General features: G+C 63.5%; 49 protein-coding genes (2 of these 49 only partly in view). 23 read left to right on the forward strand and 26 right to left on the reverse strand.

The window, feature by feature from the left end:
- Positions 1-1,132, reverse strand: the 5' portion of a protein-coding gene (locus QA643_RS30575) for a cytochrome P450 (protein ID WP_283029381.1). Its footprint begins 95 nt before the window's first position; the window shows 1,132 of its 1,227 coding nt (coding positions 1-1,132); the start codon lies at positions 1,130-1,132; the stop codon falls past the left edge of the window.
- A gap of 184 nt (positions 1,133-1,316) precedes the next feature.
- Between QA643_RS30575 and QA643_RS30580 the strand changes: the two genes are divergently transcribed.
- Positions 1,317-2,918, forward strand: a complete 1,602-nt coding sequence (locus QA643_RS30580) for an NAD(P)/FAD-dependent oxidoreductase (RefSeq protein ID WP_283029382.1) — start codon at positions 1,317-1,319, stop codon at positions 2,916-2,918.
- 281 nt (positions 2,919-3,199) lie between these two features.
- Here QA643_RS30580 and QA643_RS30585 read toward each other — a convergent pair whose 3' ends face one another.
- A complete protein-coding gene (locus QA643_RS30585; protein ID WP_283029383.1) occupies positions 3,200-6,532 on the reverse strand; it encodes a carboxyl transferase domain-containing protein in 3,333 nt (1,110 codons plus the stop codon).
- Positions 6,533-6,750: 218 nt separating this feature from the next.
- Here QA643_RS30585 and QA643_RS30590 point away from each other — a divergent pair, with 218 nt between their 5' ends.
- Positions 6,751-7,965, forward strand: a complete 1,215-nt coding sequence (locus QA643_RS30590) for a mandelate racemase/muconate lactonizing enzyme family protein (RefSeq protein ID WP_283029384.1) — start codon at positions 6,751-6,753, stop codon at positions 7,963-7,965.
- 132 nt (positions 7,966-8,097) lie between these two features.
- Here the strand turns inward: QA643_RS30590 and QA643_RS30595 are convergent, their stop codons facing one another.
- The 7 genes from QA643_RS30595 to QA643_RS30625 all read right to left on the reverse strand — a co-directional run bounded on the left by QA643_RS30595 (position 8,098) and on the right by QA643_RS30625 (position 17,997).
- On the reverse strand, positions 8,098-9,324 hold the full coding sequence (locus QA643_RS30595) for an ABC transporter substrate-binding protein (protein WP_283029385.1): 1,227 nt from the start codon (positions 9,322-9,324) through the stop codon (positions 8,098-8,100).
- 709 nt (positions 9,325-10,033) lie between these two features.
- Positions 10,034-10,624 carry a hypothetical protein gene (locus QA643_RS30600; RefSeq protein ID WP_283029386.1) on the reverse strand — a complete coding sequence of 197 codons (591 nt, stop codon included), beginning with the start codon at positions 10,622-10,624 and terminating at the stop codon, positions 10,034-10,036.
- A gap of 65 nt (positions 10,625-10,689) precedes the next feature.
- Positions 10,690-12,735 (reverse strand): hydantoinase/oxoprolinase family protein, encoded by a 2,046-nt coding sequence (locus tag QA643_RS30605; RefSeq protein WP_283029387.1) that lies wholly within the window; start codon positions 12,733-12,735, stop codon positions 10,690-10,692.
- Entirely contained in the window at positions 12,732-14,396 is a 1,665-nt protein-coding gene (locus QA643_RS30610) for a hydantoinase B/oxoprolinase family protein (protein ID WP_283029388.1), read from the reverse strand. Before QA643_RS30610 ends, QA643_RS30605 begins: the two co-directional genes overlap by 4 nt.
- A gap of 120 nt (positions 14,397-14,516) precedes the next feature.
- Complete coding sequence (locus QA643_RS30615; RefSeq protein ID WP_283029389.1) at positions 14,517-15,833, reverse strand: aspartate aminotransferase family protein; 1,317 nt, start codon at positions 15,831-15,833, stop codon at positions 14,517-14,519.
- Positions 15,834-15,852: 19 nt separating this feature from the next.
- On the reverse strand, positions 15,853-17,085 hold the full coding sequence (locus QA643_RS30620; protein WP_283029390.1) for an MFS transporter: 1,233 nt from the start codon (positions 17,083-17,085) through the stop codon (positions 15,853-15,855).
- A gap of 66 nt (positions 17,086-17,151) precedes the next feature.
- Complete coding sequence (locus QA643_RS30625) at positions 17,152-17,997, reverse strand: CmcJ/NvfI family oxidoreductase (RefSeq protein ID WP_283029391.1); 846 nt, start codon at positions 17,995-17,997, stop codon at positions 17,152-17,154.
- Between the two features lie 329 nt (positions 17,998-18,326).
- Here QA643_RS30625 and QA643_RS30630 point away from each other — a divergent pair, with 329 nt between their 5' ends.
- On the forward strand, positions 18,327-19,106 hold the full coding sequence (locus QA643_RS30630; protein WP_283029392.1) for an SDR family oxidoreductase: 780 nt from the start codon (positions 18,327-18,329) through the stop codon (positions 19,104-19,106).
- Between the two features lie 256 nt (positions 19,107-19,362).
- Here the strand turns inward: QA643_RS30630 and QA643_RS30635 are convergent, their stop codons facing one another.
- On the reverse strand, positions 19,363-19,662 hold the full coding sequence (locus QA643_RS30635) for an HU family DNA-binding protein (RefSeq protein ID WP_028347431.1): 300 nt from the start codon (positions 19,660-19,662) through the stop codon (positions 19,363-19,365).
- A 428-nt stretch (positions 19,663-20,090) separates the two neighbouring features.
- On the opposite strand from QA643_RS30635, the gene QA643_RS30640 reads away from it, so the two are divergent.
- From QA643_RS30640 to QA643_RS30655, 4 genes are read left to right on the forward strand one after another with little or no spacing between them, the layout of a single operon-like run.
- Positions 20,091-21,707: an ABC transporter substrate-binding protein gene (locus QA643_RS30640; protein ID WP_283029393.1), complete on the forward strand. Its 1,617-nt coding sequence runs from the start codon at positions 20,091-20,093 to the stop codon at positions 21,705-21,707.
- Positions 21,708-21,731: 24 nt separating this feature from the next.
- Positions 21,732-22,709 carry an ABC transporter permease gene (locus tag QA643_RS30645; RefSeq protein ID WP_283029394.1) on the forward strand — a complete coding sequence of 326 codons (978 nt, stop codon included), beginning with the start codon at positions 21,732-21,734 and terminating at the stop codon, positions 22,707-22,709.
- Positions 22,710-22,713: 4 nt separating this feature from the next.
- On the forward strand, positions 22,714-23,544 hold the full coding sequence (locus tag QA643_RS30650; RefSeq protein WP_283029396.1) for an ABC transporter permease: 831 nt from the start codon (positions 22,714-22,716) through the stop codon (positions 23,542-23,544).
- The gene (locus QA643_RS30655) at positions 23,541-25,175 is read left to right on the forward strand and encodes an ABC transporter ATP-binding protein (protein ID WP_283029397.1); all 1,635 of its coding nucleotides are present in this window, start codon (positions 23,541-23,543) and stop codon (positions 25,173-25,175) included. Before QA643_RS30650 ends, QA643_RS30655 begins: the two co-directional genes overlap by 4 nt.
- 143 nt (positions 25,176-25,318) lie before the next feature.
- Here the strand turns inward: QA643_RS30655 and QA643_RS30660 are convergent, their stop codons facing one another.
- A complete protein-coding gene (locus QA643_RS30660; RefSeq protein WP_283029398.1) occupies positions 25,319-26,680 on the reverse strand; it encodes an FAD-binding oxidoreductase in 1,362 nt (453 codons plus the stop codon).
- A gap of 74 nt (positions 26,681-26,754) precedes the next feature.
- Here QA643_RS30660 and QA643_RS30665 point away from each other — a divergent pair, with 74 nt between their 5' ends.
- A complete protein-coding gene (locus tag QA643_RS30665; protein ID WP_283029399.1) occupies positions 26,755-27,606 on the forward strand; it encodes a VOC family protein in 852 nt (283 codons plus the stop codon).
- 27 nt (positions 27,607-27,633) lie between these two features.
- Complete coding sequence (locus QA643_RS30670; protein WP_283029400.1) at positions 27,634-28,245, forward strand: TetR/AcrR family transcriptional regulator; 612 nt, start codon at positions 27,634-27,636, stop codon at positions 28,243-28,245.
- Here the strand turns inward: QA643_RS30670 and QA643_RS30675 are convergent.
- From QA643_RS30675 to QA643_RS30690, 4 genes are all read right to left on the reverse strand, one after another.
- The gene (locus QA643_RS30675) at positions 28,232-29,191 is read right to left on the reverse strand and encodes a fatty acid desaturase (protein WP_283029401.1); all 960 of its coding nucleotides are present in this window, start codon (positions 29,189-29,191) and stop codon (positions 28,232-28,234) included. The two genes, QA643_RS30670 and QA643_RS30675, sit on opposite strands and share 14 nt — an antisense overlap.
- A 24-nt stretch (positions 29,192-29,215) precedes the next feature.
- On the reverse strand, positions 29,216-30,235 hold the full coding sequence (locus tag QA643_RS30680; RefSeq protein ID WP_283029402.1) for an alpha/beta fold hydrolase: 1,020 nt from the start codon (positions 30,233-30,235) through the stop codon (positions 29,216-29,218).
- Between the two features lie 142 nt (positions 30,236-30,377).
- On the reverse strand, positions 30,378-31,061 hold the full coding sequence (locus QA643_RS30685; RefSeq protein WP_283029403.1) for an isochorismatase family cysteine hydrolase: 684 nt from the start codon (positions 31,059-31,061) through the stop codon (positions 30,378-30,380).
- 172 nt (positions 31,062-31,233) lie between these two features.
- Complete coding sequence (locus QA643_RS30690) at positions 31,234-32,238, reverse strand: LysR family transcriptional regulator (protein ID WP_283029404.1); 1,005 nt, start codon at positions 32,236-32,238, stop codon at positions 31,234-31,236.
- Between the two features lie 100 nt (positions 32,239-32,338).
- On the opposite strand from QA643_RS30690, the gene QA643_RS30695 reads away from it, so the two are divergent.
- Positions 32,339-32,887: a nuclear transport factor 2 family protein gene (locus tag QA643_RS30695; RefSeq protein ID WP_283029405.1), complete on the forward strand. Its 549-nt coding sequence runs from the start codon at positions 32,339-32,341 to the stop codon at positions 32,885-32,887.
- Between the two features lie 3 nt (positions 32,888-32,890).
- Here QA643_RS30695 and QA643_RS30700 read toward each other — a convergent pair whose 3' ends face one another.
- Positions 32,891-34,171, reverse strand: coding sequence for an allantoate amidohydrolase (locus tag QA643_RS30700; RefSeq protein WP_283029406.1), 1,281 nt, complete (start codon positions 34,169-34,171; stop codon positions 32,891-32,893).
- Between the two features lie 46 nt (positions 34,172-34,217).
- The gene (gene pucL / locus QA643_RS30705; protein WP_283029407.1) at positions 34,218-35,060 is read right to left on the reverse strand and encodes a factor-independent urate hydroxylase; all 843 of its coding nucleotides are present in this window, start codon (positions 35,058-35,060) and stop codon (positions 34,218-34,220) included.
- Between the two features lie 168 nt (positions 35,061-35,228).
- Here pucL and QA643_RS30710 point away from each other — a divergent pair, with 168 nt between their 5' ends.
- Complete coding sequence (locus QA643_RS30710) at positions 35,229-36,623, forward strand: nucleobase:cation symporter-2 family protein (protein WP_283029408.1); 1,395 nt, start codon at positions 35,229-35,231, stop codon at positions 36,621-36,623.
- Positions 36,624-36,727: 104 nt separating this feature from the next.
- Here the strand turns inward: QA643_RS30710 and uraD are convergent, their stop codons facing one another.
- The 3 genes from uraD to QA643_RS30725 are packed head-to-tail and all read right to left on the reverse strand — an operon-like array spanning position 36,728 to position 38,978.
- Complete coding sequence (gene uraD, locus QA643_RS30715; protein ID WP_283029409.1) at positions 36,728-37,612, reverse strand: 2-oxo-4-hydroxy-4-carboxy-5-ureidoimidazoline decarboxylase; 885 nt, start codon at positions 37,610-37,612, stop codon at positions 36,728-36,730.
- Positions 37,613-37,622: 10 nt separating this feature from the next.
- Positions 37,623-38,561 (reverse strand): allantoinase PuuE, encoded by a 939-nt coding sequence (gene puuE, locus QA643_RS30720; protein ID WP_283029410.1) that lies wholly within the window; start codon positions 38,559-38,561, stop codon positions 37,623-37,625.
- 3 nt (positions 38,562-38,564) lie between these two features.
- The gene (locus QA643_RS30725; protein WP_057833489.1) at positions 38,565-38,978 is read right to left on the reverse strand and encodes a DUF3830 family protein; all 414 of its coding nucleotides are present in this window, start codon (positions 38,976-38,978) and stop codon (positions 38,565-38,567) included.
- A 178-nt stretch (positions 38,979-39,156) separates the two neighbouring features.
- On the opposite strand from QA643_RS30725, the gene QA643_RS30730 reads away from it, so the two are divergent.
- Positions 39,157-39,588, forward strand: a complete 432-nt coding sequence (locus QA643_RS30730; protein WP_283029411.1) for a nuclear transport factor 2 family protein — start codon at positions 39,157-39,159, stop codon at positions 39,586-39,588.
- A 118-nt stretch (positions 39,589-39,706) separates the two neighbouring features.
- Here the strand turns inward: QA643_RS30730 and QA643_RS30735 are convergent, their stop codons facing one another.
- On the reverse strand, positions 39,707-40,849 hold the full coding sequence (locus QA643_RS30735) for a mechanosensitive ion channel family protein (protein WP_283029412.1): 1,143 nt from the start codon (positions 40,847-40,849) through the stop codon (positions 39,707-39,709).
- 179 nt (positions 40,850-41,028) lie between these two features.
- Between QA643_RS30735 and QA643_RS30740 the strand changes: the two genes are divergently transcribed.
- From QA643_RS30740 to QA643_RS30785, 10 genes are all read left to right on the forward strand, one after another.
- Positions 41,029-42,102, forward strand: coding sequence for an LLM class flavin-dependent oxidoreductase (locus tag QA643_RS30740; RefSeq protein ID WP_283029413.1), 1,074 nt, complete (start codon positions 41,029-41,031; stop codon positions 42,100-42,102).
- 85 nt (positions 42,103-42,187) lie between these two features.
- A complete protein-coding gene (locus tag QA643_RS30745; RefSeq protein ID WP_283029414.1) occupies positions 42,188-43,165 on the forward strand; it encodes an NADPH:quinone oxidoreductase family protein in 978 nt (325 codons plus the stop codon).
- Positions 43,166-43,251: 86 nt separating this feature from the next.
- Entirely contained in the window at positions 43,252-44,220 is a 969-nt protein-coding gene (locus tag QA643_RS30750) for a dienelactone hydrolase family protein (RefSeq protein ID WP_283034978.1), read from the forward strand.
- A gap of 259 nt (positions 44,221-44,479) precedes the next feature.
- Positions 44,480-44,779, forward strand: a complete 300-nt coding sequence (locus QA643_RS30755; RefSeq protein ID WP_283029415.1) for a helix-turn-helix transcriptional regulator — start codon at positions 44,480-44,482, stop codon at positions 44,777-44,779.
- Positions 44,779-46,791, forward strand: coding sequence for a hydrogenase 4 subunit B (hyfB, locus tag QA643_RS30760; protein ID WP_283034979.1), 2,013 nt, complete (start codon positions 44,779-44,781; stop codon positions 46,789-46,791). The genes QA643_RS30755 and hyfB overlap by 1 nt, the downstream gene beginning before the upstream one ends.
- Positions 46,782-47,738, forward strand: a complete 957-nt coding sequence (locus QA643_RS30765; RefSeq protein ID WP_283029416.1) for an NADH-quinone oxidoreductase subunit H — start codon at positions 46,782-46,784, stop codon at positions 47,736-47,738. The genes hyfB and QA643_RS30765 overlap by 10 nt, the downstream gene beginning before the upstream one ends.
- Positions 47,738-48,406, forward strand: coding sequence for a hydrogenase-4 component E (locus QA643_RS30770; RefSeq protein WP_283029417.1), 669 nt, complete (start codon positions 47,738-47,740; stop codon positions 48,404-48,406). The genes QA643_RS30765 and QA643_RS30770 overlap by 1 nt, the downstream gene beginning before the upstream one ends.
- Complete coding sequence (locus QA643_RS30775) at positions 48,403-49,854, forward strand: hydrogenase 4 subunit F (protein ID WP_283029418.1); 1,452 nt, start codon at positions 48,403-48,405, stop codon at positions 49,852-49,854. The genes QA643_RS30770 and QA643_RS30775 overlap by 4 nt, the downstream gene beginning before the upstream one ends.
- 12 nt (positions 49,855-49,866) lie before the next feature.
- On the forward strand, positions 49,867-51,378 hold the full coding sequence (locus tag QA643_RS30780; protein WP_283029419.1) for an NADH-quinone oxidoreductase subunit C: 1,512 nt from the start codon (positions 49,867-49,869) through the stop codon (positions 51,376-51,378).
- A gap of 11 nt (positions 51,379-51,389) precedes the next feature.
- Positions 51,390-51,923, forward strand: coding sequence for an NADH-quinone oxidoreductase subunit B family protein (locus QA643_RS30785; RefSeq protein WP_283029420.1), 534 nt, complete (start codon positions 51,390-51,392; stop codon positions 51,921-51,923).
- Between the two features lie 6 nt (positions 51,924-51,929).
- Here the strand turns inward: QA643_RS30785 and QA643_RS30790 are convergent, their stop codons facing one another.
- Positions 51,930-52,244: a helix-turn-helix transcriptional regulator gene (locus QA643_RS30790; RefSeq protein WP_283029421.1), complete on the reverse strand. Its 315-nt coding sequence runs from the start codon at positions 52,242-52,244 to the stop codon at positions 51,930-51,932.
- 178 nt (positions 52,245-52,422) lie between these two features.
- On the opposite strand from QA643_RS30790, the gene QA643_RS30795 reads away from it, so the two are divergent.
- On the forward strand, positions 52,423-53,160 hold the full coding sequence (locus QA643_RS30795) for a class I SAM-dependent methyltransferase (RefSeq protein WP_283029422.1): 738 nt from the start codon (positions 52,423-52,425) through the stop codon (positions 53,158-53,160).
- A gap of 74 nt (positions 53,161-53,234) precedes the next feature.
- On the opposite strand, the gene uxuA is transcribed toward QA643_RS30795, so the two are convergent.
- The 4 genes in view from uxuA to QA643_RS30815 are tightly spaced (at most 31 nt apart) and all read right to left on the reverse strand, a layout consistent with a single transcriptional unit that may run on beyond the window.
- Positions 53,235-54,425 (reverse strand): mannonate dehydratase, encoded by a 1,191-nt coding sequence (gene uxuA / locus QA643_RS30800; RefSeq protein ID WP_283034980.1) that lies wholly within the window; start codon positions 54,423-54,425, stop codon positions 53,235-53,237.
- A gap of 31 nt (positions 54,426-54,456) precedes the next feature.
- Positions 54,457-55,503: an L-idonate 5-dehydrogenase gene (locus QA643_RS30805; protein ID WP_283029423.1), complete on the reverse strand. Its 1,047-nt coding sequence runs from the start codon at positions 55,501-55,503 to the stop codon at positions 54,457-54,459.
- Positions 55,500-56,906 carry a TRAP transporter large permease gene (locus QA643_RS30810; RefSeq protein WP_283029424.1) on the reverse strand — a complete coding sequence of 469 codons (1,407 nt, stop codon included), beginning with the start codon at positions 56,904-56,906 and terminating at the stop codon, positions 55,500-55,502. Before QA643_RS30810 ends, QA643_RS30805 begins: the two co-directional genes overlap by 4 nt.
- 4 nt (positions 56,907-56,910) lie before the next feature.
- Positions 56,911-57,415, reverse strand: the 3' portion of a protein-coding gene (locus QA643_RS30815) for a TRAP transporter small permease (RefSeq protein WP_283029425.1). The gene runs 74 nt beyond the window's last position; only the last 505 of its 579 coding nucleotides appear in the window; its start codon lies beyond the right edge, outside the window — the gene reads right to left on this strand; it ends in the stop codon at positions 56,911-56,913.

A 57,415-nucleotide genomic window follows, 5' to 3' on the forward strand; every position in this document is an offset into this window, starting at 1 on the left:
GGTTCAATATTTCCTCCCAGAGGATGCGGATTTGCTGTTCGGCGAGGCGGTCGCCGACGCAGCGGTGGATGCCGGCGCCGAAGGCGAGATGCTGCCGCGGCTTGGCGCGATCGATGATAAATTCATCGGCGCGATCGATCTTGTCTTCATCGCGGTTGCCCGAGATGTACCACATCACCACCTTGTCGCCATTCGCGATGCGCCGGCCGACGAGTTCGGTGTCATGGCGCGCGGTGCGGCGCATATGCAGAACCGGCGTGTGATAGCGGATGATCTCGGAGACGAGGTTCGGGATCAATTCGCGTCGTGCGCGGACCAGTTCGAACTGCTCGGGGTTCTCGCACAGCGCCATCAGCCCGCCGCTCATGGAATTGCGGGTGGTGTCGTTGCCGCCGACGATCAGGAGCGCCATCGTGCCGATGAACTCGCGCGGTTGCAGATGCCGCGTAGCTTCGGAATGGGACAGCATCGAGATCAGGTCGAAAGTCGGCGGCGCGTCGGCACGGGCCTCCCACAATTTGCGGAAATATTCGCCCATCCTGCCAAGCTCATCGTAACGCTCGGCTTCCGAATGCACGACGGCGTCAGGCGAATTGACGTTGGCGATGGCGACATCGGACCACCAGGTCAGCTTCGCGCGATCTTGCCACGGGAAATCGAACAAGGTCGCCAACATCATGTTGGTGAGGTCGGTCGAGACGCGGGCGACCCAATCGAAGGTCTCGTGGCGCGGCAACGCGTCGATCACGTCACAGGTGCGCTTTCGGATCAGCGGCTCGAAATTGGTGAGGTTGGACGGCGCTACGATCGGCGCGACGGTACGCCGCTGCGCGGTATGGCCGGGCGGGTCCATGCGGATGAAGTTGGAAATCTCGCGGCCTTTGGGCTGGTCGGCCACCTGAATACCGCCGAGTTCGGAACTGGACGAATAGGTTTCGTGGTCGAGCTCGACCGCAAAAATGTCGTCGTAGCGCGTCACCGACCAATACGGTCCGAACGGCGAGGCCTCGCAATAATGCACGGGATCGTCACGGCGCAATTGCGCGAACAGCGGCCGCCAGGTGTCGTCCTGATAAAGACGGGGATCGCTGACGTCGATCGAGGGCAGCTTGCGCTGCGCCGCCTGAGCCATCGCTTCCCTCCCCTGGTGCCGTCGCCGCTTGCCGGGCGATCTCTTCCCGACGATAGGGGCAGATGCGGCTGCGAGTAAAGCCGACAGGGCAATGGCCGACCTGCAACCCTGCCCCGCGTCCATGCGGGGTTTGTCCGCCGCCACGAGAGCGGATAGGCTTGAACAAAACACGAGCTTGGGAGCGATGCCGATCTTGGATTACGACGCCATCATCATCGGCGCGGGCCTGTCCGGCCTGTACCAGCTCTACCGCTTGCGCGAACAGGGCCTACGGGTGCGCGTATTCGAAGCCGGTACCGATGTCGGCGGCACCTGGTACTGGAACCGCTATCCCGGCGCGCGCTTCGATTCCGAAAGCTATTCCTATGGCTACTCGTTCTCGAAGGAGTTGCTGCAGGAATGGGAGTGGTCCGAGCACTTTGCCGGCCAGCCAGAAACGCTGCGCTACATCAACTACGTCGCCGACAAGTTCGACCTGCGCCGCGATATCCAGTTTCGCGGCCGGGTGACGGCTGCCGCTTGGGACGAAGACGCGCGAAGCTGGACCATCACGCTCGACGACGGCAGCCGCTTCAATTCGCGCTTCCTGATCACCGCCATCGGGCCACTCTCGACCCCGACGCTGCCGAACATCGCCGGACGCGAGGATTTCAAGGGCGCGGCCTTTCACACCGCGCGTTGGCCGAAGGAGCCGGTGGATCTCGCCGGCAAGCGTGTCGCCGTGATCGGCACCGGCGCGACCGGTATCCAGACGATCCAGACCATCGCCAGCCAGGTCGGCCGTCTAACAGTGTTTCAGCGCACGGCCAACTGGGCCGCGCCGCTGCATAACGGCAAGATCGACGCCGAGACCCAGGCCAAGATCAAGGCTGGCTATCCCGAGATATTCGCGCGCTGCCGCGAAACGTTTGCCTGCTTCATTCACACGCCCGACCCGCGCGGCGCGTTCGAGGTCTCTGACGAGGAGCGCGAGGCCAACTACGAAAGGCTCTATGGCGAACGCGGCTTCGGCATCTGGGTGGGCAATTTCAAGGACATCCTGACCGACCGCAAGGCGAACGCCACGATCTCCGATTTCGTCGCGCGTAAAATCTGCCAGCGGGTGAAGAATCAGGCTGTGGCCGAGAAGCTGATCCCGAAAAACCACGGCTTTGGCACACGCCGGCTGCCGCTCGAGACCTTCTATTACGAGGTCTACAACCAGAACAATGTCGAGCTGGTTGACATCAAGGAGACGCCCATCGAGCGGATCACGGCCAAGGGCATCAAGACCGGCGACCGGGAATACGAGTTCGATATCATCATCTATGCAACCGGCTTTGATGCCATTACCGGCAGCTTCGACAAGATTGACTTCCGTGGCGTCGGCGGTGTCCGGCTGAAGGACAAATGGAAGCGCGGGCCCGAGACCTATCTCGGTATCATGGTGCACGAATTTCCGAACATGCTGATGCTGATGGGCCCGCACACCGCGCTCGGCAACATCCCGCGCAGCATCGAATACAGCGTCGATTGGGTCACCGGCCTGATCAATTTCGCGATGGAAAAGCGACTGACGCGGCTGGAGGCGACGCCGGAGGGCGTCAAATCCTGGACCGATCACGTCAAGGCGCTTGGCGAGGGCATGCTGTCCAGCGAGGTCGATTCCTGGATGACCGGCATCAATTCCAATGTCGAAGGCAAGCAGAGGCGCATCGTCGCCCGCTACAGCGGCAGCGCCCCGGCGTACCGCGCGAGATGCGACGAGGTTGCGGCGAAGGGGTATGCGGAGTTGCGGCTGGGGTAGTGGAATCCCGAGATGCCCCCTCCCGTCATTGCGAGCGAAGCGAAGCAATCCATAGCGCCACATGCGGAGGCATGGATTGCTTCATCACTTCGCTCCTCGCAATGACGCGAGATAGCAGCGCAACTCAGCAAATGTCATCCCCCGCGAAGGCGGGGGATCCAGTACGCCGCGACGTCTCGGCGCAATCGTTGGCGTCTCTGGGATACTGGGTCACCCGCCTGCGCGGGTGACGACAACTGAGCCTGAACTCTCATTCTCGCGATACGTCTTACCAGAGGCAACTACCACGCATCGATGCACGGCCGCTTTTTCGTCGTGCGCGGCTCCACCTTCGGCACCGAGCGCAGGCCCGACATGATCCAGTGTCTCGTCTCGGCGGGATCGATCACCTCGTCGATTTCAAGCACGGAGGCGATCGAGACCGCCTTGCCGTTGGCGTAGAGCTCGGCGACCTTGGCCTTGTAATAGTCTTCGCGCTCTGCGGGATCATCGATCGCTTCCATTTCCTTGCGGAAGCCGAGCCGCACATAGCCCTCAAGCCCCATGCCGCCAAATTCGCCGGTCGGCCAGGCCACCGTGAAGAAGGAGGCATGAAAACCGCCGCCGATCATCGATTGCGCGCCAAGGCCATAGCCCTTGCGCAGGACGATGCCGAACAGCGGCACGGTGAGGCTCGCGCCGGTCACGAACATGCGCGCCACATGGCGTACGATCGCGGTCTTTTCCGCTTCGGGGCCGACCATGAAGCCCGGCGTATCGCACAGCGAGAGTATCGGAATGTCGAAGGCATCGCAGAGCTGCATGAAGCGCGCGGCCTTGTCGCCGGCCGGCGCATCGATCGCCCCGCCGAGATGTTTTGGGTTGTTGGCGATCAGGCCGAACGGCTTTCCCTCGATGCGGATGAAGGCGGTGATCATACCGACGCCAAAATCCCGGCGGATTTCCAGCACCGAACCTTCGTCGGCCAAGAGATCGATGACGCTGCGGATATCGTAGACGCGCAGGCGGTTTTCCGGGATCGCCCGCCGCAAGAGACGCTGGTCCGGCGCCTTCCAGTCGGCGACTGCGCCCTGGAAGTAGGAGAGATATTTCTGCGCGGCGATCGTCGCTTCCGCCTCGTCCTCCACGAGAATGTCGATCACGCCGTTCGGCGCCTGGAACGACACCGGGCCGACTTCGGCCGGATGATAGACGCCGAGCCCGCCGCCCTCGATCATGGCGGGGCCGCCCATGCCGATCGACGCGTTCTGGGTGGCGATGATGACGTCGCAGCAGCCGAGCATGGCGGCGTTGCCGGCAAAGCAATAGCCGGAGACGATACCGATGACCGGCACGAGGCCCGAGAGTTTGGCGAACTGCACGAAGGACGGCCCGTCGAGACCGGTCATGCCGAGCCGGTCGGTATCACCGGGACGGCCGCCGCCGCCCTCGGCATAGAACACCAGCGGCAACCGCCATTGCTCGGTCAGGCTGAGCATGCGGTCGATCTTCTTGTGGTTCATGTGGCCCTGCGTGCCGGCCAGCACGGTATAGTCGTAGGCGATTACCACGCAGCGGGCAGCGTCCGCACCGAACAGCTTCGTATTCACGGTGGCGATGCCCGAGATCAGGCCGTCGGCCGGCGTGTTGCGGATGAGGTCGTCGACCGTCCGCCGACGCCGCTGGGCGGCGATGGCGAGCGAGCCATATTCGACAAAGGAGCCTTCATCGACGAGATGGGCGACGTTCTCGCGCGCCGTGCGCTGGTTGGTCTTGCGGCGGCGCTCGACCGAGGCGGGACGGTTTTCATCCAGCGTGACGGCGCGGCGCTCGATCAGCTCGGCCAGATCGGGGCGGATGTGGTCGAGATCGACGTCCTCTTCCTCAGCCACGTCGTGGGCGTCGATCTCGGCCGGCTCGAGATAGAGGATCACCTCGTCCTGCATCAGCGTCACGCCGGGGCCTGCTGCAATCTCCGTCACCCGGCCGCCATGCGGCGCGGTAACCAGATGCTCCATCTTCATGGATTCCAGCACGGCGATCTGTTGGCCGGGACGAACGAGGTCTCCCTCCTCGACATCAACAGCGACGATCGTGCCTTGCAGCGGCGCCGGCACGGCCACCGAACCTGCCGGGCCGCTTGCCGATGCCGCAACCGCAACGGCAAGGGTCTCGTCATCGGCGGCGCTGCCGGCGTCGGCCAGCTCCGTCTCCGCCACTTCCTCGGTCGCGCGTTTGGCTTCGCCGACGAGGGCGGCGGCATGCCGGTCGATGAAGCCGGTAGAGAGGCGGTTCTCGATAAAGTCCGGATGCGCCAGGATCGCGGCGAGGAACGGCAGGTTGGTGGCGACGCCGTCGATGCGAAACTCGCGCAGCGTGCGCGAGGCCTTGTGTACGATATCGGTCCAGTTACCACCAGGCGAATGCACGATCACCTTGGCGAGCAACGAGTCGAACGCGGCGCTGGTGCGGTATCCCGAATAGCCGAACGTATCGACGCGGACGCCGGGGCCGGACGGCAGGTCGAACATCGCCAGCGTCCCGCCGGTCGGTTTCGTTGCTCCTGATACGTCCATCACTTCCATGTTGACGCGGAGTTGCATCGCAAAGCCGCGTGGCCGCGGGATATAGCCCTGCGCGAGGCCGAGCGAGCCGAGGGTGGCGCCGGCCGCGACCGCAAGCTGCGACTGCACGAGGTCGACCCCGAGCACCTGCTCGGTGACGGTATGCTCGACCTGCAGCCGCGGGTTGGCCTCGATGAAGGCAAAGGCACGGTCGCTGGTGCGGGCGTCGTTATCGACCAGGAATTCGAACGTGCCGAGATTGTCGTAATTGGCGGCGGCGGCGAGCTCCTTGGCCGCATCGATGATGCGGATACGCAGCGCGTCGCTCAAGGACGGGCTCGGCGCGACCTCGATGAGCTTCTGGTTGCGGCGCTGCACCGTGCATTCGCGCTCCCAGAGATGGCTGATCGCGCCGTGATGGTCGCAGATGATCTGCACCTCGATATGGCGGGCGTTGCGGATCAGGCGCTCGACATAGACGCCCTCGCTGCCGAAGGCGGCCATCGCCTCGGACTGGCAGCGGGCATAGGCTTCCTCCAGCTGCGCCGGGTCATCCACGATGCGCATGCCGCGGCCGCCGCCGCCGGCAATCGCCTTGATCATGATGGCGCCGCGCTCACCCTGCGATTCCAGGAAGGCTCTTGCCTCCTCCAGGCTGGTCGAACCGCTGGTGCCATCAATAATGGGGACGCCGCATTGCTTCGCCAGCGCCTTGGCCTGCGCCTTGTCGCCGAACAGGTCGAGCGCTTCCGGCGACGGCCCGACGAAGACGATATTTTCCTCGATGCAGCGCCGGGCGAAGCTGGCATTCTCGCTGAGGAAGCCATAGCCCGGGTGGATGGCGTCGCATTCGGTCGCCTTGGCAGCGGCGATGACCGCCTCGATATCGAGATAGGCCCGCGCGCCTCGCCCGGGGATTTCATGGGCGCTGTCTGCGGCGCGGACGTGCAGCGACTGGGCATCGTCAGCGGAGTGGATCGCAATAGCGGCGAGCCCGGCATCACCCGCCGCACGCGCGATACGGATGGCGATCTCGCCGCGATTGGCGATCAAGAGCTTGTTGAAGGACATGGACGTTTCGTTGGCCCCTATGCTCGCGGCCTGAATTCGCCAGCGAAAACCGCTGTTGATTCAGATTCTTGTTGGCAGGCATGACAGCCTTGCGGGAATGGCGATGCAAGTGGAATTTTGTTCCGCGCAACGGGAAATCACCGCCCCGTCATTGACGCTTCACGCAAACCATTGTTGTTATCGGAACAACCACAACAATAAGCCCTGGGGCGGAAATCATGAAAAAAGCCACCACCGTAAGAAGCGTCGAGACGCTCGCCTGCGACGCCGGCTGGCGGAACTATCACTTCGTCAAGATCACGAGCGAGGACGGCATCGTCGGCTGGAGCGAGTATGACGAGGGCTTTGGCGCCCCCGGCGTGACGGCCGCCATCGAGCGGCTCGGGGCGCGCGTCGTCGGCAAGAACGCTTACCAGCACGAGCGGATCTATGCGGAGCTGTTTGCCGCGACGCGGCCCGCCGCCGGCGGCGTGGTGGCGCTGGCGCTCGGCGCCCTCGAGAACGCCCTGCTCGACGTCAAGGCCAAGGCGTTAGGGGTGCCCTGCTACGAGCTGCTCGGCGGCAAGATCCGCGACCGCATCCGCGTCTACTGGTCACACTGCGCGACCTGGCGCATCAACCATCCCGACTGGTTCAAGCCCGCCATCACCAGCCTCGACGGCGTCAAGTCGATCGGCAATGAGGTGCGCGAGAAGGGCTTTACGGCGATGAAGACCAACATCTTCGTCTATACCGACGGTAAGCCGCAGGGCTGGCGCCCCGGCTTCGGCTCGCCGTTCGAACCGGAGATCAATGTCGACCGCGCGGTGCTGCGAAACCTCTGCATGCATCTGGAAGCGATCCGCGACGGCGCTGGCCCCGATGTTGACCTGCTGCTCGACCTCAACTTCAACGCCAAGACCGAAGGCTATTTGAAGATCCTGCGCGCCATCAAGGACATGGACCTGTTCTGGGTGGAGATCGACACCTTCAATCCGCAGGCATTGGGCTACATCCGCCGCCAGAGCCCGCATCCGGTCTCGTCCTGCGAGACGCTGCTCGGCCTGCGCGAATTTCTGCCCTATTTCACCGAACAGGCGATGGACATTGCGATCATCGACACGCCCTGGAACGGGGTATGGCAATCGATGAAGATCGCGGCCGCCGCCGAGCATTTCGAGGTCAATGTCGCCCCGCATAATTTCTACGGCCATCTCTGTACCATGCAGAACGCGCACTTCTCGGCCGCGGTGCCGAACTTACGCATCATGGAAACCGATATCGACCGCCTGGCATGGGACCACGAACTGTTCACCCACGTGCCTGAGATCGTCGATGGCCACCTCGTCATGCCCGATCGCCCCGGCTGGGGCACCGAGCCCAACGAGGAAGGCCTGCGGGCGCACCCGCCGAAGAGCAAAGGCGGGCTGTTGAACTACGGGCAGAAGAAGTAGGCGCGGAGCTCCGTTGTCATACCCCGCGCATGCGGGGTATCCAGTACGCCGTGGCTCATCGGCAAAGTCACCGGCGTCTCGGCGTACTGGATTGCCCGCCTTCGCGGGCAATGACAGCCATAGTGTAAAATCTCACTTATCGCCCGCCGCACCCAAAAACGCGCTCTCGATGACATCGCCGATCGGTTGCCAGGCGTTACCGTCGAATTGCACCAGCCGCATCTGCTCGATCGGATGAAAGTCGGACGGCCCGGTGTTGATCGTAATTCCCGGAAACGCGACCGTGCTCTGGTAATTCCGCAGCGACGCCGCCTGCCGCATGATGTTCTCGCGCGACAGGTCGTCGCCGCACTGGATCAAGACCCGTGCCAGCGTTTCGGCCGCTGCGTAGCCGAAGATGGCGTTGCCGTCTTCCTTGTCGCCGTCAGGATAATATTTGTCCATGAAGGCGAGCCACTCCTTGATGCCGGCGTCATCGTTCCAGCTGGCATCACTGGCGTCCTTTAGGAACGAGGTCGAGATCACCCCGACGGAATTCTGCAGTCCCGCCGGCCGCAGCGCGCTCGCGATCGAGGCCGCGGCGTTCACCAGCACCAGCACCGGATGCCAGCCCAGTTCGGCGGCCTTGCGGATCGCACGCGCCGAGATCGGCGGCGCGCAGTTGAGCACCAGCACCTCGGCGCCGGAGTTCTTGAGGATATCGACCTGCGCATCGATCGACATGTCGGCGTCGATGGCGATATCGGCCACGATCATGTCGGCGGTGATGCCGAGCCCCTCCTGCAATCCGCGGAACAGGTCGCGGCCGAACTGATCGTTCTGCCAGAGCACGGCGATCTTCCGGCTCGGATAGGCGGCCTGGATGTAATTGGCGTAGATCTGCCCTTCCGATCGGAACGTCGGCTGCCAACCCATCGTCCACGGAAAGCGCTTCGGATGCGCCCACTCCTCATCGCCGGAGGCGACAAAGAGCTGCGGGATGTTCCGCTCGTTGAGATAGCTTCGCGTCGCAAGGTTACTCGGCGTGCCGAACGATCCGAACATCAGGTGCACCCGCTCCTGCTCGACGAGGTCGCGGGTGTGCTCGATCGCGGCTTTCGGATTCGAGCTGTCGTCACGCGAGATGAATTTTACCTTGCGCCCGTTGATGCCGCCGCGCTCGTTGATCATGTCGAAATACGCGGCCTCGGCCCTGCCGATCGAGGCGAACGCGGCGAGCGGCCCGGTATACGGCATGATGTTGCCGATCCGGATCTCGGTGTCGGTCACGCCGGCAGCGCGGGTTGGCGAGGTCCAGATCGATGCCAGGAACAACGCGGCGAAGAGGGCTGCTGGCAGCCATTTTATTCTTGTTTTCATCAACCCGCCCTCGTACGCGAGCCGTTGAGAGCTCGTGACGCCACCCAGCGGACGCGATGATAGCGCGAGAGATCCGGTTGTTAAAATGAAATGTTGACGGCGCGGCTTCACGCCCGGTCGGCCTTCAGTCTTCCTAAATGAGACGTTGCGGTTCAGGCGCGTTTGATGTCCGATATGCCTATTGGCAGCGGCGCGAATTCGAACCTCGCCGGGATATCCGAGTTGTGCCCAAGCCGTGTGTGCAAGGAGGTCGAGGCATGAGGATAGCGATCGTAGCTTTGGGAGCGTCCCTGGTCCTGTGTAACGTCGGCACGTTTAGTGCCGCAGCGCATGCGCAGACCGCCCAAGTCGTTCGTGAACCACGGGAAAGGCCCATCATCAGGGTGCCCGTCATAAGGCCAACTCCCTACTGGGATTCCAATGTTGTTCCACGATATCGTTATCGCCCTGAGGACGACCGGGTCGATCCGTGCGGCGGGCCCGTCGTGCCGGTGATACGCTATGGACCCCAGGAGCAAACGGTTCCGTTGTGGCTGGCGAATGAATTGGGTCTCGGCCTTATCCATGGGCGGGATTGGCCGTGCAGGGGCCGACGGTACTAAACCGATGGAGCAGAAAATTTCTGCTTGGTTCCCAAGAGCCACTTTCTGCATCTTCACGAGCGGCCCGAAGCGGAGTTCAGCCACCGTCGCTTGGTTCGGCCGCTCGCTCAATTGCCACTGTCGCGGCGTACTGGGCCGCCCGCTTTCGCGGGCGATGACGGTTGCCGGGTAGGAAGCGGCGTCACAACACTCTTGGCCGACTTCTTTTCCGATTTCTCGATATGCCGATACACCTTCTGCAGCTCATGTGCGGCCTCGACGCTGCCCTGCTCGATCGCGTGCTTGTACCAGCGAACCGCTTCATTCAAATCCGGCGCTACTTCAAGTGCGCCCATGACATAGATCCGCGCGAGCGCCAGCGTGTGTATGACCCCTGCCCCGAGTTCGACTGCCTTGAGATGATGGCTGAAACGCCGGCGAGCCTTCTCATCATACGGAAGATCGCCCAAGCCGATGTCATAGGCGCCTCTCAACTGCAGGTGCGTTTCGACATCCTCCTGGTTCATCGTCGTCTCGACATCGAAAATCAGTGCATCAACCTCCGCTCGAGACAGACCAGCCTTGTCGCCCATCGTGGCCAGCATCACACGAGCCGACATATCGCCTTCCGCGATGGCTTGCCGGATCAGAACGAGCGCCTCTTCATTCCGTTTGGCTACTCTCAGCTCCGCCACCTGGAGACGCCATCCTTCCCCCATGCTCCCTCCTCCGAGGATGATTGGTGGGCACGCTTCGCTTTGCCCACCCTACGCAGCTCATCGTATCAGCGCAGCGCGATATCCAGCCATCCGAGCCGATTGACGGTGACGCGGTCGCCGGTATCGACCAGCACCGTCGTGGTCTCGGCTTCGATGATCGCGGGTCCGCTCAAGGTGTGGCCGGGTTGCAGTTCGTCGAGCGCATAGACCGGAACTTCGCGCCAGCCGCCGAAGAAGGCCTGCCGCTTGCTGCGTGGTGCAGCGCTGCCGGACGACGCGGCCTTCCGTGCCTCCTCGTCCTGGCGCTCGACTTCGCCGACAGCAGCGACACGGGCGTTGACGAACACGACCTCCTGGCCGCGCGAGGCGTAGGTGTATAATTCCTCGTGCCTGATGTGGAAGCGGTCCTCGATCCGGTCCACCAGATCCGGCGCGCTCCAGTCGAGGCCGTCGAGCGAGACGTCGATCTCAAAGATCTGCTCGCCATAGCGCATCTCGGCGGAGCGTTCGATGGCGATCGGCCCGCTGAACCAAGAGCGCAGCCGGCCGGCGGCCTGCTGCTCCAAGCCGGCGAAGAGTTCACGCACCTCATCGGCGGTGATACGCGCGCCCGCGCCGTAATGCGTGCGGCTGACCTCGTAACGGAGATCGCTGGTCAGCATGCCCCAAGCCGAGAGAACGGAAGCGACGGTCGGCACGATGATGCGCTTGATCTCGAGCTCGCGCGCCACTTCCGCCGCGTGCAGGCCAGCCGCGCCGCCGAAGCTGAGCAACGCGAATTTCCGGGGATCGACGCCGCGGCGCAAGGTCATCAGGCGAATGCCGTCGGCCATGTTCAGATTGATCATGCGGTAGATGCCGGCAGCGGCCTCGATGCGCGACAGGTCCATCGCTTCAGCAACGCGGTCGACGGCGGCCTCCGAGGCCGCGCGGTTGAGCGGGCGCTTGCCGCCCATGAACGCGGCCGCATCGAGATAGCCGAGCACAACATTGGCGTCGGTGACGGTTGCGGCCTCGCCGCCATTGCCGTAGCAGGCCGGGCCCGGCACCGAGCCCGCGCTTTCCGGCCCGACGCGCAGCGTGCGGCTGGCATCGACGCTGGCGATCGAGCCGCCGCCCGCCGCGATGCTGGCGATGTCAAGGCTGCGTAGCGCGATGCGCTGGCCGGCCAGCATGCCGTCGGCAGACAGCGAGGCCTGTCCGCCCGAGATCAGCGAGATGTCGGTCGAGGTGCCGCCCATGTCGAACGGCACGAGATCGGGAATGCCAATCAGGTCAGAACAGCGCCGGCCGCCGGACATGCCGCCGGCGGGGCCCGACAGCACGGTGCCCGCAGCGAGCCGCGAGGCTTCCTCCACCGGCGCCATCCCGCCATGCGAGAGCACGACGAAGAGGCTGCCATTGAAGCCGGCCTCCGTGAGCCGCGCCTCGAGGTTGGTCAGGTAGCGACGCACGATCGGCTCGACATAGGCGTTCACGATCGTGGTCGAGACGCGCTCATATTCCTTGATCTGCGGCAGCACGTCGCTGGAGCGCGAGATGTTGATATCAGGCAGCGCCGCCTTCAATCGCTCGACGGCCGCAAGTTCATGCACCGGATTGAGATAGGAGTGCAGGAAGCACACTGCGGCTGAGGTCACGCCGGAGCGCTGGATGCTGGCAATGGCGTCATCGAGCGATTTCAGATCGAGCGGAATCAAGATCTCGCCATTGGCGCGGAGCCGTTCCTTCACACCAAAACGCAAGTCGCGCGGCACCAGCGGCGCCGGCGGCGGCGAACGCAGGTCGTAACGATCGGGCTTGAGGCCCTCGCGCATCTCGACGACATCGCGATGGCCTTCGGTGGTGATGAGCGCGACCTTTGCGCCCTTGCGCTCCAGTAGCGCGTTGGTCGCAACCGTCGTGCCGTGCACGAGGCGATCGGTCGAGCCAAGCATGTCTGCGCGCGTGACGTTCAGCCGCCGCGCCAGCTCTTCCAGTCCAGCCATCACGCCGAGCGATTGATCCGCCGGAGTTGAGGGCGACTTTGCAAACACGGTGCGGCCGCTCTCATCGGTCGCCACGAGATCGGTGTAGGTCCCGCCGACGTCAACGCCTATCCTGAACATCATGAGGACGCCTGCTCCGTAACGTCGGTCAGGCCCTGCTCGCGGTCGCGCTGCCGTGCCTCCGCCGATCGCTTGTCGGGTGGTCCCCAGCCACCGCCACCTGAGGACCGGATTTCGAGGCAGTCGCCGGGACGCAGCTCAATACCGACTTCCTTGGTGCGGAGCAGGCGCGGCTCGCGTCCTTCGGACAAGAGACGATAATGATGCGGCTTGCCGTCCTGGCCGCCGAGCATGCCGCAGGGGCCATGGCGAGCGCCGTCGCCGGCGGTGTTGCCCTTCGCGATCTTCTCGGTTTCCAGCACCAGATCTAGGGACACGCCGAGGCCGCCGCGATGCTGACCATCGCCGCCGGAATCCGGGCGGAATTCATGCTGCCGGAAATAGAGTGGAAAGCGCACTTCGGCGACTTCAAGGCTGCCGAACTTCAACCCGCCGACCGAATGCCATTCGCCAATCGACGACCAGCCGTCGCCGCCGGAGGACGCACCGCCGCCAGGCCGCGCCTGGAACAGGTGCCAGATGAAATTCTTTCCGTTGCGCGGGTCCTCGCCCTGGATCGCGATGCGGAAGCGCCGGCTCCAGCCGGCCATCGCGCGCTCCGGGCACGACGCGGATAGGGCCTTTACAATGGCCTCGACGATTTCATTCGAGGGATGGCTGGTGCACAGCGTCACCGGACGGCCCGGATCGGCCCACACGATCGTGCCCTGCTTTGCGATCACCTTCAGCGGCCGCAGCGCGCCGGTGTTTTTCGGAATCTCCGCATCGATCAGATAGGCGAATGCCATCGCTACCGCCGCCTGCATGTTGGCGTGCGAGGAGTTGACAAAGCTGGTGGATTGCGGATCGGAATCGGAGAGATCGATTTCGACATCGCTGCCCTTCTTGGTGACTTTTGCCGCGATGCGCAGATCGGTGCGGCCATGGCCGTCATCGTCGAGGAACGCTTCGCCGTAGAACACGCCATCCTTCCAGGTGGAGACGACTGCGCGGGTCTGCTGCTCCGTGGCATCGAGGATCGCTTCCATGGCGGCTTCGACCACGGCTGCGCCGAATTCGGCAAACAGCCGCGACAACCGCCGTTCCCCAAGATGCGCCGCGCCGAGCATCGCGGCGAGGTCGCCGCGAAATTCGCGAGGGTTGCGGACGTTGAGCGCCAGCAAGTCGAACAGATCGTCGCGCAGCTTGCCAGCCTCATAGAGCTTGATCGGGGGGATACGCAGCCCCTCCTGCCAGATCTCGGTGGCCGCAGGATTATAGGCGCCGTGGGTACCCCCGCCGATATCGCTCTGGTGCGCGCGCACGATGGTCCAGAGCAGACGCTTGCCATCGGCGAATACCGGCACGAACACCGTCACATCAGGCAGATGGCTGCCGCCGTGATAGGGATCGTTGAGCAGGATGACATCGCCCTGCTTCACATCCTTGAACCGCTCCTCGACCGCAATCGTCGCCCAGGGCAACGCGCCGACATGAACCGGCAGATGGTCCGCCTGCGCGATCAGCCGTGCATTGGTGTCGCAGATCGCCAGCGAAAAGTCGCGGCTGGAATTGAGGATCTGCGAATAGGAGGTGCGAAGCATCGCTTCGCCCATCTCTTTCACGATCGAACTGAGGCGGTGCTGGACAACGGAACGCGTGATGGGATCGATCTTGGCGGACATTCGGTGCCGTGGTTTTTCGTTTATTCGTAGGATGGGTAGAGCGAAGCGAAACCCATCATTATCACTCACAGCGGCTTATGGGTATCGCTTCGCTCCACCCATCCTACGGAGCTGCGCAAATCACAGCGCCTTTGCGACTTCCTCAAGCGCGCCCGATGCCGCATCGATGATGGCACGAATATCGGCATCCGCCATCGGAGTCGACAGCGCCATCAAGCCGTTGCCCGCGGCCAGCACGCCACGATTGAGCAGCGCGCGCGAGAACACCCCCTGCCGCCGCGCTTCCTCCTCGCTCAGATAGGCCGAGCGATAGTCGCGAACCGGCCGGTCGGCGAAGTGAACCTTGAGCAGCGAGCCGAGACCGACGGTGCCGCCGGGCACGCCATGGCGCTTGAACGCCGCGTTGATGCCGGAGCGCACCGCCTCGCCCATCGCATCGAGCCGCGAAAAGGCTGCATCGTCGAGCAATTGCATCGCGGCAATGCCGGCGCGCATCGTCACCGGATTGGCGGAGAACGTGCCGCCATGCGGCAGCGCCGGCTTGCCGTGGCGCGGATCGAACACCGCCATCACTTCCCTGCGTCCGCCGATGGCGCCGACTGGAAAGCCGCCCCCGATGATTTTTCCGAGCGTGGTGAGATCAGGATCGATATTCCAGATCCCCTGCGCGCCGCGATAGCCGAGGCGAAATGTGATGACCTCGTCGAAGATCAGGAGCGCGCCGACCTCGCGCGTGATTTTTCGAAGCGCCTCCAGATAGGTCTGGTCAGCCGGCGCCAGCCCGGCGCGGTTGGGCATGGGATCGACAAGCACGCAGGCGAGCTCGGGCCCATGCTCGCGGATCAGGCTGACCGCGGCCTCGGTGTCGTTGAAGGGAATGGTGACGACATCGGCCAGCACGTTTTCCGGCGTACCCCTGGCATAGGCGACGGATACCGGCGCGTTGCGGCCCCAGGCTTCCGGTGTCGGATCGAGGCTCACCTCCGCGTAGTCATATGAGCCGTGATAGGCGCCTTCGCATTTGGCGATCTTCGGCCGCCCCGTATGCGCCCGGGCCGCCTTCAGCGCCATCATCACGGCTTCAGTGCCGGAATTGGCGAAGCGGACCTGATCGACCGACGGCAGGCGTGACACCAGCAGCTCGGCAAGATCGACCTCTGAAACCGTCGGCAGGCCGAACGCCGAGCCCAGCGCAAGCTGCGCGGTCGCCGCCTTGATCAGTGCGGGATGCGCGTGGCCGTGGATCGCCGCGGTGAAATTATTGATGCAGTCGATATAGGCGTTACCGTCGAGATCCCACACACGGCAGCCCTCACCGCGCGCGGCGTAGATCGGATAGGGCTTCATGAACACGGTGGTGCGCGTATTGCCGCCGGGCAGGCTCGCCAGTGCGCGGTCGTACATTTTTTGCGATGCCGAGTCCGGATCGGGGTACATGCGCCATTCCATGCAAGGGTCAGGTGTATATCAAAAACACAATCACCCCGACGATCAAGGCCGCCGCCATGAATAGCAGCACTGCGGGAAGGCCGAACGCCGCTGCGACCACGCCGGTCGCCGATTGCATCAGCGCGGTGCCGAGGAAGAACGCGAGGTTGATGGCGGAGAGCGCCTTGCCGGCGTTCTGCGCGCCGGCCAGTTGCCGCGTCATGCCGAACAGCAGCGGCTGCGTCGATATCGCGATACCCATCAGGACGAACAGTGCGGCGTCGACCGGCGCCGGCACGGCCTCTACGCCGAACAGTTCGGCGAGCGGATAGTTCGGCGCGCCGGCGGCAGTCAGCACGAGCAGCAGGGCGGCAAGCGAATGCGTCGCGGCCAGCACTTCGCGGCGATGGCCAAAGCTGCGATCGAAAAAGCCCATCAGCGCGGGGCCGGCGATCAGCGCCAGCGTGAACAGGCCTAGCACGTTGCCGGCCTCGACGCGGCTGAGCAACTTGATCTCCATCAGCCACGGCCCGCCCCACAATCCCCGCAGCACCAACGTGGCTGCGAGCGAAACCAGCGCCAGCGCGATCAGGCCACGGAGCGGCCGCGACAGGCCGATGCGCAGCACCTCTCCCATTTGCGACAGCGGCGAGGATGGATCGGCATGTTCGGCCGGCTGCTTCGGGACCAGCAGAAACACGGCCAGCGCCACCGCTGCGCCAAATCCAGCCGAGATCCAGAACCCTGCCCGCCAGCCGAAATGCTCGACAACGAAGGCCAGCGGGCTGGCCGACAAGAGCATGCCGATATTGCCGATCGAGAGAATGATGCCGGACCACAGGCCAAAGCGCGCCGGCGACATCTGCTTGGCGGCGAGCGTCATCGGACACATCAACATCCCCGAGGTGGCGATGCCGAGCAGGAGTTGCCCGAACAGAAAACCCTCCGGTCCTGTCGCAAGTCCGGAAGCCAGCGCGCCCAAAATGGTTCCGGCGAGCAGGCTCAAGGAGACCGGACGAACGCCGAAACGGTCCATCGCGGCGCCGACCGGGATTTGCGAGGCGGCGAAGGCGAAATGATAGATCGAGGTGAGGCTCGCCAGCGTCTGCGGGGCGGTGCGGAAATCGGCAGCCATCACGTCGAGACTGACCGCCGGAATGGTTCGCAGCAGCGTCGACAGCATGTGGCCGCAGGCCAGCGCCAGAAGCGCAAATATCAGTGCGCGGAAGCTGCCATCCGCGCTATCGGCCTTGCCGTCCATGAGCCGTCTCGCCCCGAAATATCTTGGGGGCGAGGTAGCATCAATGGCGCGGGAACGCGAATCCGCTCAGTTCCTGTGGAACACCAGCGTGCGCAGCTCGATGCTTTCGCGCGGCGGCGCATCGGCCGGCGTGGTCGGATCGGTGAAGGCGGTGTGCGGCCCGAACCGGGTACGGCCGTCGGTTGCCGAATCGTAGCACTTCAGGAGCAGCGCCTCGTCGGTCCGCATTTCCGGAATGTAGTACCAGCGGTGGTTCGGATTGTATCTGACCGAATAGGTCTCACCACTGCGGTTCGGATAGATCAGGTCGGAAGCGACGAGATCATCAGGCTCGACGGTCCGGCCGTCGGCCATCGCGAGCGGCGTATCGCGCAGGGGACCGCGGATCGGCCGCCACACATTGATGACCTGCACGCGGCCTTTCAAAAGTTCATCGGCTTCATCCGGCAGGTGTTCGCGCACGCGGTTGGCGCCCGATTTGTCGGTCTGGTCGACATGCACCCGGGTCGCCGGCTGGCGGGGGCCAGCGCCCCTGATATCGGCGGCGCCCTCCACGCGCCGGCGTACCGTGTGATCGAAGATGAAGACGCGGTCGGCCTTCAGCGTCGCCTTCAGGAAGGCCTCCACGGCGGGATAGTAGACGTTCCGCACTTCCTTTTCGTCGTAGAAATCCCTGACGATGGTGGGATGGCGGACCAGCGCAAAGCCTTCGCGGTCCAGCGAGAGGTTGGCGGCGATCAGGCGCGCATCGAAGATCGGGACGTTGTGCGGCTCGGGCAGCGCGGTGGATCTGGGCTCGCCCGGCGGCGGATCGAAGGCGTAGGTGCGGGGCTTTCCGGACGTAGGCGCGAGATAGTTCAGCTCGGCGGTAACGAAAGGAAGCGATTCGAGTTTGGCTTGCTGCAGGCCCATGGTGGTCTCCTGGACTCCATTGTTGTTCTGTTTGATCTTGGCTCGGGCGCCGCCAGTCACAAGGGCGCGGCAAAAATAGCAAGGATGCCATTCCCGCTGGGCGCTAATGGGAAAAATCCTTGTTCAAAGCGCTACCGAAGCCGGATGGTATTTCCAGCATTCACGGGCGCGTCATCGGTCGCGAGCAACGCGACGATGCGTGGCGTGCGACACTGCCCTCGCCTGCCGGCGGCTTGATCAGGCTAACCCGCGGAACCATGATGGGGGCTGTCGGCCGAGCATCCGCATCGGCCAGCCGGCGGCATCAAGACCGCGCTCGGGAGAACAACATGCAAGTCACGATGAAGGACAGAGTCGCCGTGGTCACCGGCGGCAGCAAAGGAATTGGTTTCGCGGTGGCGCGACGATTTGCCGGCGCCGGCGCCAAGGTGGCGATCCTCGCGCGCGGCGCGGAGGATTTGAAAGCCGCGCGGGAACAACTCGGCAAGGAAGGCCTCAGCGTTCGAGATTATGTCTGCGACGTCGCAAAGGCATCCGACATCGCGAAGGCGCATGAGAAGATCGTCGGCGACCTCGGCCCGGTCGACATTCTCATCAATAACGCCGGGACGGCGCGGACGATGGCGTTCGAGAACATCTCCGACGAAGCGTGGCAGGAAGATCTCGACCTCAAGCTGTTCGCCGCAATCCGCTTCTCCAGGTTGGTCTGGCCCGGCATGAAGGCGCGCAAATGGGGACGTATCATCAACGTGCTCAACACCTACGCCAAGGCGCCGGCCGGATCGTCCGCACCAACTTCGGTCTCGCGGGCGGCGGGCATGGCGCTGACTAAGGTGATGGCCAGCGAAGGCGGCGAGCACAACATCCTGGTCAATGCCATGCTGGTCGGCCTGATCATGAGCGACCAATGGGTGAAGCGGCACGCTGCGCAGGCGCCGGACATGGACTTCGAGGTATTCGCCAAGAACCTCGCCAAGGGCACGCCGCTTGGGCGCATCGGCACGGCGGAGGAATTTGCCAACCTCGCCTGCTTCCTCGCTTCCGATCAAGGTTCGTTCATCACGGGAACGGCGATCAATGTCGATGGTGGGCGGTCGCCGGTGGTGTAGGGGCTAGATGCGGACGCACGTGCACGAACTCTCTCCGCACGTCGTCCCTGCGAACGCAGGGACCCATAACCACAGAGCTTCGTTTGGAAGGACGGCGTCTGCCAAAGGCGCCACAAGAGAAATCACGCGGTATGGGTCCCTGCGTTCGCAGGGACGACGGGGTGAGGTGAACAAACAATGGGTAAAGAAAACAAAAAGGCCCCCGTCGCCGGAGGCCTTTTCGCTTTCGCTAGCCGCTTCAATAGCGGCGTTTTTCTTAGACCGCGTCCTTGGCGGCCTTGACCGGGCGGGCCCGGACGATCTTGCGGGCCGGCTTGGCCTTGAACATCATCTCCTCGCCCGTGAAGGGGTTGGTGCCCTTACGAGCCTTGGTCGCCGGCTTCTTGACCACGACGAACTTCGCGAAGCCAGGAACGAGGAACAGCCCGTTCTTCTTGAGCTCCTTGTGACCGACGTCAACGAGCGTGTCCATCACGTTCTTGACCTCTTTCTTCGACAGTTCGGTGGTGGTCGCGATCTTCTCGATCAGCTGCGACTTAGACATTTGGGTGGCCATGGTTGCTCCATTGATTCTGGCACAGGGCGACGATATGGCGAAAAACGCCTAAAAAATAGGGCTTCCGACATTCTGCACAACTATCTCGCTAGTCGAGTTGCAGTGATTCGTCCAATTTTTCCGGGTTTTTTTGGCACCCGAAGTCGTCTTACCCCTATTTTTATGGGGATTCAGCGCACCCCACGTCCCATTTCCGGACAATCCCGGGCTGCCCTGCCGTCTGCGCCTCTATCGGAGCGAGCCGAAATCTGCCTTCCGGCGCGACAAAATGCGCAGATCGATCGGCCGGTCAGCACGTTGTTTTCGGAAGGATTTTCCGCCTTGCGCGTCGATTTGAAAATGACTCGCATTCCCGTTCCATCGTAACATCTAAGCTTAAGGCGGACGCGTGAACGGTTCGCCATCAATATCGTGTTCGGAGACTTCGCATGGATTTGACGCGCCTTGAAATCAATCGCCGCACCGCGCTGCTGACCTCGGCGGCCATCGCGGCCAACGTGATCAATCCGATGCGGGCCTTCGCGCAGGAGACGCCGCGCAAGGGTGGCGTGTTCAACGTCCATTACGGCGCCGAGCAGCGCCAGCTCAACCCGAGCATCCAGGCCTCCACCGGCGTCTACATCATCGGCGGCAAAATTCAGGAGAACCTCGTCGATCTCGATGCCAGCGGCCAGCCGGTCGGCGTGCTCGCCGAAAGCTGGGAAGCGACACCGGACGGCAAGACCGTGACCTTCAAGCTGCGCCAGGGCGTCACCTGGCACGACGGCAAGCCGTTCACTTCGGCCGACGTCGAATTCACCGCCATGAATATGTGGAAGAAGATCCTCAACTACGGATCGACGCTGCAGCTCTTCCTCACCGCGGTCGAGACGCCGGACGCGCACACCGCAATCTTCAAATATGAACGGCCGATGCCGCTGAACCTCTTGCTGCGCGCCCTGCCCGACCTCGGCTATGTCTCGGCCAAGCATCTCTATGAGAGCGGCGATATCCGCCAGAACTCGACCAACCTTGCGCCTGTCGGCACCGGCCCGTTCAAGTTCGTCAAATATGAGCGCGGGCAATACATCATCGCCGACCGCAACGAAAACTACTGGCGGCCGAACGCGCCCTATCTCGACCGCATCGTCTGGAAGGTGATCACCGACCGCGCCGCGGCAGCGGCGCAGATGGAAGCCGGCGAACTGCACTATTCGCCGTTCTCCGGCCTGACGCTCTCCGACCTCGCGCGTCTCGGCAAGGACAAGCGCTTCATCGTCTCGACCAAGGGCAATGAAGGCAACGCGCGGACCAACACGCTGGAATTCAACTTCCGCCGCAAGGAACTGTCCGACATCAAGGTACGCCGCGCCATCGCGCATGCGATCAACGTGCCGTTCTTCATCGAGAATTTCCTCGGCGATTTCGCCAAGCTCGGCACCGGGCCGATCCCTTCGACCTCGACCGACTTCTATCCTGGCGCGGACACGCCGCAATATCCCTATGACAAGGCCAAGGCGGCCGCGCTGCTCGACGAAGCCGGCTTCAAGGCGGCGCGCGGCGGCACGCGCTTTTCGCTAAAACTGTTGCCGGCGCCCTGGGGCGAGGACATCTCGCTGTGGTCGACCTTCATCCAGCAATCGCTTGGCGAGATCGGCATTCCCGTCGAGATCGTCCGTAACGATGGCGGCGGCTTCCTCAAGCAGGTCTATGACGAGCACGCCTTCGACATCGCGACCGGCTGGCATCAATACCGCAACGACCCAGCCGTCTCGACCACGGTGTGGTATCGCTCAGGCCAGCCCAAGGGCGCGCCCTGGACCAACCAGTGGGGCTGGGAAGACAAGAACGTCGACAAGACCATCGACGATGCCGCGACCGAGGTCGATCCGGCCAAGCGCAAGGCGCTGTACGCCCAGTTCGTCAAGGAGGTGAACACGGAGCTGCCGGTCTGGATGCCGATCGAGCAGATTTTCCTCACCACGATCACGGCCAAGGCGCGTAACCACTCCAATACCCCGCGCTGGGGCTCGACGAGCTGGCATGATCTTTGGCTTTCGGCTTAAGCCGATATCCGCCAAGATAGGTCTATGCGCATCTTGACCCTTGCGGGGCGGCGGCTTGCCGCCTCGATCCCGACCCTTGTCCTGATCCTGATCGGTGTGTTTCTGCTGCTGCAGTTCGCGCCGGGCGATACCGTCGACGCCATGATGGCGCAGATGGGCGGTGGCGATGCCGCGACCGCCAAGGCGCTCCGCCAATTCTATGGGCTCGATCTCTCGATCCCAGCGCAGCTCGGCAACTATCTGTGGCGGCTGGTGCGGCTCGATCTCGGCTTCTCCTCGATCTATGGCAAGCCGGTGGCCTCGGTCATTCTGGAACGGCTGCCGCCGACCATCCTCCTGATGACGGCCTCGCTGTCGTTTGCGTTCTTCTTTGGCCTCGTCTTCGGCGTGATCGCCGCCCGCGGCGTCAACCGCTGGCCGGATACGCTGATCTCCACCCTCGGCCTGATCTTCTACGCGACGCCCTCGTTCTGGTTCGGCCTGATGGCGATCGTGGTATTTTCCGTTTACCTGCAGTGGCTGCCGCCCGGCGGTTTCGAGGATATCGGTGCGGTACAGACGGGCATCTGGCGCGTGCTGGATATTGCAAGCCATCTGGTGCTGCCGACGCTGACGCTCGGGCTGATCTTCCTGGCGATCTACCTGCGCATCATGCGCGCCTCCATGCTCGAGGTGTTGAACCTCGATTATGTACGCACCGCCCGCGCCAAGGGTCTCGACGAGACGCGGGTGGTGACGCGGCACGTGCTGCGCAACGCCCTGCTCCCGATGGTGACGCTGATCGGGCTGCAGGCCGGCACCATGCTCGGCGGATCGGTGGTGGTCGAAAGCGTGTTCTCGCTGCCGGGGCTCGGACGGCTCGCCTATGAATCGGTAGTGCAGCGCGACCTCAATACGCTGCTCGGCATCGTCTTCGTCTCGGCGCTGCTCGTCATCACCGTGAACTTCGTCGTCGACCTCATCTATGCGCGGCTCGATCCGCGTATCACGGCGGAGGGCTAGCGCCATGGATGCGGTCAAACGCTATTTCCGAAGCCCCGCCGCAGTCGCGGGCCTGATCCTGCTTCTGATCGTAATCGGGATGGCTATCTCGGCCGGCTGGCTCTACCCGCGCGATCCGTTGGCGCTCGCCGGCCGTCCCCTGGTCTGGCCGTTCTCCAATCCGCGCTTCCTGCTCGGCACCGATAATTCGGGGCGCGATATCGCCGCCCAGATTTTCTACGGCGCACGGATCTCGCTCTTGATCGGCGGCGTCGCCACCGCGATTGCGATCCTGATCGGCATCCTCGTCGGCGCCTTCGCCGGCTATTACGGCGGCTGGGTCGATAACGTCCTGATGCGGATCACCGAGGCGTTCCAGACGCTGCCGAACTTCGTTTTGCTCTTGGTGCTGGTCGCCGTATTCGGCTCGACGCTGACCACCGTCACCATAGCTGTCGGCGTGGTGTCGTGGCCGGCGCCGGCGCGGCTGACCCGCGCCGAGTTTCTTTCGTTGCGCAACCGCGAATTCGTCCAGGCCGGCCGGACGCTCGGCATGAAGAACATCCAGCTGATCTTCGGCGAGATCCTGCCCAATGCGCTGCCGCCGGTCATTGTCTATGCCAGCGTGGTGATGGCGGTCGCGATCCTGCTTGAGAGCGCGCTCGCCTTCCTGCGGCTGTCCGATCCCAACGTGGCGTCGTGGGGCAATCTGATCGGCCTCGGGCGCGATGTGCTCCGCGTGCAGTGGTATGTCTCGGCGATCCCGGGGATTGCGATCCTCGTTACCGTGCTTGCAGTTTCGCTGGTCGGCCAGGGCCTCAACGACGCGCTCAATCCGAGGCTGAAGGGCCGATGAGCGAGCACGAAACCATACTGTCGCTCGACCGCCTGAGCGTGCGCCTGCCCGCCGGCGCCGACCGGACGCATGCGCTCCGGGAGGTGTCACTCGACATCGCCTCGAACGAAATCCTCTGCGTGGTCGGCGAGTCCGGTTCGGGCAAGTCGATGATGGCGAATGCCGTGATGCGGCTGTTGCCGAATGACGTGACGATCGATGACGGCCACGCGATCTTCGAGGGCCGCGATCTCTGCACGATTTCCGACGCCGATATGCGCGAGGTGCGCGGCGACGGCATCGCAATGATCTTCCAGGAGCCGATGACGGCGCTCAATCCGCTCCGCACCATCGGCGACCAGATCGCCGAGATGTTTTCGATCCACACCGATCTGTCGAAGGCGGAAATCAATACACGGGTGCTGGCGCTGCTGACGGATGTCCGCATTCCCGATCCCAAGTCGGCGGCAAAGGCCTATCCGCACGAGCTGTCCGGCGGCCAGCGGCAGCGTGCCATGATCGCGATGGCGCTGGCGCTCGACCCCAAGCTTTTGATCGCCGACGAGCCGACCACCGCGCTCGACGTCACCACGCAGGCGCAGATCCTAAAACTGATCCGCGACCTGCAGCAGCGCCGCAAAACGGCGGTGATGTTCATCACCCATGATTTCGGCGTGGTCGCCGAGATCGCCGACCGCGTGGTGGTGATGCAGCACGGCATCATCGTCGAACAGGGCACAGCGACGGAGGTGCTGCATCATCCGCAGCATGCCTATACTAAACAGCTCATCGCTGCCGTGCCGCCGCTGAAGGCGCCGCCGCCGCGGGCACTTGCCACCGACAACATTCTAACGATTACCGATGTCTCCAAGACCTATCGCACCGGCGGCTTTCTCGGCCGCGGCGCGCGGGTGACGGCGGCGGTGAAAAACGTATCGCTCGCCCTGCCGCGCGGGGCGACCCTCGGCATTGTCGGCGAATCCGGATCCGGCAAATCGACGCTGGCGCGCTGCATCGTGCGACTAATCGACCCCGATAGCGGCTCGATCGTGCTCGACGGCGACGACTGGGCAAAACTGTCACGCGAAGAAGTTCGCCGCGAGACGCGCCATATCCAGATGGTGTTCCAGGACCCCTTTGCCTCGCTCAATCCACGACGCAAGGCAGCGGAATTGGTGGCACAGGGCCCAATCGTGCACGGCACGCCGCGGGCCGAGGCGATCGCGCATGCCAGAGAACTGTTTGCGTTGGTCGGGCTCGACCCTGCGGCCGGCGACCGCTATCCGCACGAATTCTCCGGCGGCCAGCGCCAGCGCATCGGACTTGCTCGCGCGCTGGCGCTGAAGCCCGACGTGCTGGTGGCCGACGAGCCGGTCTCCGCACTCGACGTCTCCGTGCAGGCGCAGGTGCTGAAGCTGCTCGCAGAGCTGCGTCAGCGGCTCGGGCTTTCCATCATCTTCATCACCCACGATCTGCGCGTCGCCGCGCAAATCTGCGACCTCGTTGCCGTCATGAAGGACGGCGAAGTGGTCGAGCACGGACGCGCGGCAGACGTATTCGGCAATCCGCAGCATCCCTATACACAGGCGCTGCTCGACTCGATTCCGGGCGGGGAGTTTGCGAGAGAGCACGCGACGGAGGCGGTGGTATAGCTCCCTCTCCCCGCTCTTCTGCGGGGAGAGGGTTGGGGTGAGGGGCTGCGTCCGCATACTCCAATGTTAGCTGGATTCGCGGAGAGAGCCCCTAACCCCGACCCTCTCCCCGTGAAGAACGGGGAGAGGGAGAACCAAAAGCATCAGCGGCGCGACGCGAGGAAATATTCCGCCCATCGCAATAGCTCGAAGCGGTCGCCTCCAACCGGCTCCTGCGCATCGCGATACCGGTAGAGCACCAGCATCCAGGGCGCGATCTTGCGTAGCAGGCCATGCGCCACATAGGTCACCGGCTCCGTGAACGGCAGCGCCAGCTCGCTCTCCGGCGCGCCCTGGACAGCCCTGGCCAATTCGCGGCCGAGCGGCATCGTCAGCGCGACGGCGCGGCCGTTGCAGCCGGTCCAGCCATAGGCATTCGGTCCCAGACGATGGATGCGCGGCAGAAAATCCGCCGTCATGCCGACATAACCGTTCCAGACATAATCGAACGAGACCTCGCCGATTTGCGGCCACAGCCGCTGCAACCGCGCGGTGACGCGCGCCTTGATACGCTCGACCTTGTTGCCGGGGCCGAGCACCGCGCCGCCGGTGACGAGACGATTTCTCGCGTCGTAGCGCGCGAAATAGAGTTCGCCATGGGTATCCGACATCGCCTGCCGTCCCGGGATGATGGTCTTGCGGACGTTGTCGGATAAAGGCTGCGTCGACATTTGCCACGACAGTACCGGCATCACCTCGCGCGCAATCTCAGGCACCAGCGATTTCGAGAACTCGCCGCTATAGGCATTGGTCGCCATCACCAGCGCGCGGCCGGAAATCTCGCCCTTGGCGGTCTTCACCACCCACCGGTCGCCACGGCGCTCGAAACTCTCCGCGGGCGAGCGCGCGTAGATGCGCGCGCCGAGATCGAGCACGGTGCGCGCGAGACCGCGCGCCAGCGCCAGCGGATTGATGTGGCCGCCGGTCTTGTTCCAGAAGCCGCCGTACCATGCATCGGAGCCGAGCATGTCACGCGTCTGCTCGCGCGACAAAAGCTCCACCGGCGCGCCGAATTTCGACCATTGCCGCACGCGGCGTTCCGCGATCTTGATGCGGCCGGGCGAATGCACCGGCTGCACCCAGCCGGCCTGCTCGCCCTCTGCTTCGATGTTGTAGCGGCGTATCACGTCAAAGAGATAGGAAGCGCTGTCACGCAGCATGCCGACAAAGCGTTCTCCGGCCTCGCCGTGCCTGGCAACGATATCCTCCGGATCAGGCCGCGACAGCGTCGGAATCACCTGGCCATTGTTGCGGCCCGACGCGCCCCACCCGGGTTCAGCGGCCTCGACGATCGCAACATCGACGCCGGCCTCGCGCAGATGCAGCGCGGTGGAAAGGCCGGTGAAACCACCGCCGATCACGATCACATCCGCCTGCTGCGTGCCGATCAGTTCGGACAATTCGGGCCCCGATGGCGTCACGGCCGCCCATAGTGAATCGGGCCAGCGGACGTTACTCGTATTCATCGGCATCATTCCTTGCAGGCAGCTGGTCGTTCTGCTTAGCTTAGCCGGCTAATCAGCTCCAGGGAAACAAGAGAGTGGCACTGAAAAACGTCATCGGAATCGATCACGCCGTGGTCATGGTGAAGGACCTCGACAAGGCTGCCGAAAACTACAAGCGGCTCGGCTTCACCGTATCGCCGCGCGGCACCCACAGCGCGCATATGGGATCGGGCAACTACACCATCATGTTCGATCCTGATTACATGGAATTGCTCGGTGTTCTCAATCCGACGGAGCATAATGCTCCGGCGCGGGCCTATCTGGAAAAGAACGGCGAAGGCATTGAGCGCATCGCGTTCACCGCGGTGGACTCCGCCGATGGCGCCGAAGAAATTCGCGCGCGCGGCTATGCGCCGGTCGGCCCGACCGATTTCGAGCGGCCGGTGACGATGCCCGACGGCAGGGTGTCGGCGGCGAAATTCCGCACCTTCCAGTGGCCGACGGCGGAAGCGCCCGGCGGCGTGCGCATCTTCGCCTGCCAGCACAAGACGCGCGAGACGGTGTGGATTCCCGAACTGATGAAGCACGCCAATGGCGCCAAGCGATTGAAGCAGGTGCTGATGGTCGCGCCTGAGCCTGCCAAGGAAGCCGCGCACCTGGCCAAGATGATCGACCGCGAAACGCGCGATGAGGCGGACGGCGCCGTCGCGGTGCCCTCCGGCGGCGACCGCGCGGATTTCGTATTCCTGACCAAGGATCAGCTCGCCAAGCGCTATCCCGGCGTATCGCTCGCCGGCCTGCCCGAGCGCGGCGGCGCGGGGCTCGTGATCGCGGCCGACGTCGCCGCGGCGGAGAAGGCGCTGGGCGCTGTCGGCGTCAAGAGCGCGGGCGGCGTTGTGGTGCCGCCGGCCAAAGGCAACGGCACGATGCTGGCGTTCGTGGCCTAGGTAGCCGGCAGCGCCGGGATAACAGGAATGGCGAAGGGCACGATCGAGGCAGATGGCGATACAGCGGCGAGCCGCCGTGGTCGCCCCCGCTCCCTTGAGACCACCAACGCCATTCTGCAAAGCGCCTACACGCTGATGGCGGAGACGGGGCTTGCCGCCACCAGCATCGACGCGGTGGCGCGGCATTCCAACGTCTCCAAAATGACCATCTACAAATGGTGGCCGTCGCGCGAAGCGCTGCTGATCGACGCGTTCCTGTATCATGCGTCGCTCATGCTGCCGCTGCCGACATCGGGCACAGCGGCAGAGCGCCTCCGAAGTCATGCCGCGGCGTACGCAAAAGCACTGCGGGGTGAATTCGGCAAGGTGCAGCTCGCGGTGATCTCCGAATGCATCTCGAACACCGGATCCGCCGAGATCTTCTACGATCGCTATCTCAGGTATCGACGGACCGCGCTGGTCGAGTTGATCGCCGCCGGCCAGCAAGACGGCAGCGTCGGCGCGGCCGGGACGCCGGAGGACCTCTACGATGCGATCTACGGCAGCCTGTTCTACCGCTACATCTTCGGGATCAAGCCGATCTCGCCGGCTCAGGCCCGCAACCTCGTCGACACCCTCTTGATGATCAGGAGCCGCTGACGTCCTGGACACGGTTATGCCGCTGGCGTCGGAACCAGGCCCAGGTCTCGCGTGTCACGGCCAGATAGCCCCGGCCCCGGAACACAATCCGCCCGTCGACGATCTGGTTGAGTTTCGGCAGCGCATGAAACGGGATCGAAGGATAGGCGTGGTGCTCGACATGGTAGGGCATGTTCCACGCAAACCACTTCATGACCATGCCGGTATAGGTGGTGCGGGTGTTCTGGAAGGCGCTGCGCGTCCGCTCACAGCCGGTGTGTTCGGCATAGAGATAGGGACGCAGGAACAACTGGCCAACGATCAACGGAACAATCCAGACCCAGAGCAGCAGCGCCGTATGGAGCGCGAACGATCCGAGCAACAGTGCGATGTAGCCGGCGACATAGAGACGCGCCTCTTTCACAACAATGTAGCATTTGGCTTCGGGAATCCACGGGGCCGTTGCATTGCCGGTCATGGCATGACGAAGCATCAGCCCTACCCGGAAGGCGACCTGCCGAACGCCGCTATAGGCGATCGCGAGCTCGGTGTCCGAGGCAGGCATCGGACCGACCAGCAATTCCGGATCGCGCTCCGGATCCTGGGTGTAGCGGTGGTGGTCCCAGTGGAACAGGCAGTAATATTCGTAAGGCAGCCCGATCGCGAATGATGAGAGATGGCCGAGGACGAGATTGAGCGCGCGGCTGCGAAACGCCGTCTTGTGCGCGGTCTCGTGCACCACCATGAACAGGAAGGCGACGAAATAGCCCTGCACGATCATCAGCGGCAACGCCCAGAGCAGGCCGTGAGTCGAGGCGACCAGCCAGATCAGCGTGCCGAAGATCCCGATGGCGCCGTAGTGGCTGGCCGCGCGGATGATGCCGGGCAGGTTCGATCGCACCGACAGCTCGCGCAGTTCGGCCGATGTCAGCGGCTTCTCTCCCGTTGCGGTAATTGCTGTGCTCATGGTCGCTAACGTCTCCGGGATGATTCAACGCTGCAGCAGCGCCGAGATTTCGGCGTTGATGAAGTCGCGATCTCTGGGATTGTTGATGGGGTTTCCGGCACGGTGTCCGTGGATCGAGGGAATCGGATGGAGCTCGGCTGACTTTGCGTTGGCGAGGCGGCCGAGCTCGGCCTCGTTGTCACGCACGTCGAAGTAGCGATCCGTCTGCCCCGGCATCAGCAACACATGCGCCTTGATCGCGGCCAGCGCGCGGTCGATATCGCCGCCGAATTCCGGGCATTGGCTGACATCGCCGCGCTGCCAGATGCCGATCTGCGCCAGGAGATCGTTGGCGTCACGCCGCGCAAAGGCGACGTCCCACGATCGCGCCAGGTAATCCTCAAGGTTTGTGAAGCCGGCTTCGCGCCAGACCTCGTCCCGGTAATAGGCGTGCGACATTGCCCACCCCGCATAGACGCGTCCCATCGCGCGAAGGCCGGCGACGGGCTTTGCGGTAAAACGGCCATCCTGCCAGCCCGGGTCCGCCGTCAGCGTCGCTTTCACGCCCTCGAGAAAAACGTAATTGTAAGGCGAGCATCTGGCGCTGCCGCAGACGACCGCCGCCCGTTCCACCATATCAGGGTGACCGGCCGCCCAGTGATAGGCCTGCATGCCGCCCATCGACCAGCCATAGACCAGCGCGATTTTCGAGATTCCGAATTGCTCCCCGAGCAGCCGGCGCTGCACGGCGACGGCATCATGATAGCTGATGGCGGGAAACGGCGTGACGCCGGAGTTTGACGGCGATGAAGATAGGCCGTTGCCGAACAGATTCGGAATGATGATGAAATAGCGGTCAGGATCCAGCGCGCCGCCACGCTGGACCAGCCATTCGATATCGCTGTGCTGCGCGCTGAAGGACGTCGGATAGACGATCACGTTGTCTTTTCGCGCGTTCAGCGTGCCATAGGTCTTGTAGGCGAGCCGCATCGCAGGAAAAACGGCGCCAGACTGAAGCGCGATGTTCCCGAGTTCGAAGATTTGATAGTCGGCACGCGGCGTCATGGGCCAGCTCCGAACGATCCATTTAGTGTACGTATCGTACACTATTTAGATTGGATTGCAACGGAGTTTGTCAGGCGCGGGAGCCCTGCCCGGTGGTGCCGTCACAAATGAAAATTGCGCCGCCCGTGTCTGCAGCGCAATTTCAAACGGCGTCAGACGAAAGGGCTGCCAGCACCGCGGCTGAATCGGAAACCCAGCCGAAGATGCCGCCCTGGGCCTTGATCATCTTCAGACCGATCTCGTGGAATTCTGGAAAATATGAAGCGCAGCCATCCGCCAGAACCACGCAGCGATAGCCGCGGTCGTTCGCCTCGCGCACGGTGGTGTTGACGCAGACCTCGGTGGTGACGCCGCAGACCAGGAGGTTCTCGATACCATAATCTTGCAGCACGTCGTCGAGTTCGGTGGCGTAGAACGCGCCCTTGCCCGGCTTGTCGATCACGATCTCGCCGTCGGTCGGATAGAGTTCGGGAATGATGTCGTGGCCCGCCTCGCCGCGAATGAGAATGCGCCCCATCGGCGCGGGGTCGCCGATGCGCAGAGACGGCGCGCCGCGTTCGACCTTGGCCGGCGGCGCGTCGGAAAGATCGGGCAGATGGCCCTCGCGGGTGTGGATGACCAGCATGCCCGCCGCGCGCGCCGCATCCAGCACGGCCGAGATCGGCTTCACCGCGCGCGCAAGCTGGCTGACATCATTGCCGAGCGTCTCGCCAAAACCTCCGGGCTCGAGAAAATCGCGCTGCATATCGATAATGAGGAGCGCGGTCGCCGCCCAGTCGAGCTCGATCGGCTCTGGCTCCGCTGCGAGCATTGCTGAGTTCGCCATAACCACGCGCTCCAACGAGAAACTCCCGAAGCGAGGGCAAGCAAGGCGCATGCCATTGTGTACAATGGTGACAGACAATGCGTTCGGAGAAAATCATCGTATTGTCAGCCAGTTACTCACCAATTTCAGCCTGCGCGCGTTCTCATCGAACGCACCGCAAGCAGGCAGTTGCTCATTCGCTATGCATGCTGCGATTGCGCTGGCCGCCCGATCGCAGAACGCTCGATCGGTCGTTGCCCGTTCGTACCTGCCCTAACAACTGGACCAGCCAGGCAAGGCCGGCATCCATCATCGCCACTTTCGGAAGGACGATGTTGATCGAAAAGCGCGGCAGCGGCAGCGGCGCCTTGACGGCCACGACATTGAAGCGGGCGCCATGGATTTCGACGAACCGGCGCGGCAACGCCGAGACCATCTCGGTTTCTGCCAGCACCGAAAGTGCGAAACTGAAACTAGGTACGGTCAGAATAACCCGCCGCGCCAGGTTCTTCTTCGCGAGTTCGACATCCACAAACCCCGAGACATCACCGGTGTGCGAGACAACGAGATGTTCGATCTCGCAATATCGTTTGAGAGTCGGGTTGCGCTGGAACAAATGGCCTTTGCGTGCGGCAATGACGAACTCCTCCTCGTAAAGCTTCTGCTTATGGAAGCGGGCAGGAAGATCATCGAGCGGGATGATCGCAATATCCATTGTCCGGTCTTCGAGCTCCTGCAGCGCGGCCTTCCATGCAAGGTGCAGATCCACGGAGTCTTGCGCCGGCAACAGCTGACGGACGCCGAGGTCGACGCCCGGCGCCACGTCCCGCAGCTTCTCCAGCAGCGAAGGCAGGACGACCGACGACACGCCATCCGGCGCGCCGATCACGAAGCGGCGTTTCGAATGTCTCGGATCAAACGGAGTGGCGGTGGAAACGACACCGCGGATACGGGCGAGAATGTCCGCTACCGACGCGGCGAGTTGATGGGCGCGCTCGGTCGGGACCACTCCTTTCGGGGTCTTGAGAAACAAGGGATCGCCGAGCAGCGTTCGCAGGCGGCCAAGGCCATGGCTGATGGCGGAGGGCGAAAGATGCAGCCGCTCCGCCGAGCGGCCGACATGCCGCTCCTGAAAGACGACCTCGAACAAGACGAGCAGGTTCAGGTCGATCCGGGAGAGATCAATCTGGTTCATCATAATGCTGAAATCATATCACTGGATTCAGCATGATTGAAATGGGATTTGGAGGCACCCGCCGGTCAGTTTTCCGGCCCAACCTGAACAGAAAGATACCGAGATGTTCAAATCGAGCATGTGGAAGCGATTGGCTTTGAAGGCCGCACTTGCCATGCCGCTGTCGGCCAGCGCGGCCCAGCACGCAACGACGGCGCATTCGGAGCAGGAACTTGCCGATCTCATCAGGAGGACCGAGGCCCAGGCGTCGGCTTTCATGCGCGGCGACATGGACACCTGGTCCGGCCTCGTGCACATCGCAGGAGACTTTACGCTGATGCAGCCATTTGGCGGCGAGGCCAGCCGAGGCTTCGACATGAGTCCCGAGCGGCTGGCGCAGCTCGCCAGCTACTTCAGGAATGGCGATGCCAAGCTAGAGCTCGTTCAGTCCTATGTGTCGGACGATCTGGTCGTTCTTGCGATGATCGAGCGCGAACACGGCGAAGTCGGTGGTTTGCCGGACCAGGACTGGTCACTCCGGGTGACGCAGGTCTATCGCAGGCAGGGCGGGCAATGGTGGCTGGTGCACCGCCACGCCGACCCGCTGGTGCGCCGCGTCGGGCTTGAGACCGCAGCCGCACTGGCCCGCGGCGCAAATCTTGGGGACCGGTGACAATCAGACTCTTGCCGCCTCCAGCGGTCTGAAATTCTCGATGAACCGCAGCAGCACCCGCGCGCCGGCGTCGGCGTCGGCGGGTTCGACATGCTCGGCCGGGTTATGGCTGATGCCGCCGCGGCAGCGCACGAACAGCATGGCGACGTCTGATACGTCGATCATCGCCATGCCGTCATGCCCCGCCCCGCTCGGCAGTTCGAAGACGCCGCAGCCTTCGCTGGCAACCGCTTCCGCCATTTGCGCTTTCAGCCAGGGCGCGCAAGGCACGGTACGATTTTCGTGAGTGACGTCGATCTGCAATGACAAGTCTCGTAGTTCCGCGATCGCCTCGATCCGCTGCACGATCGCGGCGACAGCCTGCTTGCGGTGCTGATCCTCAGGCGCACGAATATCCAGGGTGAAGAAGACGCGACCGGGGATCACGTTGGTGGCGCCGGGCATCGCGTTGATGACCCCCACGGTGCCGACCAGGCCCGCCCCATCCGCTGTGCAGAACTGCTCGACCGCGACGATGCATTCGGCGGCGCCCGCCAGCGCGTCGCGCCGCAGCGCCATCGGCACCGTGCCGGCATGGCCGGCCATGCCGCTGAGGGTTGCCGCCAGCCGCGTCGCGCCCGATATCGCGGTCACCACGCCGACCGGAAGGTTCTGCTGTTCCAGCACCGGGCCCTGCTCGATATGCAGTTCGACATAGGCGTGCAACTCGCCGCGCTTGCGGGCCGCCGCGCCGCTGCCGCCGGGGTCGAGGCCGAACTGCACCATCGCCTCGCGCATGGTGAGACCGTTCGCATCGCGCGCGTCGAGCACGCTTTGGTCAAATGTGCCAGCGATGGCCCGGCTGCCGAGCAGTGTCGAAGCGAAACGCACGCCCTCCTCGTCGGCGAAACCGGCGATTTCGATCGCAAACGGCAGTCGCACGCCGCGCCGATTCAGATCAGCGACACAGGCGATTGCCGTGATCACCCCGAGCGGGCCGTCCCATTTGCCGGCGTCGCGCACGGTGTCGTAATGCGAGCCCAGCATCAGGCACGGCAGTCCGGGACGGTCGCCCTCGTAGCGGCCGCAGACATTGCCGATGGCGTCGAGATGCGCGGCCATGCCGGCGTCCTTCATCCAGTCCATCAGGAGATCCGCGGCGATGCGATGCTCGGGCGACAGGAATATCCGCGCCAGATGCTCTGAAGTCTCAGAGATGGCTCCGAGCTGGTTGATGCGGCTTACGATTTGATCGCCGAGCGGCGATCGTGCGGCCCCGCTGCCTGCCGTCTGTGTCTCGTTCATGCTGATCCAACAACGCGCAATCGGCGCCTGAGATTGTGGGTGCCTTTTAGCCCCTTCCCACCGTGCACTCAATCTGGCCGTGGGGCTCGTCGGTCGGCAGGAAGACGTCGTTGTTGTTATCGAGGCCAAAGGCCGACAGGTTCATCGGGATGAAATGCATGTTGGGACAGGCCATGCTGATTTCCGCGATCTCGGGCACGGCCGCCAGCGCCGCCTCGCCCATCCGATAGAGGCTGTCCTGCACGCTCATGCTGTAGGTGGTGGCGAACACCTCTAACACGGTATCGAGGATCTTCGTATTGGCCGCCGGATAGCTCGATGGCTTGCCCGACCATTTCCAGGACGCGACCATGCTGGTGGCGCACATCCGGTCGGCGGTCTCCGGCAGCGTGGTGTAGCGGTCCCTGGGATAATTCTCCCAGCCTGATTGGGTCGACTTCATGAAGGTGAAGCCATCGATACCTGATGTCAGTGCCATCGGGCCACCGCGGGCGATCGTGGCCTCGACGAACGGCTTGCCGTTGCTGTCGAGCACGAAGCTGTGCGGATGCGGCTTGCCGCCGAAACTGAGCCGGCTCCATTTGGTCTCGTGCGCCGTGATCGCAACCGAGGCGATCTGCGAATAGGTATCGAGATATCGCCTGGCCAGCACCTGGCAGAATTCTTCAGTGCAGAGGCCGGTATTCTCGCGCGCAACCACGTTGACGATGTTCTTGATCGTATCAGTTGCCACCGAGGTCGAATTGTCGGCGTGGGTATAGGCGCGTGCGAAGTCACCTTCGATCATTGCCTTAATATTGAGCTGGCTGACCTCGTGGCGGTCGCCATCGCGGTGGATCCGCATGACCCTGACGCGGCCCTTCCCGTAGCGGTTCTTGATCAGCGGCATCCGACCATCTCCCGTTCAATCGGAATTTGCGGGGATCATAATCGCCCGCTATGGTTCCAATTTTGAGCAACCTTCGTGCCAGAGGGCAAGGTCCGGGGAAACGCTTCTGGCACGAGCCTTGTATCGGTTCAGACAGGTCTGAAAACCTGCACCAGGGGGACTCCGAATATGAGCAGCCAAATCCATCCGGTCGACGAGATATTGCCGGCGCCGCGCTTGCTGGCGCTCGGCCTGCAACATGTGCTGGTGATGTATGCCGGCGCGGTCGCCGTGCCCCTGATCATCGGCCGTGCCCTGAAGCTGCCGCCGGAGGACGTCGCCTTCCTGATCAGCGCCGACCTGTTCGCCTGCGGGATAGCGACGCTGGTGCAATGTCTCGGCTTTCCCGGGGTCGGTATCCGGCTGCCGGTGATGATGGGCGTTACCTTTGCCTCGGTCAGCCCGATGCTGGCGATGGCGGCGTCGCCCGATATCGGCCTGCTCGGCATTTACGGCTCGGTGATCGCGGCTGGGCTGTTTGCCGTCGTCGTCGCGCCCTTCGTGAGCCGGCTGCTGCCGTTGTTTCCGCCGGTCGTGACCGGGACCATCATCCTGGTGATCGGCATCTCCTTGATGCGGGTCGGCATCAACTGGGCCGGCGGCGGCCTGCCGACCTTGACCAAGGTCGTCGATGGCGTGCCGGGCGCATTCCCCAATCCCGCTTACGGTCAGTTGCAAGGGCTCGGGATTGCGCTGTTCGTGCTGCTGGTCATCCTCGGCCTGATCAAATGGGGCTCCGGATTCATTTCAAACGTCGCAGTGCTGCTCGGCATCGTGGCCGGCGCCATCCTCGCTACCGTGCTCGGCGTCATGCACTTCGAGAAGGTCGCCGCCGCGCCGTGGGTCGCGATTGTGCTGCCGCTGCATTTCGGCGCGCCCAAATTCCAGCTGGTTCCGATCATCACCATGTGCATCGTGATGATCGTGGTGATGATCGAATCGCTTGGCATGTTCCTGGCGCTCGGCGAGATCACCGGCAAGACCGTCGACCGCGACGCGCTGACCCGCGGCTTGCGTGCCGACGGCGTCGGCACGCTCCTGGGCGGGCTGTTCAACACCTTTCCCTACACCTCGTTCTCGCAGAATGTCGGGCTTGTCGGCGTCACCGGGGTGCGCTCGCGCTGGGTGACGATCGCCGGCGGCGGGATCCTGCTGCTGCTCGGGCTGGTGCCGAAGATGGCGGCGCTGGTCGAGGCCGTGCCGTTGGTGGTGCTGGGCGGCGCCGGCCTCGTGATGTTCGGCATGGTGGCCGCCACCGGCGCGCGCATCCTGACCAATGTCGACTTCAGGAACAACCGCTACAATCTGTTCGTGGTGGCGATTTCGGTCGGCTTCGGCATGATCCCCTTGGTATCGCCGAACTTCTTCAAGCAGTTGCCGCACGACCTGCACCCGTTGCTCGAATCCGGCATCCTACTCAGCGCGCTGGTCGCCGTGACGCTGAACGCCTTCTTCAACGGCATCGGCAGCAAGGCCGCGGCGGAAACTGGCGCCGCGACGGCCGCGGCAACGGCGACGCATTAAGTGCTGTAGGGTGGGCAAAGGAGCGCAAGCGACGTGCCCACCATCGATCACCGAGCACACGGCTTGATGGTGGGCACGCTGCGCTTTGCCCACCCTACAATTCCCTAGCTCCCGCGATAGGTCGCGTAGCTCCACGGTGTCACCAAGAGCGGCACGTGGAGATGGCCTTCCGGCTCGCTCACCGAAAAGCGCAGCGGAATCCTATCGAGGAACGGAGGATCCGACATCGGCACGCCGCGTCCCGCAAAATAGTCGCCGACGCTAAACATCAGTTCGTAGCGGCCGATCGGCACCGGCCGGCCGCCGATCAAGGGCTGATCGGTGCGGCCGTCGCTGTTGGTCGTGGCGCGCGCCACCACGCGGGATTGTCCGAGATCGGAAAGCTCGGTGAGCTCGATCGAAATGCCTGCCGCCGGCCGGCCGGCATGCGTATCCAGCACGTGGGTCGACAGGCGGCCATGCACCGGCAGCCTGTCGTCGGACACAATGGACTGGTCGAGGCGCAGCGCCGCGATCCGGCAGATTTCCGCGATCGACGTTCGGATTTCCGCCTTCGCATCGTTCGGCAGACGGCGAGCGAAATCGCGCAGGATGGAATCGCGGGTATGGCGGCGGACGCAGACGATATAGGGAAAGTCAAACTTGGTGCGATAGGCGGTGTTGGCGCGCTCGAACGCTTCGTATTCGGCATCCGACAACCGATCGAGCCCGACACTGTCCTGCTCGGCGCCGGATTCCGCCGTGAGGCCGGCGGCACGCTGGGTCTTGTTGGCAAGATCAGGATGTGCCTTGATCAGCTTCAGCTGCGCCTCATCCGGCGCGCTGTCGACCGCCGCCGTCATGGCCGCGAACAGCGCGGCGATGCCGGTGAATGGCCGCAGCGCCGCCGCCGCCTCGGCCACCCACGGCGAATGCTCGAAAATGTTGGCCAGCGCGGCGACGAAATCATCCTTGCTGCAATGATTTAGCTCGGAAAGCTGTCTTGGCATCGCCGCCCGCCTATCCAATATCGAAGGCATCATCAGCGAGATGGGCGAGATTGGCGTGCCAGTGCTGCGCGATCTGCAGCCGCGTCGGCACCCAGACGCGCTCGTGCTGTCCGATGTAGTCGAGGAAGCGCATCAGCGACGCCGCCCGGCCCGGTCGGCCGACGACCCGGCAATGCAGGCCGACCGACATCATCTTCGGCGCGGTCTCGCCTTCCCTGTAAAGAACGTCAAAGCTGTCCTTGAGATAGGTGAAGAATTCGTCCCCGCCGCCGAAGCCCTGCGGGTTGATGAAGCGCATGTCGTTGGCATCGAGCGTATAGGGAATGACGAGGTGCGGCTTCGAGCCGCGCGACTTGATCCAGTATGGCAGGTCGTCGGCGTAGGAATCGCAGAGATAAAGCAATCCGCCGGCTTCCATCAGAAGCCGCATCGTGTTGATCGAGGAGCGCCCGGTATACCAGCCGAGCGGACGGGCGCCAGTCGCCTCGGTGTGGACGCGGATCGCGGCCGCGATCTCGGTCCGCTCCTCGCTCTCCGACATGTCCTTGTGCTCGATCCACCGCAGGCTATGGCTGGCGATGTCCCAGTCGGCCTCTTTCATCGCCGCAACTACATCCGGATTGCGCTGCAGCGCCTTGGCGACGCCGAACACGGTGGCCGGCATGTTGCGCGCGGTGAACATCCGCCACAGCCGCCAGAAGCCGGCGCGCGAGCCATATTCGAACATCGATTCGATATTGGCGTGGCGCTGCCCGGGCCAAGGTTGCGCGCCCAGCACGTCGGACAGAAAGGCTTCCGAGGCGCGGTCGCCATCGAGGACGTTGTTCTCGCCGCCCTCCTCGAAATTCACCACGAATTGCACGGCGACCCGCGCTTTATCAGGCCAGTTCGGATCGGGCGGGTTGCGCCCGTAGCCGCGGAAGTCGCGCGGATAAACGGGCGCGGCCATGGTTCAGACCTCCTCGAAGCGGATTTTCTGCGCACCCTTCCACAGCACGGTCTTGCCGAACGCGGTCAGGTTCTCGAGTCCCGAGGTCAGAGTGATGAAGTGATTGCCGGCGAGCTGGCCCATCTTGCTGGCGAAATGCACCCCGCCATAGGCGAGCAGGATTTCCGTCTCGCTGATGCCGCCGGGATAGAGGATGATCTGGCCGGGCGCGGGATAGCTGGTGTGGTTCTCATAGGACACCCCGAAATCGAGATCGCCGAGCGGCATCCAGACGCCCTCGCCGCTCCAGCGAACATGGATCGCCTGGCTCTCGAACGGCATCGCCTTGCGGAAGGCAGCGACCGTCTTCGGTGCCAGTTGCTCCTCGAAACGGGCCTCGAACGTGAATTCACCGGCACGGACAATCAGTTGGCTCATCGATCTCTTCTTCTGGATGCAGGTACAAGGACTTGGCTCAGCCGTATCCATTACAGCCGGAACAATCGGAAGCAAGCCGAATCCGGCCCCGTCGGGGCTGAGTTGGAGCAGCATGGACCGAATTGCCCTGGAACGGTGTTGTTGGAGACGCCAGATTTCAACCCGGGAAAGGCGATCGATGGAGAACGCTGTAAGGAAGCTATTCGAGCGATACGAGAGCTTTTTCAGACGGTCCCTCTACGGGAACTCGGACTTGGATGAGGTCGCGTCGTTGTATGCCTCGGATTTTATTGCGGCCTCGCCTGCCGGGGTTATGACCGGGAAGAACGACGATCAGCTAAAGCAGATCATGGCACAAGGATACGCGCACTATCGCGCGATCGGGACCAAAGGGATGCAGGTTCGTCATATTCGTCTCTCACCGATCGACGAGCATCACTGCGTGGCCCACGTCTCTTGGGCCGCGACTTACGCTCGCAAGGATCAGGATGACACAACTATAGATTTCGATGTTCACTACCTGGTCCAGAAGCTGGATGGCGACGCAAAGGTCTTCGGCTGGATCTCGGGCGATGAGCAGGCGCTTCTAAAGCAGCATGGCATCGTCTAGTACCGCGGAGCAGACGCCCCGCGACGTGCTGCACCGATCATCCGTGGGGCGTCCACCCATACGCAATTGGGTTCAAAGAACCCATTCTGCGATTGCGTATGGGTGGACTGCCCCGTACTCAGCTATGAGTCCGCGCGGGCACCGGCCGCGACTGCGCATCGCGATGCTCGAAAGTGCCTTCGAAATCGGCGAGCGGCGGCGATATCAGGGCGCGTTCGCGCGGGAAGGCCTCGGGCATCTCTTCGCGAATGAAGGCGAGCAGCTTCTCCCTGATCTCGCAGCGGAGATCCCAGGACTGCGGCGCACTCCTCGCGCTGACCAGCGCCCGAAGCTCGATCGATCGCGGGCTGGATTCGATTACCTGGAGGTTAACCACCGCGCCGTCCCACAATTTGGACTCGCGGACCGCCTCCTCCAGCCGCTGCCGGATGCGCGAGACATCGGTGCAGTAGTCGACGTGAAGGACGATGGCGCCGATCAACGACTGGGTGTCGCGAGTCCAGTTCTGGAACGGACGTTCGATGAAGTACGACAGCGGAACCACCATCCGCCGCCAGTCCCACAGGCGAACCACAACGTAGGTCGAGGCTATGTCCTCGACCCATCCCCATTCGTTCTCGATGATGACGGCGTCCTCGATCCGGATCGGCTGGGTGATCGCGATCTGCACGCCGGCAATGAGGTTGCTCAGGAGCGGCCGGGCAGCCAGACCGACGATCAGGCCGGCCGCACCGGCGGAGGCGAACAGGCTGACGCCGTATTGCTTCACGGACTCGAAGGTCATTAGGGCGGTCGAAATCGCAATGATGACGACCAGTGTATCGATCACCCGCTTGAAGACGCGAACCTGGGTCACATGCTTGCGGGCGAGAAAATTCTCGTCGGTGTCGAGGCGAAAGCGCTGCAGGTAACGCGCGGCGCCCATGTCGACGGCGCGGACGGTGATCCATCCGATCAGCGCGATGACGGCGACGATGAAGAAGTGCCGGAGCTGCTCGCGCAGCACGTCGTTCAGCGGCGCAGCCGGCAGCACCAGCGCCACCGCCATCAGACACAGCGCCAACCGCGCCGGACCTGCGATCCTCTGCAGCAGCAGCGCCACCGCCGGCCAGCGTTCCCCGATCGCGCGCTTGATGATCCGTGCGGCAAGGCCGTGAGCGAACAGCGCCACGACGATGGCGCCGACGACCAGACCGAGACCGACCAGCCATTGCGGCACCCAGCCGAACACCTGTTCCAACCATGACAGAAAATCGTCCATGCAATTCCCACTGCGTAGCGCACGATCCGGCGCTAACGCTGCCTTCGACCGATGGGTCCCCTACCTGATGCAGCGCAGCAATTCACTGAGCGCAATCCGCTATTCGATCGGTTTGCTTGCATTCCCGCCTTGTTCCGCGTTTCATCGTTTCAACACAAAAGAGATCTCGGGGAACAGCGATGCCCGCCAGAATCATCGGAATGATCGGCACCCAGCAGGAGGGTGTCGCGGTTCACCTGATAAAGGGACAGATCTCGCGGCAATGGGTGATTGATTTCACCCGCCTGCACGAGCAGTGGAACTACGACGCCGTCCTTGTCGGCTATTACGCTTCCGCCGCCGAAGGATTTGTGATTGCGCTTTATGCCGCCGACCACACCGAGCGGATCAAGTTCCTGATCGCGCACCGGCCGGGTTCGGTGGCCCCGGCGCTCGCGGCGCGCCAGGTCGCAACCTTCGATCAGCTCACGCAAGGACGGATGGCGCTGCACATCATCGCCGGCACCAGCGACGCCGACCAGGCGAGCGAAGGCGATTTTCTGCCCAAGAACGACCGCTACCGCCGCGCCGGCGAATATCTGGAGGTGATGCGAAGACTCTGGACCAGCGACAGCCCGATCGACCACAAGGGCGAGTTCTACCGCGTCGAGGGCGGCTATTCCGACATCAAGCCGTATCAGCAGCCCTACCCGCCGCTGTTCTTCGGCGGTTCGTCCACGGGTGCGCTGGAAATGGGGGCGAAGCATTGCGATGTGTTCGCGATTTTCGGCGAACCGCTCAAGGAAACGCGAGAGCGCGTGCAGGATTTTCGCCGCCGCGCCGCGGCCTTCGGGCGCAGCGTCGGCTTCAACATGTCGCTACGGCCGATCATGGCTGATACCGAAGGCGCGGCGTGGGACAAGGCCAACGCCCTCTTGGCGGATGTCGAGCGCAAGACCGGCGCCGCACCGCTGCCGACGAACCATTCCGCCGAGCGGCTGCTCGGCTACGCCGCGCGCGGCGACGTTCATGACGAGCGGCTGTGGATGGGGATTGCCCGCGCCACCGGCGCGCCCGGCAATACGTCCTGCCTGGTCGGAACGCCCGAGCAGATCGCGGCAGCGGTCCTGGAATATTACCGGCTCGGCATTCACTCCTTCCTGCTGCGCGGTTTCGAAAATCCGCACGATACCATGGCGATCGGCCGCGACCTGATTACACTCATTAAGGAAGGTGCGTTGGCGATCGACAGGCAGGCCGAGGCGGCCGAATAGAGTTCACTTCAGGAATCCGGGAAGCACCTCAAGACACCGATGCAAGGCCTTGGCGCAGGACGAGAAAACGCATGAGAGAATTTGCATGAAGGCCGTCGTTGTCGAGAACTATGATGCGATCGACGGCATTTCGATCAGGCAGATCGATACGCCGGGTGTTTCTAACGGCGAGGTCCGCGTCAAGGTCGGTGCCGCCGCGGTCGGCTTCGTCGACGGCTTGAAGGTGCAAGGCCTTTACCAGACCAAGGACCCGCTGCCGTTCATCCCGGGAACTGAGTTTGCCGGGACCATCGATGCCGTGGCCGACGACGTCACCACCTTCAAGCCAGGAATGCCGGTAGTAGGCATGACCCGCTCCGGCGCGCTGGCCGAATACATCTCGGTGCCGGCGGCGGCGCTCAAGAGCCTGCCGCCGCAGGTGCCGTTCGAGACTGGCGCCTCGTTTCAGGCCAACTATCTCACCGGGCTTTATGCGCTCGATGCCCGTGCGTCGCTACAATCCGGCGAGATATTGCTGGTGCTCGGCGCCGCCGGCGGCGTCGGCATCGCCGCGATCCAGATCGGCAAGCTGATGGGCGCGCGGGTGATCGCCGCGGCCTCGACGGCGGAGAAGCGCGACTTTGCGGTCCGATACGGTGCGGATCAGACCATCGATTACACCAGGCCGGACTGGCGCGACACGCTGAAGGAATTGACCGGAGGGCACGGGCCGGACGTGATCTTCGATCCGGTCGGCGGCGAGGTATCGCTGCAAGCGTTTCGCTCGATCGCCTGGCGCGGGCGCCATCTCGTGGTTGGCTTCGCCTCCGGCACCATTCCGGCGCTGGCATTCAACCTGCCGCTGCTCAAAGGCGGCGCGCTGCTCGGCGTCGACCTCGCGCAGATCCAGCGGCGCGAGCCGGAGACGCATACACGGCTGATCGCGCAATTGTTCGATTGGCTGGCCTCGGGTCAATTGCAGCCCGTGGTCGGCAAGGTCGTATCGTTCGAGAATTTCCGCGAGGCGTTCAAGACCATGCAGTCGCGTTCGGCGCTCGGCAAGATGATCGTCAAATTCGGCTAAACGACTCAAGGCGGAGAACAACGACTGGACGGCCAAGCGAGGCAAGGAACACGACCATGTATCGGACGTCATCCATTCTCGTGGCGATGATCGCTCTGGGAAGCGCGCCCGGACACTGCCTGGATTCTCCGGCCGGCAGGACCGCCGTTACCTTCCAATCTTCCACCTATGGCGACATGCGCCAGATCCTGACGCGGGAGGCTCCGACTGCAGCGGTGACCATCAAGGCCAATCTCGGCTTTCCCGAACAGGTCAGGGATCGCTATCCCGCTGTTATCGTCGTTCACACCCTCACCGGCTATCGCGACGGCAACGAAGGCTATGTCGCAGGCGAATTGCGCAAGGCAGGCTTCGCCACACTGACCTATGACAGTTTCGCGGCCCGCGGTACGACGGGCATTGCTCTGCAGGGATCGCCGGGCTATCTGCCGATTGGCGTTGCGGATGCATATGCGGCGCTGCAGCTGCTTTCGAGCGAGCCTCGGATCGATGCCAACCGAATTGCGATCATCGGCTTCTCGTATGGCGGCGAGATCGCGCATCTGACGGCATTTGAGGCGCTGCGGTCGGCGCTCTATCCTGGGCCAGGCCGGTTTGCCGCGCATGTTGCTTTCTACCCCGGCGGAAATTTTGGCGTGATCGCCGAACCGGGCGCCTATACTGGCTCTCCGGTGCTGATGCTACTTGGCGGGAAGGATGAGAACCTACCGGTGACAAAGATCGAGACTTACCTCGCCTACGCACGTGCCGCCGGCGCTCCCGCCCCGATCGAAACCGTACTCTATCCCGGCGCCTACCATGCGTGGACCGTTCCCGACGTGACCCGCGCACGGTTTTTTTCGGATTTGGTCAGCACGAAAAAGTGTCCGATCATTCTGCTCGGGCCCAAGGAACCGGCGTTCCTCATTGACGGCGCGACGAAGCCCTTCGATCCGGCCTCCTTCGCTGCATGCGTTGCTGCCGCGCCCGGCTACTCAGTAGGATTTGACGGGACGGTGCGCGCCCAATCGATCACCGACAGCGTCCGGTTCCTTCAACAAAGCTTGCGGCCTTAGGATCAATCCATTTTTCTTTAGCGTCCTGCGCGCAATACTTGCGATGGCGCGATCGTCCAAACTAGTGCCGAAGCCGCATCGCCGATCGCGCGAGGCCGCGGCGATGCACGCCTTCCTGGTCCATCGGCTTTCGATCATCCACAGGACAACCCCTCAGAATAGATATTTCAGATATCATTTGTTGACACACGAACATCAATACTTATGATGCAGGAATGATCCCCGAAATCCGCCCCAGCCTCGCCGGCGAGGCCAACCGATGATCACTGCGGCTCAATTGCGGGCTGCCAGGGTGCTTCTCGGCATCGATCAGCGTCGGCTCGCCGAACTGTCGGGGCTTTCGGCGCCGACTATCCAGCGCATGGAAGCGAGCGAGACGATGGTTCGGGGCAATGTCGATTCGCTGGTGAAGCTGATCACGGCGCTCGAGGATGCCGGCATCGAATTGATCGACGACGGCGCGAGCAGCAATGCGGGCGGGCGCGGCGTACGGCTCAAGGCCGGTTCCGGCTATCGCCCAGAAGGCACGGCATCGAGCGGGACGAGGACGCGCAGATGATGTCGGCCGTTGCCCTGCAAATGGTCTGTGTCGCCGGATTGCTCGGGCTCGCCGTGCTGGCAATCGTTCTAAGCCGGTCCAAGGTCGCCACCACCATCATCTACGCCGCGACATTGGCCGTATCGGCGATTGCACTGATCGGCGCGGCGCGCAGCCTCCTCGGCGGCGCAGGCGCTACCGCGCTCGTCCTGCCGGTTGGATTGCCCTGGCTCGGCGCGCACTTCCGCCTCGACGCGTTGGCCTCGTTCTTCCTCATCATCATCAACCTGGGTGGTGCGTCAGCAAGCCTCTATGGCCTTGGCTACGGCCATCACGATCCTGCGCCGCATCGCGTGCTGCCGTTCTTCCCCGCCTTCCTGGCCGGCCTGAATCTCGTGGTGCTTGCCGACGATGCCTTCTCCTATCTTTTGTGTTGGGAGTTCATGTCGCTGGCGTCATGGGCCCTGGTCATGGCGCACCATCGCGAGCCGGGCAACGCCAAGGCCGGCTACGTCTACCTCGTGATGGCAAGCTTCGGCACGCTCGCGCTGCTGCTCGCCTTCGGCCTGCTGGCCGGACCTGCGGGAGACTATGGTTTTGCCGCCATCCGCGCCGCGCAGCACACACCCTCTTCCGCGACGCTCGTGCTGATCCTGATGCTGCTCGGCGCCGGCTCGAAGGCCGGCCTCGTGCCGTTGCATGTCTGGCTGCCGCTGGCCCATCCCGCCGCCCCCAGCCACGCATCCGCGTTGATGAGCGGCGTCATGACCAAAGTCGCGATCTACGGCTTCATTCGCGTCATGTTCGATTTGCTTGGACAGCCGAACTGGCCGGCGAGTGCAATCGTGCTGTTCCTCGGCAGCATCACCGCCGTCATGGGCATTCTCTATGCCCTGATGGAGAAGGACCTGAAGCGCCTGCTGGCCTACTCTACCATCGAAAATATCGGCATCGTCTTCGTCAGTCTCGGCCTTGCCATGGCATTCCAGGCCAACGGATTGAAGGCGGCGGCTGCGCTCGCCTTCACGGCCGCGTTGTTTCACGCACTCAATCACTCCTTCTTCAAGAGCTTGTTGTTCTTCGGCGCCGGCGCCGTTCTTAGCGCGACCGGCGAGCGAAACATGGACAAGCTCGGCGGCCTCATCCATCGCATGCCGTTGACGAGCTTCGCCGTCCTGGTCGGCTGCGTCGCGATCTCGGCGCTGCCGCCGTTCAACGGATTCGTATCGGAGTGGTTGATATTCCAGGCAGTGCTGCAAAGTCCGGAACTGCCGCAATGGGCGCTGAAGATCATGGTGCCCGCGGTCGGAGCGATGCTCGCGCTGGCTGCCGCGCTGGCTGCCGCCTGTTTCGTCAAGACCTACGGCGTGACGTTTCTCGGCCGCCCGCGCCATGCGGCGGCGGCGGGCGCGCATGAAGTCGACCGCTTCTCGCTCGCGGCCATGTTCATCCTCGCCGCGCTCTGCCTGCTGGCCGGAATCCTGCCGGGTCTGGCGATCGACGCGCTTGCGCCGGTCGCGACGCAGATGCTCGGCAGCCGCATGCCGGCCCAGGCGAGCCAACCCTGGCTTTCGATCGTGCCGATTGCCGAAAGCCGCAGCTCCTACAATGGATTGCTGGTGATGGTGTTCATCACGCTGGCCGCATCGCTTGCCGTTTATGTCATTCATCGCCTCGCCTCGCACGCACTGCGGCGGGGGCCCGCCTGGGGATGCGGTTTCTCCGACGCCACGCCTGCCGCGCAATATTCAAGCGTCAGCTTTGCGCAGCCGATCCGTCGCGTGTTCGGCACGCTGGTGTTCCACGCCCGCGATCACGTCACGATGCCACTGCCCGGAGACCTCCGGCCGGCCCGGCTCAGAATCGAGCTGCACGACCTGGTGTGGAGCAGAATGTATGCGCCGATCGCCGACACGGTCGGCTTCCTGTCCGGGCGGCTCAATCGGCTGCAATTCCTGACTATCCGGCGATATCTCAGCCTGGTCTTCGCCACCCTCGTCACGCTGCTGCTGGTGCTCGCGATATGGTCGTGATTTCGGACATCATCGTGCAAGGCGTGCAGATGCTGCTCGTGCTGCTGCTTGCCCCCCTGCTGACCGGCTATGTGCGCAAGATCAAGGCCCGGCTGTTGCGCCGCCAGGGCGCCTCCGTCTTTCAACCGTATCGCGATCTGTTGCGGCTGCTGCGCAAGGAAGTGGTGCTCGCCGAGAACGCCTCATGGCTGTTCCGCGTGACGCCTTACATCACCTTCGCGGCGATCTGGGTTGCCGCCGCCCTGGTGCCGACCTTCGCGACCGGGCTGCTGTTCAACTGGACCGCCGATCTCATCGCCATCGTCGCGCTGCTCGGCAGCGCGCGCTTCTTTCTCGCCCTCGCGGGGATGGACGTCGGCACCAGTTTTGGCGGCATCGGCTCCAGCCGCGAAGTCATGATCGCAGCGCTCGCCGAACCCGCAATGCTGCTGATCGTGTTCTGTTTGGCGCTGGTCGCCGGCTCGACGCAGCTTTCGACCGTCTCGCACCTCCTTGCGTCGTCCTATGTGGGCTTGCGGGTATCGCTCGGAATGGCGCTGGTCGCGCTGTTCATGGTGGCGATTGCGGAGAATGCGCGTATTCCGGTCGACAATCCGGCGACGCACCTTGAACTCACCATGGTGCACGAGGCGATGATCCTGGAATATTCCGGACGCCACCTCGCGATGATCGAACTCGGCGCCTTCCTCAAGCTGCTGCTCTACGTCTCGCTGATCGCCTGCGTTTTCTTTCCATGGCAGATCGCGCTCTATGGCAGTGGTGCGCTGTCCTACACCATCGGCGCCGGCGCTTACATCGTCAAGCTCGCGCTGGCCGGCTTCCTGCTCGCGCTGTTTGAGACGGCCACGGCGAAAATGCGGGTGTTTCGCGTCCCGCAATTCCTCGGCGTCGCCTTCATGCTGGGACTGCTCGGCACGCTACTGCTGTTCGTTTCGAGGAGCTTCTGATGCAGCTGCACAGCCTCGCCTTCGACGTCTCGCATACGCTGGCCGGCGGACTGGTGCTGATCAGCCTGATGATGCTGTACCAGGACCGCCTCTACTCGCTGCTTAATGTATTCGCGCTCCACGCCCTCGTGCTATCGCTCTCGGTCGCCTGGCAGGCCTTCATCCAGGATGCGCCCCATCTTTATGTCACCGCGGTGATCGCCCTGGTGTTCAAGGCGATCATCATTCCGGTGGCGTTGCACCGCATCGTCAAGCAGCTCGGCATTCACCGCGACATCGAATCTGCGGTCGGAATCGGCCCGACCATGCTGGCCGGAATGGGACTTGTGGCGCTCTCGCTGGTTCTGATGTTGCGGGTGACCAGCGACGCCGACCCGCTGGCGCGCGAGGATCTCGCCTTCGCGCTGTCGGTCGTGCTGCTCGGGCTTCTGGTCATGGTGACGCGCCGCAATGCGGTCAGCCAGGTGGTCGGGTTCATGTCGCTGGAAAACGGCCTGGTGCTGGCCGCGACCGGCGCCAAGGGCATGCCGCTGGTCGTCGAGATCAGCGTCGCGTTCTCGATCCTGATCGCGTTCATCGTGATCGGCATCTTTCTGTTCCGAATCCGCGAGCGCTTCGATTCGGTGGATGTCTCCGCGCTTGACGATTTCAGGGGCGAACGCCGATGACCCTTGCCTTCTTCGATCCGGTCACGGCGGTCCTCGTGATTCCGATCTGTTCAGCGGCGCTGCTCGCCGCCCTGCCCGGCTACCGGCTGACGGCGCGGCTGAACGTCGTGGCGAGCCTCGCGACATTGCTGTCTGCGCTCTCGTTGTTCGTCATCGAGCGGCCTGCCGCCGGACCATACGTGCTGATCGACGATCTGAACATCGTCTTCATCGTGCTCAATAGTTTCGTGGGATTCACCACCAGCATCTTCAGCGCCAGCTATATCGCGCATGAGCTCGAAGCCGGCCGGCTGACGCCGGCATACCTGCGCTTTTATCACGCCATGTATCAGACCATGATGTTCGGCATGAACCTGGCGTTCGTATCGAACAATATCGGCCTGATGTGGGTGGCGGTCGAACTGGCGACGCTGACCACGGTGCTGATGGTCGGCATCTACCGGACCCATGCAGCGCTCGAAGCCGCCTGGAAGTATTTTATTCTGGGCAGTGTCGGAATTGCGCTCGCTCTGTTCGGCACCATCCTGGTCTATATGGCGGCCCGCCCGGTGATGGGCGAAGGTCACGACGGCATGGTGTGGACGCTGCTGGTCGAGCGTGCGGCGAATTTCGACGCGGCGTTGCTTAACGTCGCCTTCGTATTCCTGTTTCTCGGCTACGGCACCAAGGTCGGGCTGGCGCCGTTGCACGCCTGGTTGCCGGATGCGCATGCCGAAGGGCCGACGCCGATATCGGCGGTGTTGTCGGGCCTGTTGCTGAACGTCGCGCTCTATGCACTGCTGCGCTTCAAGATATTACTGGCGGCCAATCCCGCCTCGATCGCGCCCGGTCCGTTGATGGTGACGATGGGCCTGGTCTCGCTGATCTTCGCCGCGTTCATGCTGTACCGGCGGCGCGACATCAAACGGCTGTTCGCCTACTCTTCGATCGAGCACATGGGCATCATCGTGTTCGCGTTCGGCATGGGCGGCCCGCTCGCCAATTTCGCCGGGCTGCTGCACATGGTGATGCACAGCCTGACCAAGTCGGCCATCTTCTATGCCGTCGGCCACATTTCGCAGATCAAGGGCACCCAGCGGATCTCGCGGATCCGCGGCCTCACCGTGACCCATCCCGCGCTTGGCTGGGGGCTGGTGGCGGGCGTCGTCGCGATCGCCGGGCTGCCGCCGCTCGGAATCTTCATGAGCGAGTTCCTCGTTGTGAGCTCGACCTTTGCAAGGCAGCCATTGCTTGCGATCGCGCTGGTGTTCGGCCTGCTGCTGGCCTTCGGCGCGTTGACGCTGCGCCTGACCAGCGTCGCGTTCGGCGAGCCGCGCGGCAGCACGGCCTCGGCCGACGCCTCGTACATTCCGATGTATGCGCATCTGGCACTGGTATTGGGTGCAGGGATTTATCTTCCCGCCCCGTTGGTGATCTGGTTCCAGCACGTGGCTCAGCTCCTTGGGTAGGAACGAAATGACATGCCGTCGCTGATCGATCTGACGCTGGAGGGCCGCAAGGTCGCCCACCACGGCCCGTGGCCGCGCGTGATGGTCGATGCTTCAGTCTGGACCTTTGCGGCGAGCGAGTTGGCCCACGGACGCTGGAGCCTGCTCGGCCTTTGGGGCGAGCCTGAAACGGTGCATATGGCGATCATGGAAGGACAGAGCGCTAGCATCGCGGTCGTCAGCCTCGAATGCCCGGAGCGCCGGTTTCCTTCCGTCGGCAAGCATCACCCGCCGGCCCTCCGGCTTGAGCGCACCATCCACGATCTGTTCGGACTATCGGCCGAGGGCGCGCCGGACCTCCGGCCCTGGCTCGATCACAACCGGTGGGGTGTACGCTTCCCGCTTGGAGATCGCATCGACGCATTGCCCAAGACCGAGCCCTACCGTTTCCTCGCCGCGGAGGGTGACGGCCTGCACCAGATTGCGGTCGGCCCGGTGCACGCGGGTATCATCGAGCCCGGACATTTCCGCTTTACCGCCAGCGGCGAGACCGTGGTGCGATTGGAACAAAGGCTGGGATACGTGCACAAGGGCGTCGAGGGCCTGATGGCCGGCGCCAGCCTCGAGCGCGGCGCTCACCTCGCCGGCCGTGTGTCGGGCGACAGCACCGTTGCTTACGCATACGCGTTTTCGCGCGCGGCCGAAATCGCGCTGGATCTTGCGGTGCCAGACCGCGCCGTGTTCTTGCGCGCGCTGGTCGCAGAACTCGAGCGGCTTTCCAACCATCTCGGCGACATCGGTGCCATCTGCAACGATGCGTCGTTTGCCCTGATGCATGCGCATTGCGGCATATTGCGCGAGAGCGTGCTGCGCGCAGCCGGCGCGGCCTTCGGTCATCGCCTGATGCGCGGCATCGTCGTGCCCGGCGGCATCAGCCGCGACATCGGAACAGACGGGCCGGAAACCATCCGGGCTGCGCTCGAAAATATTCGCCTGCGCTTTCCCGCGCTTGTCGAACTCTACGACAACACCGCTTCGCTGCAGGACCGTACCGTCGGTACCGGAACGCTGCAGCCGCCGCTCGCCCTACAATATGCCGCCGGCGGCTATATCGGCCGCGCCTCGGGCCGCGCCTTCGATGCGCGCCGGGCGCTGACCTATCCGCCCTACGACAGCCTGCGTTTCGACGTGCCGGTCCTCAACGAGGGTGACGTCAACGCGAGGGTCTGGATCAGAATACGCGAGGTCGAACAGAGCCTTTCGCTGATTGAGCAGATCCTGAACCGCCTTCCCGATGGACCGACCCGCAACGAAGTCCCGCTTGGCGGACAGGTGCGCGAGGGCATGGCGATCGTGGAAGGATTCCGCGGCGACATTCTGGTCTGGCTGCGGCTGCGCAGTGGCCTCATCGAGCGATGCCACATGCGCGACCCTTCGTGGTTTCAATGGCCACTGCTCGAAGCCGTGATCGAGAACAACATCGTTGCTGACTTTCCGCTCTGCAACAAGTCGTTCAACTGCTCCTATTCGGGTCATGATTTGTAAGGACGCCTGCGATGCGCAAGCTGCTGTTCGAAAGCGTGTTTCGCCAACCCCTCACCGAGCGGGCGCCATCGCCGGATGACGATGCTGTGGCGGAGCTCGCCGCCGCGGTCGAACGGACCGCGCGGCGGCGGCTCGGCCGCAGCCTGTCAATCCGCGAGATCGATGCCGGATCCTGCAACGGATGCGAGCTGGAGATTCACGCGCTCAACAACGCCTATTACGACGTCGAACGGTTCGGCCTGCGGTTCGTCGCCTCGCCGCGTCACGCCGACGTGCTGATGGTGACGGGCCCGGTGACGAAGAACATGCGCGAAGCGCTCGAGCGAACCTATCATGCGACGCCGAACCCGAAATGGGTGGTCGCGGTCGGAGATTGCGCACGGGACGGAGGATGTTTTGCCGGCAGCTATGCCGTCGTCGGCGGCGTCTCCGAGGTCGTCCCGGTCGATCTGCACATTCCCGGCTGTCCGCCCACCCCGATTGCCATGCTGCGAGGGCTGCTCTCGCTGCTCGAACAGGCGGACGCGCGCAGCGCTATGGGATGAGCAAATTTATCGAACCCGCTCCAGCATCTTCCTCGGCTGGCGCGCGGCCTTGCCCTTTGTCTTGGGATTTGCGATATGTTCGCGAAGGCGTACCCCTCGCCCTCCCGCGGCGCTCATAGCGCCGGGATTGATCAGCTCTATTCCTGCGCCATCGAGCGCGGAAACCAGCTTCATCAGGGAATCGACGTTGGCACGGATCACGCCATCGCTGGCTTCCATGCGCTGGATGGTCGGCACCGAAAGATCGGCAAGCCCGGCCATTTGCCGCTGATCGATACTCAGAAGCGCGCGCGCGGCCCTGAGTTGATTGCCGGTAATCATAGGACGGTCTCCCGGTTCCGAAGTAGATGATTATCCGATCTGAATTTGGGCTTCAAGCATCAAGATAGAGGTTCAGTACATCAATAAAGTGCCCGCGCTGGCCCGACCTACGATTGGCATGCGATTCACGACATGATAAGCGATGTCTTAAACATCCTATTTGATGCACGGTGAGCAGGTGCGTTTGCTGGGGCGCTATCAGGGCCGGAACGGCGCAATCGAAATCGTCGAGTGCTCCGCGGATGGCACGCGAATCTATTTCGAGGAGGGCATCAGGCAAAGCCAGGCCACGCCCGACGGCGAGAGCGTCTTCAGCTATGTCAAGCTGATGGACGAACTCCTGCATTCCGCCACGAATATTCTGGTCCTCGGATGCGGCGGCGGAAATCTCGCCACCCGGCTGGCGCGGCTCGGCAAGAAGCTGACCATCGTTGACAACAATCCGCTCAGCTTCGTCATCGCTCAGAGGTATTTTGGACTGCCGGACGGATTGCCGCTCATGGTTTCCGACTTCCGGAAATTCATCTTCGATGACGATCAGCTTTACGACGCAATCGCGATCGACGTTGGAGGTCCGGATTTTTGCTTCGATGCCGAATTCGACCTCGCGACCTGCGATGCCATCCGCGCACGGTTGGCGCCCGGTGGCCGCATCATCATGAACGTGCTGGTCGCCAACGACATCGACCAGGTGCCCGATCGCATCGCCGCACGGCTTGCCGGCGATCGGCTGCGCGCGTGGATCATCGACGAGCCGGGTGTCCAGGATCGAAATGCGATCATCGCATCCGTGCCGGAAAGGAATTTGATTGTACATCCGGCCCTCGCCGAGGCCATGCAAAGCAGCCTTGAGCGCTGGTCGATCCGGCGGGGCAGATCACCCCGTCGCAGCGTCGTGGATCTGCTCCGCCGCTAACTACTTTTCGTTACGGCCGGGACAAGCCCGATCATGACGAGCATCTCAACGAGGATCCGTCCCCGGAGAAACAATCAGCCGGCGTGCTCGATGGCGCGGATGGCGCCGCGTAGTTCGGCGAGGCCGCGCAGGCGGCCGATCGCGGTATAGCCAGGGTTGGTGCGCTTGGTTGCCGCGAGATCGTCGAGCATGCGGTGGCCGTGATCGGGCCGGAACACAATCCGCTTTTCGGGCGAACGCGTGCGGTTCTCGGCCAGCAGCGCCTTGAGCACCGCGATCATGTCGACATCGCCATCGAGATGGTCCGACTCGAAGAACGACAGGCCGTCGGTTTCGCGCTTGGTGGCGCGGAGATGGGCGAAACCGATCCGCGAAGCGAAGCGCTTGGCCATCGCAGGCAGATCGTTTTCCGCGCGCACGCCGAGCGAGCCGGTGCAGAAGCAGATGCCGTTGGCCTTCGACGGCACCGCGTCGAACAGCGCCTGATAATCCTCTTCCGATGAGGCGATGCGCGGCAAACCGAACAGCGGACGCGGCGGATCGTCCGGATGCAGCGTCAGCGTCACGCCGAGCTGCTCGGCGACCGGCGCGATGCACGCGAGGAATTCGCTGAGGTGCCGGCGCAGCACCTTGGAATCGATGCCGCGGTATTGCTGCAGGCGGTCGCGGAACTGCGGAATGGTCAGCGGATCAGTCGTGGAGCCCGGCAGCGCGCTGGCGATGTTGGTGACGAGAACATCGATGTCGGCCTGCGTCATCCGAGAATACACTTCCCTGGCGCGACGCTGCGCGGCCTCGGAATATTCGGCGGGCGCCTCGGGTCGCTTAAGAATGTGCAGATCGAACGCCGCGAACCGCTCCTGGTCGAAGCGCATCGCCTTGGCGCCGTTTGGCAGCTCCCATTCGAGATCGGTGCGGCACCAGTCCACGACCGGCATGAAGTTGTAGCAGATGATCTTGATGCCGGCGGCGGCGACTGCCTCCATGCTGGCGATCCAGGCCTCGATCGAGCGCCTGGCCCCGCCCCCGAGCCGCTTGACGTCATCAGGCACCGGGATCGATTCCACCACCGACCATACGAGCTGCGAGCGACCCGGCTGCGAATTCTCGATCAGGTTCTTGCGCTCTTCGACCGCGGCGCGCGTCCAAGCTTCGCCGATCGGCACCTGGTGCAGCGCCGTCACCACGTCGGTCGCACCGGCCTGGCGGATATCGTCTAATGATACGGGCTCATTGGGCCCGTACCACCGCCATCCCTGCAGCATCATGGGCGATCTCCTGAACTCTGAATTACGCTTACGCCGTCAGCACGACCTTGACGCTCTGCGAGCGGTCGAGCGCCAGCCGCACCGCATCCGGCGCAACCGCAAGCGGACGCTGCGCCGTGACCAGCGACAGCACGTCGACGCTGCCGTCGGCGATCAGCTCGACGGCGGTATAGAATTCCTCGCCGAAGCGGAACGAGCCGCGCAGGTCGATCTCCTTGGCCATGACCGCATTCGCCGGCACCGGCATCTGCCCGCCCGGTAAGTTGCCGACCTGAACCACGACGCCGCCGCGCCGGACGGTTGCGATGGCGCTGGCAAGGCCGGCCGCTGTTCCCGACACTTCGAAGGCGACATCGAACGGCTTTGCCGCGGCCTCGGCCTTCAGCGCGTCCTCGCCGCCGGAGATATCGACGACGTTAGTGGCGCCGAGCTTGGTCGCGAATGCCAGCGGCGCGGCGGCGATATCGACGACGGTGGTCTCCGCGATCCCGGCGCGCTTCGCCGCCAGCATGGTGAGCAAGCCAATCGGGCCGGCGCCGAACAGCACGGCGCGCTTGCCCGTGACGTCACCCGCACGGGCGACCGCGTGCAGGCACACTGCCAGCGGCTCCGCGAGCGCCGCCGCCTGATAGGTGACGTGATCCGGAATCTTCACGCACTGCGCCGGGATAGCGTCGAAATAAGAGGCAAAACCGCCCTGCATATGCGGGGTCTTCGAGGCCGAGCCCATGAAGAAGATGTTCTCGCACAGGTTCTGCCGCTTCTCCCGGCACGGCTTGCAGTAGCCGCACCAGCGCGACGGATTGACGGCGACACGGTCGCCGACCTTCACGCCCGGCGCATCGCCCGCGATCTCGACGACTTCACCCGCGATCTCGTGGCCGAGCACCAGCGGCGAGGTCACGACGAAATCGCCGGTGCGGGCGTGGCGGTAGTAATGCATATCAGAACCGCAGATGCCGCCGGCGCCGAAGCGGAGGCGCACCATGCCTGCGGCCAGCGGATCGAGCGGCCGCTCGACCATGCGCAGATCTTCCGGGCCGAACAGCGTTGCAGCCAAAGCTTTCGAGGTCATTTGGAGAGTCCCATATATTTAGGAAGCCAGAGCGTCAGCTCCGGGATGTAGGTGATGGCGACGAGCGCCAGGAGCAGCGGCACGAGCCAGGGCAAGATCGCCATGGTCGTGCGCTCGACGGACAGTTTTGCGACGCGCGCCAGCACGAACAGCACCATGCCGAGCGGCGGATGCAGCAGGCCGATCATCAGGTTCAGCGTCATGATCAGGCCGAAATGAATCGGATCGATACCGAGCTTGAGCACGATCGGCAGCAGGATCGGCACCAAAATGGTGATCGCGGCGATGGTGTCGATGAAGCAGCCGACGAACAGGATCAGGATGTTGGCGAGCAGCAGGAACACCCATTTGTTGTGGGTGATGCCGAGCATCGCATCCGTCAGCGTCTGCGCCGCCTGCGACACCGTCAGCAGCCAGGCAAAGATCGAGGCCGCGGTAACAATGAACAGCACGGAGGCCGTGGTCTCGATGGTGTCGAAGGTCGCCTTCGCCACCGTCTGGAGCGTCATCGAGCGGTAGCGCACCAGCCCAAGGAACAGCGACCAGATCACCGCGGCGACCGCGGCCTCCGTCGGCGTGAACCAGCCGAGCGTCATGCCGCCGATCAGGATCACGGGCGCCATCAGCGCCATCACGGCGGAGAAATCGAAATACCAGTCGAGCGCGAGCAGCGCGACGAGGCCGATGCCGACCGCCATGTTCACCGAGAGCCCGGCGAGAACCAGTAGCCAGACCACCAGCGGGAATGCGAACACGATGACGATTTCGAGCGTGGCCGAACCGAGCTGCGGCCAGGAGAACGGCGTGTCGCTGCCCCAGCCGCGCCGGTGCGCAAACCAGGCGACGGTCGCCATCATCGCCAGCGTCATGACGACGCCGGGGATCACGCCGCCGAGAAACAGCGCACCGATCGAAACGTTGGCCATCATGCCGTAAATCACAAACGGCAGCGACGGCGGGATGATCGGGCCGAGGGTGGCGGAGGCCGCGGTGACGCCGACCGCGAACTCGGTCGAGTAGCCGTGGTCCTTCATCGCCTTGATCTCGATGGTGCCGAGGCCTGCGGCATCCGCAATCGCGGTACCGGACATGCCGGAGAAGATCACCGAGCCGACGATATTGACGTGGCCGAGGCCGCCGCGCATCCAGCCCACAAGCGCGACCGCGAACTTGTAGATGCGCCCGGTGACGCCGGCGATGTTCATGAGGTTGCCGGCGAGGATGAAGAACGGCACCGCGAGCAGCGGAAAGCTCTCGACGCCGGCGATCATGCGCTGCGCCAGCGTTACGTCGGGCGTGATGCCGGTCACGAGAATGTAGACCAGCGACGAGACTGCCATGGAAAGCGCGACCGGCAGGCCGAGCAACATCAGCAGCAAAAATCCCCCAAGCAGCAGCAGCATCGCCCTACCCTTCCGTTCCGTCGAAGGCGCCGGGGCGCTCCAGGATCGAATAGCCCCGCCGCCAGTTCTCGACCGCGATCTGGATCGAGCGTGCGAACATCAGCGCGAAGCCGAGCAGCACGGCGTAGTAGACAAAACCTTTTTGAAACTTGATCGTGGTCATCCGCTCGTCGCCGATGATCTGGATGAACTGCCAGACCAGCACGATCGCGTAGCCGAAGAACGCGATCCGGATCAGGTCGATGACGGTCGACAATCCGCGCGCAGCGACATGCGGTAGATAGCGGTACACGAGATCGACCTGGATGTGCCGCGACAGCCGCACGCACATCGCCGAGCCGATGAAGACCACGCCGATCAGGCAATAGGTCGCGATCTCCTCGGTCCAGGCATAGCTGTCGTTGAGGACGTAGCGGGTGAAGAACTGCAAGAACACGGCCAGCGCCATAATCCAGAAGATCGTCAGTGCCAGCCAATCCTCGGGCGCATAGCCGCTGAGATCGGCGCCC

This window comes from Bradyrhizobium sp. CB3481 (assembly GCF_029714305.1).
Taxonomy (GTDB): domain Bacteria; phylum Pseudomonadota; class Alphaproteobacteria; order Rhizobiales; family Xanthobacteraceae; genus Bradyrhizobium.

Bases quoted from the DNA above. Each gene is read 5' to 3' on its own strand.
- QA643_RS30580 (WP_283029382.1), top strand. From the start codon at position 1,317: ATGCCGATCTTGGATTACGACGCCATCATCATCGGCGCGGGCCTGTCC.
- QA643_RS30585 (WP_283029383.1), bottom strand. From the start codon at position 6,532: ATGTCCTTCAACAAGCTCTTGATCGCCAATCGCGGCGAGATCGCCATC.
- QA643_RS30590 (WP_283029384.1), top strand. From the start codon at position 6,751: ATGAAAAAAGCCACCACCGTAAGAAGCGTCGAGACGCTCGCCTGCGAC.
- QA643_RS30595 (WP_283029385.1), bottom strand. From the start codon at position 9,324: ATGAAAACAAGAATAAAATGGCTGCCAGCAGCCCTCTTCGCCGCGTTG.
- QA643_RS30600 (WP_283029386.1), bottom strand. From the start codon at position 10,624: ATGGGGGAAGGATGGCGTCTCCAGGTGGCGGAGCTGAGAGTAGCCAAA.
- QA643_RS30605 (WP_283029387.1), bottom strand. From the start codon at position 12,735: ATGATGTTCAGGATAGGCGTTGACGTCGGCGGGACCTACACCGATCTC.
- QA643_RS30610 (WP_283029388.1), bottom strand. From the start codon at position 14,396: ATGTCCGCCAAGATCGATCCCATCACGCGTTCCGTTGTCCAGCACCGC.
- QA643_RS30615 (WP_283029389.1), bottom strand. From the start codon at position 15,833: ATGTACCCCGATCCGGACTCGGCATCGCAAAAAATGTACGACCGCGCA.
- QA643_RS30620 (WP_283029390.1), bottom strand. From the start codon at position 17,085: ATGGACGGCAAGGCCGATAGCGCGGATGGCAGCTTCCGCGCACTGATA.
- QA643_RS30625 (WP_283029391.1), bottom strand. From the start codon at position 17,997: ATGGGCCTGCAGCAAGCCAAACTCGAATCGCTTCCTTTCGTTACCGCC.
- QA643_RS30630 (WP_283029392.1), top strand. From the start codon at position 18,327: ATGCAAGTCACGATGAAGGACAGAGTCGCCGTGGTCACCGGCGGCAGC.
- QA643_RS30635 (WP_028347431.1), bottom strand. From the start codon at position 19,662: ATGGCCACCCAAATGTCTAAGTCGCAGCTGATCGAGAAGATCGCGACC.
- QA643_RS30640 (WP_283029393.1), top strand. From the start codon at position 20,091: ATGGATTTGACGCGCCTTGAAATCAATCGCCGCACCGCGCTGCTGACC.
- QA643_RS30645 (WP_283029394.1), top strand. From the start codon at position 21,732: ATGCGCATCTTGACCCTTGCGGGGCGGCGGCTTGCCGCCTCGATCCCG.
- QA643_RS30650 (WP_283029396.1), top strand. From the start codon at position 22,714: ATGGATGCGGTCAAACGCTATTTCCGAAGCCCCGCCGCAGTCGCGGGC.
- QA643_RS30655 (WP_283029397.1), top strand. From the start codon at position 23,541: ATGAGCGAGCACGAAACCATACTGTCGCTCGACCGCCTGAGCGTGCGC.
- QA643_RS30660 (WP_283029398.1), bottom strand. From the start codon at position 26,680: ATGAATACGAGTAACGTCCGCTGGCCCGATTCACTATGGGCGGCCGTG.
- QA643_RS30670 (WP_283029400.1), top strand. From the start codon at position 27,634: ATGGCGAAGGGCACGATCGAGGCAGATGGCGATACAGCGGCGAGCCGC.
- QA643_RS30675 (WP_283029401.1), bottom strand. From the start codon at position 29,191: ATGAGCACAGCAATTACCGCAACGGGAGAGAAGCCGCTGACATCGGCC.
- QA643_RS30680 (WP_283029402.1), bottom strand. From the start codon at position 30,235: ATGACGCCGCGTGCCGACTATCAAATCTTCGAACTCGGGAACATCGCG.
- QA643_RS30685 (WP_283029403.1), bottom strand. From the start codon at position 31,061: ATGGCGAACTCAGCAATGCTCGCAGCGGAGCCAGAGCCGATCGAGCTC.
- QA643_RS30690 (WP_283029404.1), bottom strand. From the start codon at position 32,238: ATGATGAACCAGATTGATCTCTCCCGGATCGACCTGAACCTGCTCGTC.
- QA643_RS30695 (WP_283029405.1), top strand. From the start codon at position 32,339: ATGTTCAAATCGAGCATGTGGAAGCGATTGGCTTTGAAGGCCGCACTT.
- QA643_RS30700 (WP_283029406.1), bottom strand. From the start codon at position 34,171: ATGAACGAGACACAGACGGCAGGCAGCGGGGCCGCACGATCGCCGCTC.
- pucL (WP_283029407.1), bottom strand. From the start codon at position 35,060: ATGCCGCTGATCAAGAACCGCTACGGGAAGGGCCGCGTCAGGGTCATG.
- QA643_RS30710 (WP_283029408.1), top strand. From the start codon at position 35,229: ATGAGCAGCCAAATCCATCCGGTCGACGAGATATTGCCGGCGCCGCGC.
- uraD (WP_283029409.1), bottom strand. From the start codon at position 37,612: ATGCCAAGACAGCTTTCCGAGCTAAATCATTGCAGCAAGGATGATTTC.
- puuE (WP_283029410.1), bottom strand. From the start codon at position 38,561: ATGGCCGCGCCCGTTTATCCGCGCGACTTCCGCGGCTACGGGCGCAAC.
- QA643_RS30725 (WP_057833489.1), bottom strand. From the start codon at position 38,978: ATGAGCCAACTGATTGTCCGTGCCGGTGAATTCACGTTCGAGGCCCGT.
- QA643_RS30730 (WP_283029411.1), top strand. From the start codon at position 39,157: ATGGAGAACGCTGTAAGGAAGCTATTCGAGCGATACGAGAGCTTTTTC.
- QA643_RS30735 (WP_283029412.1), bottom strand. From the start codon at position 40,849: ATGGACGATTTTCTGTCATGGTTGGAACAGGTGTTCGGCTGGGTGCCG.
- QA643_RS30740 (WP_283029413.1), top strand. From the start codon at position 41,029: ATGCCCGCCAGAATCATCGGAATGATCGGCACCCAGCAGGAGGGTGTC.
- QA643_RS30745 (WP_283029414.1), top strand. From the start codon at position 42,188: ATGAAGGCCGTCGTTGTCGAGAACTATGATGCGATCGACGGCATTTCG.
- QA643_RS30750 (WP_283034978.1), top strand. From the start codon at position 43,252: ATGATCGCTCTGGGAAGCGCGCCCGGACACTGCCTGGATTCTCCGGCC.
- QA643_RS30755 (WP_283029415.1), top strand. From the start codon at position 44,480: ATGATCACTGCGGCTCAATTGCGGGCTGCCAGGGTGCTTCTCGGCATC.
- hyfB (WP_283034979.1), top strand. From the start codon at position 44,779: ATGTCGGCCGTTGCCCTGCAAATGGTCTGTGTCGCCGGATTGCTCGGG.
- QA643_RS30765 (WP_283029416.1), top strand. From the start codon at position 46,782: ATGGTCGTGATTTCGGACATCATCGTGCAAGGCGTGCAGATGCTGCTC.
- QA643_RS30770 (WP_283029417.1), top strand. From the start codon at position 47,738: ATGCAGCTGCACAGCCTCGCCTTCGACGTCTCGCATACGCTGGCCGGC.
- QA643_RS30775 (WP_283029418.1), top strand. From the start codon at position 48,403: ATGACCCTTGCCTTCTTCGATCCGGTCACGGCGGTCCTCGTGATTCCG.
- QA643_RS30780 (WP_283029419.1), top strand. From the start codon at position 49,867: ATGCCGTCGCTGATCGATCTGACGCTGGAGGGCCGCAAGGTCGCCCAC.
- QA643_RS30785 (WP_283029420.1), top strand. From the start codon at position 51,390: ATGCGCAAGCTGCTGTTCGAAAGCGTGTTTCGCCAACCCCTCACCGAG.
- QA643_RS30790 (WP_283029421.1), bottom strand. From the start codon at position 52,244: ATGATTACCGGCAATCAACTCAGGGCCGCGCGCGCGCTTCTGAGTATC.
- uxuA (WP_283034980.1), bottom strand. From the start codon at position 54,425: ATGCTGCAGGGATGGCGGTGGTACGGGCCCAATGAGCCCGTATCATTA.
- QA643_RS30805 (WP_283029423.1), bottom strand. From the start codon at position 55,503: ATGACCTCGAAAGCTTTGGCTGCAACGCTGTTCGGCCCGGAAGATCTG.
- QA643_RS30810 (WP_283029424.1), bottom strand. From the start codon at position 56,906: ATGCTGCTGCTGCTTGGGGGATTTTTGCTGCTGATGTTGCTCGGCCTG.